Genomic DNA, 57,671 nt, shown 5'->3' on the forward strand with positions numbered 1-57,671 from the left:
AAGGGGAGCATATCATTTAGTGTGTACGTATAATTGCTCGGGGTTAAATTTGATTGAAATACTTATTTCTCCCCCTCTTTTTATGTATACTTCCCCTCTTCGCTTAGTAAAGGAGTAATTCAAATCAGTTTAGCATGCACCATTTTATGACAAAATCAATCGGAAATTTACAATCCTTTACTATTCCTTAAAATAGATTCAATGATTTATTAACATTGGAACCCTATACTAAATCTGATAGCTCAGATAGATAAAACTTTGAGGTGAAAAAACATGCAGGCTAACAGGAGTATCCATATTTTAAAAGAGATATCAATTGTACAAGCAAATAACCTTAAATCTTCTAAAAAAGTTTCCTTTTATCAAGTTTTTAAAAGAATGATGGATCTCTTTATAGCAAGTATAGGTATTGTTATAACTCTCCCGTTGATTCTTCTATTTGCTATTCTCATTCGCATAGATTCACCGGGTTCTCCCTTTTATGTGCAGCAAAGGGTTGGGAAGAATGGCAAATGCTTTCGTTTAATTAAATTGCGATCGATGAGAATGGATGCAGAAAAGGACGGAGAAAAATGGGCAGAGATAAATGATCCAAGAATTACAAAAATTGGTGCGTTTATAAGAAAAACAAGGATTGATGAGCTACCACAATTATTTTCTGTTTTAAAAGGTGATATGTCTATTATTGGACCAAGACCGGAGAGACCTTCTTTTACGGAACAATTTAGCAAGGAGATTGATGGTTTTTCGAATAGGCTGCTAGTAAAGCCAGGATTAACTGGCCTTGCCCAGGTAAACGGTGGGTATGACATCACACCAAGAGAAAAGCTAACTTACGATCTTCAATATATTAATAATGTAACATTTTCTTTAGAAATGAAAATTTTAGTAAAGACGATAAAAGTGGTGCTCACAGGAGAGGGTGCAAGATAATTGGACTCCATAAAAAGCAAGATTAACAGTGGAGCAAAATGGACCAGTATAGCAACGTTCGTTATTACTCTCTTACAGATTGGACAGTTTATCGTACTAGGCAATATCATGAGTGCAAAGGAGTTTGGCATGATTGGCATGCTGACGACAATCAGCATCTTTGCACAAATTTTTGTTGAATTAGGTTTAGGGGCTGCAGTCATCCAAAAACATCATGCAACAGAAAGGCAGTTATCTACCCTTTTTTGGATAAATGTTCTTTTAGGAATATTTATTTGTTTCCTTATGCAGGCAGCAAGCCCCATTATTGCAGATTATTTTCAAACAAAAGAGTTAGAGGGAAAAGTCAGATTACTATCAATCGTATTTTTGATCGCGCCTATAGGACAGCAGTCACAGTACTTAATGCAGCGAGACTTATCGTTTAAGACATTAGGAAAGATCGAAACGATATCTAATGTTTTAAGCTTTAGTCTCTTAATTGGACTGCTCCTTTTTTTAAAGCAAAATCCAGTTAATGCTTATGTATGGTCACAGGTTTGCCTTTATTCCTTGAAAGGGATTCTTTTTTATATTTGTTACTTCCCAAAGTGGAGACCAAGCTTTGTGCTAGATATCAAAGCATGTAAAGAATTTTTCTCTTTTGGCGTGTATCAGCTTTTATCTAGGCTCGTAAATCGTTTAGGAAGCAATATGGATATGTTGTTGATTGGAAGATTTATGGGCATGGAAGCATTGGGGATTTATAACTTAGTCTATCAAATTATAACTATTCCCGTTCTTAAGTTAAATCCTATTATAACGAGAGTTGCCTTTCCGGTGTTTGCGAAAGATAAAAATAATAATCGGGCATTAGAGAGTGGTTATTTATATATGACCAAATTATTAGCAATTGTGTCGTTTCCATTGTTATTAGGGCTCTATGCTGTTGCAGATTTAGTTATCCCACTCTTCTTTGGAGAGCAATGGATGGCGGCTGTTCCTGTTTTGGAAATTATGATTATAGTAGGAATTCTAAGGGTTCTTATGAATCCCAATGGGAGCATTATATTAGCAAAGGGAAAAGCAGACATTGCTTTTTATTGGGACTTAGGAGTATTAGTTTGTTATGGTTTAGCATTATTAGCTGCAGTTCGGAGTAATCAGCTGGAAATAGTAGCATGGACATATGTGGGTGTAAGTATTCTTAATTTTATCGGTGGGAGAATCCTATTAACTAGAATGATCGGGCTTCAGCTAAAAAGTTATGTAAAAGTGTTGCTGCTGCCATTTATTCTTGCAGTGGTCAGCAGTGGGATTGCATTCCTGTCAAAAACGCAAATGATTTCTATTCATAATAATTTGGTTTGGGCACTTGTATGGTCTGTGTTGATAAGCGGGATTAGTTATTTGCTGCTACTGCATGCATTAAAGCATGTAGCATTTCGAGAAGAATATCAATAAAGGAATAAGCTGAACGATAGGATGTGTATCATGAAAGTATTGTGGATAACGAGTGTTTACCCTAGTGCAGATAACCCTGGAAGCGGGGTGTTTCATGAAACACAGGTAAGAGCATTATCCTCTTTAGGAGTGGATATAACAGTTATTAATCCAGTTCCATTAAATCCTTTTTTCTTTCGACTATGGAAGAAAAAATATCATAAAAAGAACTATCCATATTTAGAGAAAAGGCATGGCATAAACATATATAGGCCTGTGTATAGGGCGACACCTGGTCAACTTCGCTGGTTCCAGCCAGATAAGCGCATTGCAGAATGTATTCTTAAAACTTGGAAGAAAGAGAACATAGAGGTCGATTTGATCCATGCACACTTCGCTATGCCTTCGGGAGGGGCAGCAAGAATTGTTGCCGCTAAATGTAAAAAGCCTTGGCTGCTCACATTACATGGAAGTGATGTCTATATTTATCCATCATTTAGTCGAAGTGCGGAACGGATTTTTCAAAAAACGGTAAAGTCCGCAGATGAAGTTATTGCCGTAGGAGAACATCTTGCTGCTGCAGCTGAGACAAAAACTGGGAGAAAATGTATGCCGTTACCGATAGGAATTGATTTATCGAAATTTAAATTACCGCAGGCAGCCAATTTAAAAGCGAGCTATAGAGAGGAATTAGCATTACCTGTTAATAAAAAAATCATTTTGTTTGTAGGGCGTCTTGTGAAAGAAAAAGGGATTTTTGAATTAGCAGAGGCATTATCTTATCTTCCGGAAGATTATGTAGTGGTTTATGTGGGGGCTGGCCCAGAAAAAGAAAAGCTGCAAAAAAATAATTTGTATAATAAACGATTATTCTTAGCAGGACAAATTCCTAATGAGATAGTAAGCGATTATTTGTCAGCATGCGATACTTTTATCTTACCGTCCTATTCGGAAGGATTACCGACCGTTGTTATAGAGGCGATGGCTTTGAAGATACCGACAATTTGCACAAGTGTCGGCGGGATACCTGATTTATTTGGAGAGTACACCAATTTGCTGATTCAGCCTCGGTCGGTACAAGCGATTGTAACAAGAGTGAAAGAGCAGGCAGCTGATGCAGCCTTGTTTGACAAGGCTGCAGAACAATTATATCAGCGTGTTCTTGATAACTATTCTGCAGTTGATAATGCTAAAAAACTACTGGGAACTTACCAAGAATTGGCGAGCAAGTCGATAGAATCTACTAATCAATTAAATCACTTTTGGGAGGAAGCGAAATGACCAAGGTTCTTGTTACTGGTGGAGCGGGCTTTATTGGTTCACATATTGTAGAGAGTTTGTTAGAAGAAGGATATGAAGTAATAGTTATCGATAATTTTTCTACGGGTAAATTTGAGAATATACAGGATTTAGCTGTTAAAATATGCCCGTTTGATATAACAGATTCTCGTGTGATTGATTATATTGTCGACTTAAATCCTGATTTTATTATTCATCAAGCTGCCCAAGTAAGTGTGGCAGAATCAGTGCATGACATATTACATGATGAAAATGTAAATGTAAAAGGATCATTACATGTCATTAAAGCAGCTATTCGCGGTTCCGTCCGGAAAATACTATTTGCCTCTTCGGCAGCTGTATACGGGAATCCAGTGAAGCTCCCTGTTACGACAGAACATCCAACTTTGCCGGAATCACCCTATGGATTAACAAAATTAACGGTCGAAAAATATTTGAAGTTAGCTTCTAAATTATATGGACTGTCGTATGGAATTTTAAGATATAGCAATGTCTATGGACCGCGGCAGGATGGTAAAGGAGAAGGTGGGGTTATCTCTATTTTTGCTGATCGTGTTTTTGAAGAAAAACCACCAATTATTTACGGTTCTGGAGAACAAACAAGAGATTTCATTTATGTAAAAGACGTTGCGAATGCAAATTTACATGCGTTAAAGCAGGACGAAAATCTTTGCCTGAATATTTCATCCAATAACCGAATCTCGATAAATCAACTTTGGGAGAAGATAGCTGATATAAGCGAGGTACCATTAAAACCAATTTATAAAGCAGACAGAGAAGGCGATATTCTCCATAGTATTTTATGCAATGAACAGACCATGCAACAACTGAATTGGCAGCCACAAACCAATTTAGAATATGGATTAAGAGAAACGCTATTCTCATCTAAACAAGTTTTACAAAAGTAGGGAGGAAGGATTGTAGAAGTTGGGAACTAACCGTACAGTAAGCAAAACAATAGGATTCACCGTATTAGGGATCGGTTGTCTTACCGTTTTATATTGGACAACGATGTATCAATTAACTTGGATGCTTCCCATCGTATGTATATGGATTGCGATTCAATTAGGAATATATTTGAAGTCAGTCATAACACTTGATCAGTTATTTCAAAATGTCATGTATGTCTTATTGCTTTCCACTTTTCTTAACCAATCCATTCTTAGTGTGAAAGTTGGTGCTTTTTCTGTTTTCTTATACAGAATATTGTTATTATTAGCAATTGTTTTATATATGGGCACTGCTTTTTACAGAAAAAGGATGGTACAGGATTTTAATCGCAGTGGGCTACCGTTTATTTGGTTGTTCTTTGGTGGATGGATTCTTTATGGAACCATTTCGATTCTTTGGTCTATTTCTATTATTGCTTCCATTAAATACATGTCCTTATTGGTAATGGGAATAGCATTTGTCTATTTAGCGAATGTGACATTTAAAACACGGCAACAGCTAAAGTACTTTTTGGCAGGATGGCTTGGAATGACCATTTTATTAGTGGGAATAGGATTCGTGAATTATTTCTTTTCTATTCAATTACCAAGTTCCGGTCTGTATGGTGCTTCCAGTTATAAACTATCGTATCCAACAGCCGTCTTTTACAATCAAAATGATTTTGCTGTCTATTTAGGCATTTCTTTTTTCTTCTTTTTAGCTGTTGTAAAAAATACCAAGAGAACAATGCTGAAGGGATCTATGTTTGTTTTTAGCGTCCTAGTCTTCCTGCTTATTTATTTAACGGAATCACGTGCTGGAATACTTGCCCTTGCAGGAGGCGGATTAGTGTATATATTCCTGATCATTCCAAAGTGGTGGAAGAAACTAATATTACGAATTAGTCTTGGAGTAGGAATACTAGGAGGGATTTTGTTTGCTAACAGAGGATTTAGTAAAATTCAGAGTCTTATAGAGTTAGCCGGACAATATGAGCTAAATGAAGTGTTACCATCAAACTTAGCGAGAATCAATCTTTTAAGAAATACGTTTTCTTATTTGCTCGATTCTTACGGATTTGGAATCGGAGCAGGAAATATTCCTTATTATCTGGAGTATAAGAGTTATTTTCCAACAGGAAATGTCTACCAAGTGCATAATTGGTATGCTGAAATCGCCGGCAACTTTGGGTTAATGATTTTGTTTGGCTACTTAATGATATTGATTTATGCATTTATATCATTCTATCGAGCATACGAGAAGGCGGACAGCGGTACCGATAAAATGTTGTTAGAGGCGTGTATGATCGGAATGGTAGCATTCGTTATTTCGAGTATCAGCCCAAGCTCTGTGATGAACTTATATTTTCATTGGGTATTTCTTGGGTTTATTTTATGTACTCTGTCTGTTTATAAAAATAGAAAGCTAGAATCTTAACTTTCATAGCAGAAAGGGAGAGTTCGTTTGTGAGGTCTGTTTTATCAATTATAGCAGCTAGATGGAAAAAATATTTTATCCCTTTATTATTGCTTAGTGTCCTTTTAGGAGCAATAGGATGGTTTGTCCCAGCTGGGAAAGAAAGGGGAGCAGTTAAAGCAGAGGCCACTATTTTACTAGGGAATTATGAAAATGAGTACTTAAATAATAGTGAAGTAATTGCATCCTTATTAAGAAATGAAACGACTTTTGTACACTATTTACCCGGTGTCGATATAGAGAAGGAACAGCTTCTTATTTCTGCGGATACCCCTAAAAAGATCAGCTTTACACTTACTGGTTCAAGTGAACAAGAAGCCGTAGATTCCTTATCAGAATTAGTAGCTGCCTTTCTGGAAATGGATCAACAGTATTATCAAGAAAAAGATGAAATTATCTCAGAAAGCATTAATCAGCTTCAAGAAAAACCTGTTCAAGCAGAATCAGCTGTTGATCAACAACGATTTCTATATGAATTAAAAACGAAACAAGTAAATATGCAGCCAGCAATGTTAGTTAAGGATGTCGCAGCAATAAGTGGGGATAATCGTGTAATCTCTCCCCAAGATCGAGCGCTAATGGGTGTAATGATCGGCATCATGCTCAGTTGTTTATGGATAATTTATCCGGTGTTCTTAAAATCCGAGATCGAATAAAGAGGTGAGTGGGAGATGGTTCCATCTGTATCCATTATTATGCCTTCCTATAATTGTAAAGAGTATATATCTTTTAGCATCCAGTCTGTTAGGGAACAAACATACACAGATTGGGAACTGCTCATTGTTGATGACCATTCCACAGACGGCACAGTCGAGGTATTAAAAGAATGGGAAAAAGTAGAGGAGAGAATTCGAGTTTTTTACCGAACGGTTAATGGAGGAGCGGCTGTTGCTCGGAATATGGCGCTCGAGCATGCGCGTGGAAAATATATTGCCTTTTTAGACAGTGATGACCGATGGAAACAAGAAAAGCTTGAAATTCAACTAGCATATATGAAGGAAAATCAGTATGCTTTCACCTTTACTGCTTATGAGTGTATTGATCAAAAAGGAGAGCGGATCAATAAATATATTCGGGTTCCTGAGCAAGTGGATTATCAAACCATGCTAAAAAATACAATTGTTGGCTGTCTGACTGTTCTAATTGATCGTGATCAAGTAGGGGATTTTCAAATGCCCAACATCCGTACTCGGCAGGATCTAGCAACTTGGTTAATGATTTTGAAGCGAGGTTTCCGTGCATTTGGCTTAAACGAAATATTAGCAGAATATAGAGTAGGAAATGATTCTATCTCTAAAAATAAATGGAAAGCAGCAAAAAATAATTGGCATGTTTATCGTCAAATAGAGCAGTTAAATTTCTTGCAGTCATCCTGGTATTTTTCTCATTATGCTTATAATGCTATTCGGAAAAGACTGTAGAAGGTAGAGGAGCATAGAAAATGAGAACAATCCATGTTATCGTTGCAACTGGCGTTTGGAATTTAGACAATTTGACTTATCGAAGACATCGATTTGCAGAGTTTCTGCAAAAGCAGCAGGAAACTGAGGAAGTAATCTGGTTATGTCCAGGGGAAAAACAGACATCAGAAGTAACGAGGTTAGAAAATGGTATTTACCAGTGGATAATCAGTGATTTGGGAAATTATAAAGTACAACGTTTCGCTCGATTTATCCCTTTTTTCTACCAAAAGAAGCTCCGAAGTTTAAGTAATTATTTAGCAGAAAAGAAAGGGAATTATTTGGTGAATTTATGGTATACCTATCCTGCTTTTCCGACTTTGTATAAGATATATTCATGGGATCAAATCGTTTATGACTGCAGTGATTTATGGGCAGAACAATTGAGCGGGAAATTTTCTTTCCTTTCTTATTTAAAGCAAAAGATCATCTATCAAAGTGAACAAACAATTGTTGAAAAAGCAAGTTATATTACTTGTACTTCATGCTTTTTAGCGGCGGAAATAATAAGTAGAACACCAGCCTATCGAGACAAGATTTTTACGTATGAAAACGGAGTAGAATACCAGCTTTTTCAGGAACAGAAGAATAGGGAGCCGGTTATTGAGAAAGAAGGGCTGATGATTGGGTACATTGGTGGGATTAAACCAAAACTTGATTTTGAATTAATCCAGCAAATTGCACAAAGAAGAAGAGATTGGACCATTTTATTAGTTGGACCTGATGGAACGAATAACAGCCCGGGATTTATGAAATTATTGAAGGAACCAAATATTCGATGGATGGGAAGTGTCCCGAGAAATCAGGTTCCTGCTTATATGCATATGCTTGATATAGGGATTATGCCATATAAGGATACTCCATATAATAAGGCTATTTTTCCATTAAAGCTTTTTGAATTTCTTGCTGCTGGAAAGCCAGTGATAGGGATGAACTTGCCTTCAACAAAAGGATATGTGGAAGGAGGCGTTTATGAACTTTTGCTAGGGGAGACAGAAGTAAATCAATTTATTCATGCCTGTGAAAAGATGGCAGAGAATGCTGGTAGCCAAACGTGGCAGAGCAGAAGAAAGCAACTTGCCATGTTAAAAGATTGGGAGAATATCTTCCAAGAGATGATCCAAGTCGACAAAAAAACTAGCATATGAGGATACCTGATGGCTAGTTTTTTTGTCGTTCTTATTCAGGCTAAATTTTACTGTATATTTCCATTTCATCCATTATATCTTGTAATGTAATATGTTCTAATTCCTTTTCCATTGTTAGTTGAATGGTAGAAAAAGTCTGGTTTAAGATTGGATGAATTTTGCTTCCTATCGGGCAACGGTGATTTGGATGATCATGTATTGCGAACCATTCACTTTTTGATTGAACGGCTAAATAAATGTCTAAAAGGGTAATATCAGCAGGAGGTTTTAATAAGGATGCCCCAGAAATGCCTGCTCTGCTCGTTAGCATTCCTCCTCTTTTCAAAAGTCCGCACATTCTTCTTATCACTACAGGATTTGTATTCACACTTTCTGCAATAGAATCAGAGGTTATTTGTTCGTATGGTTTCGAGGCAATTAAAGATAGGATATGAATAGCAACAGATAGCCGGCTGTTAGCCATAATAGATAAACACCACCAATCAAATTTTTTGTCATTCATTAGGAATACGTTATAATTGTTGCGTTGATAAAATTGATAGCGAATCCGAAGAGAAGCGCTTACATTACGTGGCTACTATTATTATACAATGGAATATAAGGGCATAATCAGCTAATTTGCGATTAAATTGTGAACAAATAGACACAAAAAAAGCGATGATGGTGAGAAAGAAAATGGTCATGATGCTTTATAATAAAAAAAGCTATTAATAAGAAGGTATTTAGAAGAGGGAATTTTGCTAAAAGAGGTGGAAGAAAGTGAAAACGGTTTTAGTTATAGGTGGTGGGATAACAGGATTATCTGCCATGTATTATTTGCAGAAGGAAAATAGAGAAAGACAATTAGGACTTCGACTAGTTTTAGTGGAGGCAAATGACTACCTAGGCGGGAAAATCCATACGGTTACAAAAGATGATCTGCTTATGGAAACAGGAGCAGATTCCATTGTTGCCCGCAATAAAAATGTTCTTCCCTTTGTTAAGGAACTTAATTTAGAAGAAGAAATTGTTTATAACGCAACAGGGACATCTTATATTCATACACAAAACAAATTATTAGAAATTCCCAAGGATTCTATTTTCGGTATTCCGATGACATTAGAAGCTCTTTTTACAAGTGAACTACTTTCCACTCGAGGAAAGCTAGAGGCTTTAAAGGATCTTTTTCGTACTAAGTCAAGCTTTACGAGAGAATCCTCCATTGGTGAATTTTTAGAGTATTATCTGGGAAAGGAAATCGTAGAAAAGCAGATTGCACCAGTTCTTGCGGGCGTTTACTCTGGAAATATTTATTCATTAACAATGGGCTCCACCCTACCTTATCTGCTCGAATATAAGGAAAAGTATGGAAGCATCATCCGTGGGCTAGGGAAGAATAAAGAATCGTTTCAATCGGCTGCGAATAAGAAATTTATTTCTTTTAAAGATGGGTTATCTACAATTATTGATCGACTGGAGAAGGTATTAGAAGATGTATCCATTAGAAAGGGAATAGCTGTTACACGAATAAATAAGGAAGCAGACCAATATAAAGTTCAATTATCCAATGGGGAAGAAGAAGTGGCAGACATGGTTGTCTTATCTACTCCCCACAATGTAACACAGCATATTTTAAGGAAGGATGAATTAAATCCTGTCTTTAGCAAGCTGAAAAATTCGTCCAATATCACCTTATATTTGTCCTATGATATTTCCGATGATGAACTGCCTAAAGATGGTACAGGCTTTATAGTCGCAGGGGATAGTGACATTGTTTGTAATGCTTGTACGTGGACAAGTAGAAAGTGGAAGCATACATCGAAGAATAATCAGCTATTATTGCGTCTATTCTATAAAAAAACAAATCCAGCCTATGAACGGCTAAATAGCCTTACAGAAGAGGAACTAATCCAAGAGGCTAGAAAGGATATAGAGAGAAGTCTTGGTATTACTTCAAAACCTAAAAGTTATGAAGTGACAAAATGGACTAATGCGATGCCTGTTTACTCATTAGAACATAAGCAAGCAGTAGAACAACTTAGCCAAGACTTAGCTCTTTTATATCCTAATGTGCATCTAGCTGGTTGTTCCTACTATGGAGTAGGAATTGCAGCATGTATAGCGAATGGGGAAGAAACAGCTAAGAAAATTTTGCATTCCATAGAATAAGAAAAGTGCAGAGCCATAGTAGGAAGGCTCTGTTTTTTTGTGAAATGATTTGATAATGGAGCAATCGCTTGCTATTTATTTTGTAAAATAGCCGATTTTTAATCTCTTAATCTAGTAACGGGTTTTCACAAGATTTATAATAGGTGGAAGAACATAAAGAAAAGAGGAACTAACTAAATGAACAAAAGCCAGATGATGAGGATACAGGAGCAAAAGTAATGGATCATACTGTCATGGTATTTATTGTTTTAATCACGATGTCGGGTGCATTGCATGTGATATTAGCCATTATTGCGTATATGAATAGACAGGCATTTGAAGGAATGCGAACATTCCTATGGTTTTCCTGTTTTAATGCTATTTATGCATTTGGGTATGCATTAGGTCTTGCCAGCTCAACGATAGAAGAAATGAAATTTTGGACAGCTGTTCAGTATTTAGGTATGCCGTTTTCGGCACCAGCTACATTAATTCTTGTTTTACAATATATCGGCTACGATAGGCATTTAAATAAAAAAATGTATTTTTTCTATTATTTAATCCCAGCGCTTTCCTTTTTACTCGTTGCGACAAATGATTATCATCATTTATTCTATCAATCTGTATATTTAGAATATCGAAACGCAACTCCTCTCATGCAAATTACAATGGGACAATGGTATTTACTACATGGTGCTTATTCGTTTGGAACGTCTGCCATTGCCTTTATATTACTATCGATTTATTGGTTTAAAGAGAAATCTAGGCAAACAAAACAAGTAGCCATACTATTGACAGGAATTCTTGTCCCTGTTGGCGCGTCTTTTTCTTATTTGATAGGACTTACTCCAAACGGCTTAGATCCTGTTCCAATTGCCATGCTATTTTCTAGTTCTCTCTATTTATATGCCATTATATCTACGAAATTTTTGCTGGTTCCGCCAATAGAAAAAGATTATATATTTGAAAGTATGGGAGATGCAGTATTAGTTTTAGATCAGACATATCATCTAAAAGATTTTAATAAGGCTGCTTCTAGGTTGTTTTCGGATGTAAAAACAGGAAAACACATAGCAGCTGTATTAGGGTTGGATGATCAGATTCTTGGGCTGCTAAAAAACATCGATACGGATTCTGTCATATCGGAAGTAGAGAGGACTAATAAATCAGCAACGGAATATTATCAAGTTAAGATCTCTCCGATTAAAAAAGGAGAGTCAGCTATTGTTGGTATTTCGATTATATTTACGAATATTACGGAACAAAAGAAGGAACAGCTCAGTTTAACAAAATTGGCATACACAGATAGTCTGACACAAATATCTAATCGTGCCTATGTGACAGCAATTGCTGAAGAGATGCTTACCAAGCATAGAAAGATAGCCGTTATCCTGTTTGATGTTGATCATTTCAAGAAAATAAATGATACATATGGACATTTTGGGGGAGACGAAGCATTAAAGCATATTGCCTCTCTAAGTAAAGCTCTTGTGCCTAAGAATGGAGTTTTTGGCAGATATGGTGGAGAGGAATTTATTCTTTTTCTATTTGGAAAAGAAGCAGATTCAGCCATTTCTATTTCTGGGAAATTAAGGAGGGTAATCGCAGAAACCCCTTTATATTATAAGGAAATAGTAATTAATATTACTGCGAGCTTTGGTGTAGCTATAAAGGAAAACTGTCTAGCTCTTACCCCGTTGATAAGCGAGGCGGATGAAGCGCTATATGCATCTAAAAGAGAGGGAAGAAATACCGTTTGTGTAGTAGAAAATGGAGAATACATTAAATTAGACTCTTCTCCGTTAGTAAAAGGAAAATAATATAGGAAGGGAGTCCCCTCATACGGTATGTGGATGTTAGCGGTGGTGTTCTAATAATGTTATTTTTTCTTACACTATTTGTTAAAATATTTAGAAAATACTCAAAAATGTATTGCGTAAAAAAGAGTGGTGTATTACAATTTTTTATATAATCTAAATCTATCTTTTTTCGTCTAGGTCAAAATGATAGAGAGAAAAGTTTGTTAGTTTTGCTGTTATTCAAGACAGAGCCCTTTTCTTACGACATATGCATTGCTTCGAATGTTTATGATGATCTCATAAATATCTCGTGCAATATCCAGATGTTTATAGGAGGAGTATCACATGTATCATGCAAATACCATATATATTATTGGAGAAAGTAAAACATCCTCTAATAATGCCATTATGCAGCAATACAATGGTTTTTTTATTGCATTAGTGGTGGATAGAGTCTCTCATACAATTATTGATGCAGAATGTTCTTCCACTATCAATATAACCTCTTCCTTCATTAAGTCTATTGTTGTCGGGAAATCGATGGTAGATTTAGACACCGTTTTAAAGGAAGTAGAAAATCGTTATTTTGGATCTTCTCAAAAAGCAGTTATGGTTGCTTTTAAGAATGCCCATATTAAATATAAACAACTATTAAAAGAATTAGTATAAACTGCTTTTTCTGTTATACGCAGAGAAAATCCAGTTGATAGAGATTTTACTTCTCTGTTAGCTGGATTTTTTTATTTTGTACAAATAAGATGGATCAAAAAAATGTGGGAGGTTTTTCTAAATGGGCAAAATTTATATGTCAGTTGATATGGAAGGAATAACAGGGTTAATTGATCACACACAGGTTGATTCTAATAAGCTAAATTATGAAAGAAGCCGTATCTTGATGACAGATGAAGCAAATTATGTTGTCACAAGTCTATTTGATCAAGGCATAGAAGAAGTGGTTGTAAATGACAGCCATAGTAAAATGAATAATTTATTAATAGAAAGATTTCATCCAAAAACAAAGTTAATAACAGGGGATGTGAAGCCATATTCAATGGTGCAAGGGCTTGATGCTAGTTATGACGGGGCAATCTTTGTCGGGTATCATGCGCGAGCTTCTGTTCCTGGTGTTATGACCCATAGCATGATTTTTGGAGTCCGTAATATGTACATAGATGACGTTGTTGTTGGAGAATTAGGATTTAATGCTTATGTTGCAGGATATTTTGGTGTTCCAATTATTCTTGTAGCAGGGGACGATCAAGCAGCACAAGAAGCAGAGCAGTTAATTCCTAATGTAACAACAGCGATTGTGAAAAATAGTATTTCAAGATCAGCAGCGATGAGTTTAACTCCTGCCCAGGCTGGAGAATTGCTAAAAGAAAAGACAAGGGAAGCGTTAGAAAAAAAGCACTTAGTAAAGCCTTTAGTACCACCTGCTACTCCATTGCTCCGCATCGAATTTGCGAACTATGGACAAGCTGAATGGGCTCATTTAATGCCGGGAACCGAGATAGAGCCTGGTACTACAATTGTTCGTTTTCAAGCAAAAAACATCTTAGAAGCATATCAAGCTATGCTGGTTATGACTGAACTTGCGATGAGAACAACATTTTGTTAGGTGGTGAGACCGATGAAATCTTATTATGTTAAGCGCTTTTTCTCGATGCTCGTGACGTTATGGGTCATTATTACGATTACTTTCTTTTTAATGCATTTTACACCTGGTTCTCCATTTAATGATGAAAGAACGACAAATGACGCGATTCAGAAGAATTTAGAAGAGCAATATCATTTAGATAAACCGCTCATTGTTCAATATGGTATGTATTTAAAACAAATAGCAACCTTTGACTTTGGCATTTCGATAAAAAAATCATCGCAGACAGTAAATGAAATGATTGGAAGAGGATTTCCTGTCTCTTTTGAACTTGGCATGGTTTCCTTAATAGTCGCGGTTATTTCGGGGATAACACTTGGCGTAATTGCCTCCCTTAAACACAATGGGGTCATCGATTATGCAGCGATGACAATAGCAGTAATAGGAATTTCCATTCCTAACTTTGTTTTAGCAACCATGTTGATTCAACAGTTCGCTGTTAATTGGAGGATACTCCCAACGGCTACTTGGTCAAGCTGGAAGCATATGATTCTACCAACGATAGCACTTGCGACAGGTCCAACTGCCATTATTGCTCGGTTAACGAGAACGAGCATGCTAGAGGTATTAACACAAGATTATATAAAAACAGCTAAGGCAAAGGGACTTTCTCCATTCAAAATAATTGTCAAACACGCCCTGCGCAATGCTCTTTTGCCAGTTGTAACTTTATTAGGTGCTTTGGCGGCCAGTATTTTGACTGGTACCTTCGTGATTGAAAAAATATTTGCGATTCCTGGTATGGGGAAATACTTTGTAGATAGTATTAATAATCGTGATTATCCTGTTATTATGGGGACGACTATTTTTTACAGTACCATTTTAATTATTATGCTGTTCCTCGTTGATTTAGCATATGGCATATTGGATCCGCGAATAAAACTTCAGAAGAAGGAGGGCTAGCAATGGGCTTACGTCAAGAAACAATGTATGAAAAAAAGGACGATATTGCTCTTGATGAATGGTTTGTACCAATAGAGAAACAGCATGGGGAGGCTGAAGCCGTTGTTCGTCCAAGCCTATCCTATTGGCAAGAAGCATGGAGAAATCTTTGGAAGAATAAATTAGCGATGGGAGCATTTTTTTTCTTAATTTTATTAATTATTATGTCTATCATTGGTCCGATAATTTCTCCCCATTCGATTTCGGAGCAAAAGCTTATTAATCAAAATCAGCCGCCTTCTTCTGAATATTGGTTTGGGACAGATAGTCTGGGCAGAGACGTCTTTTCAAGAACCTGGTATGGGGCCAGAATATCGTTGTTTGTTGGGATTGCAGCTGCCGTCATTGATTTTTTGATAGGAGTTGCTTACGGTGGGCTATCGGGATACAAGGGTGGCAAGATGGATCACATCATGATGAGAATAGTAGAAGTACTATATGGACTCCCATATTTATTAATCGTTATTTTAATGTCTGTTGTGATGGGTCCGGGACTAGGATCTATTATTATTGCCTTGTCTATTACAGGATGGGTTGGAATGGCCCGCATAGTTAGAGGACAAGTTCTTCAAATAAAAAACTATGAATTTATTTTAGCATCGAAAACTTTTGGAGCTAAAACTTACAGAATAATTAGAAAAAACCTCCTTCCAAATACAATGGGCCCGATAATTGTTCAAATGACTTTAACAGTTCCCTCTGCAATATTTGCAGAAGCGTTTTTAAGCTTTTTAGGGCTTGGCATTCAAGCACCTTTAACAAGCTGGGGGGTTATGGCAGATGAAGGATTATCTGCTATTTTAACAGGTCATTGGTGGAGGCTGTTTTTTCCAACCTTATTTATATCGCTTACGATGTTTGCTTTCAATGTATTAGGGGATGGACTCCAGGATGCTCTTGATCCAAAGCTGAGGGGTGGAAAATAATGACGACAATACTAGAAATCCGTAATCTTCATGTTTCTTTTGCGTCTTATGGAGGAGAGGTAAAAGCGGTACGAGGAGTAAATTTTTCTTTGGAAAAGGGGGAAACTTTAGCCATTGTTGGAGAATCTGGCTGTGGAAAAAGCGTTACATCGCAAACGATTATGCGATTAATTCCGAGTCCGCCAGGAAGAATTACAGACGGCTCTATTTTATATAAAGGGATGGATCTCACCAAGCTGAAAGATGAAGAGATGAGAAAAATTCGCGGTGCCGATATCTCTATGATTTTCCAAGATCCAATGACAGCTTTAAATCCTACGCTGACGATTGGAGATCAGATTATGGAAGGCATTAAACAGCACAAGCAGATTTCAAAAGCAGAAGCAAAAGATAAGGCGATTGAAATGCTTACATTAGTTGGCATCCCTAATCCCGAAATGCGATTGAAACAATATCCTCACCAATTTAGCGGAGGGATGAGACAGCGAATAGTGATCGCGATGGCATTGATTTGTGAACCAGAGATTTTAATTGCAGATGAGCCTACAACAGCTTTAGATGTAACAATCCAAGCACAGATTTTGGACTTATTCCGAGAGATTCAACAAAAAAGAGAAGTGTCCATTATTCTAATCACACATGATTTAGGGGTAGTTGCTCAAGTAGCTGATCGTGTAGCGGTTATGTACGCAGGAAAAATAGTGGAGATGGGGAATAGAAGAGATATTTTCTATTCTCCCCAGCATCCATATACAAAGGGCTTGCTAAATTCTGTCCCAAGATTGGATCAGGAAGGAGAGCTGGTGCCAATAGACGGAACTCCTCCAGATTTATTTTCTCCGCCAGAAGGCTGCTCCTTTACGGCAAGATGCCCGTATGCGATGGAAGTGTGCAAAAGAGTGTATCCGTCAAAAAGTAATTTGAGTGCTCAACATCAAGTCAATTGCTGGCTGCAGGATGAGCGGGCAAGGCGGGTATTGCACACGATTTAACGATTGGAAATCTTCGAAATATAGTTTTTAGCTATTTTTTGACTTTAAAGAAAAAGTCATTTTATAGATTATGAGATGAAAACGATGTGGGGGGAATACGATGAAAAAGATAACGATCGGTTTTTTGGCTATGATGATAATTTTGTCACTTGCTGCTTGTACAGCAAATAGTGATGCAGGAAAGGAAAAGGCGGCAGGGGAAACGAAAGAAAAGGTATTAAATTTAAACAATGGACAAGAGCCTAGTTCCTTCGATCCGCCGATTGGTTTTGATAGTGTTTCGTGGACAGCTTTAAACAATTTAATGGAGGGGTTAACACGATTGGATAACAATCATGAGCCTCAAGCGGCTATAGCTGAAAAATGGGATGTGTCAGAAGACGGAAAAGTATACACTTTCCATTTAAGAGATAATGCAAATTGGTCTAATGGAGATCCAGTTACTGCGGGTGATTTTGTCTTTGCTTGGAAACGATTGTTAAATCCAGATACGAAATCGCCAGCTGCTTTCCTTGGTTATTTTATTGAGGGGGGAGAAGCATATGCAAACGGAGAAGGTTCAGCAGAGGATGTAAAACTTAAAGCAGTTAATGAAAAAACGCTTGAAGTTACCTTAACAAACCCGCAAGCTTATTTTCTAAATGTTATCACTAATCCTGCATTTTTTCCGATTAATGAAAAGGTAGCGACAGAAAATCCAGAATGGTTTTCAGAGGCAGATTCATTTGTAGGAAATGGTCCATTTAAATTAACTAAATGGGAGCATGACAGCTATTTTGAAATGGAGAAAAACGAAAAATATTGGGATGCTGATACCGTTAAGTTAGATAAAATACACTGGGCAATGGTGGATGATTCCAATACAGAGTATCAAATGTTCCAAAATGGGGAATTGGATGTTTCTGATGTTCCAGCAGAATTAAGTGAGCAGCTATTTAGTGAAGGAAAAGTTAAAGTAGAAGACCAGGCAGGAACGTATTTTTATCGATTTAATGTGACAAAAGAGCCGTTCACAAATAAAAATATTCGTAAAGCTTTTGCTTTAGCTGTTGATCAACAGCAAATCGTCGATTATGTAACAAAAAATCAAGAGAAACCTGCCTATGGCTTTGTTTCATATGGATACTTGGACAATGACGAGAAGGATTTCCGTGAAACGAGTGGAGATTTAATAAAGACAGATGTGGAAGCAGCAAAGAAACTGCTTGAACAAGGAATGAAGGAAGAAGGATATACAACCTTGCCGGAAGTAACGCTTACCTATAGTACTAGTGATACTCATAAAGCAATAGCGGAAGCTTTACAAGCAATGTTTAAGGATAATCTTGGCGTAGACGTCAAGCTTGCCAATATGGAAGCAAGTGTCTTTACGCAAGAACAAACTGCACTAAAGCTGCAATTATCCAGAAGCTCTTTCCTTGCAGACTATGGAGATCCGATTAACTTTCTTGAAAACTTCCAATCTGGTTTGGCAATGAATAGAACAGGTTGGTCAAATGCGGAATATGATCAATTAATTAAAGATGCTAAAAATGAATCGGATGAAGCAAAACGTTTTGAATTAATGTATAAAGCAGAAAAATTACTGTTGGATGAGGCACCAATTTTCCCTATTCATTTCTATAACTATGTGTATTTACAAAACGACAGTGTGACGGGAATTGTTCGTCATCCGGTTGGATACCTTGAATTAAAATGGGCGGATAAAAAATAAGAAGAGAGCAGAAGGGATGAACAAAAGGCATCCCTTCTTTCCTTAAAGCATTAAAAAAACGAAAAAAGAAAGGGATAATAAAAGTGATAAAGCCGGAACGTTTAAAAAAAGGAGATACCATTGCCGTTATTGCTCCAGCTAGTCCGCCATCGCCCGATTCTTTACAGAAAGGCATCCAGTATTTAGAAGAGGAATTAGGGTTAAAAGTAAAGGTTGGACAACATGTTTACGATCAATACGGTTACTTAGCAGGAGAAGATGAAGCTAGATTAATAGATTTAGAAAATGCGTTTTTAGATCAAGAAGTAAAGGGAATTATTTGTGCTTGTGGGGGTTATGGAACCGCTAGATTGGCAAGTCAAATTAACTATTCCATCATTGCTCAAAATCCGAAGATATTTTGGGGCTACAGTGATATAACGTTTCTGCATACTGCAATTGCTAAAAGAACTGGATTAGTTACTTTTCATGGTCCGATGCTTTCCTCGGATATTGGAATGGAAGACTGTCATCCTTTATCGAAAGCTTTATTAAAACAATTATTTCAACCGCAAGAAATAATGTATACAGAAGAGTACTCAAACGTGGATGTTTTAGTAGAAGGGAGGGCCTCAGGAAGGATAACAGGAGGAAACCTTTCTCTTATCACAAGCTCGATCGGTACTCCTTTTGAAATAGATACCAAAGCAAAAATTCTACTGATAGAAGATATAAATGAAGAGCCGCGATCCGTAGACCGAATGCTTAATCAATTACAGCAAGCTGGAAAGCTGACAGATGCTGCCGGAATTATTATTGGTGATTTTCATCAATGTCAACCCAAAAGAGACAAGTCGCTTGCGTTAGACGAAGTGATCAACCACTATATTCAAAGAGCAGGGAAACCAACTATGAAGGGATTTAAAATAGGACATTGTTCGCCACATATATCTATTCCGCTAGGGGTTAATGCAGAAATAAACACGAATGAAAAAGTACTAATGATTGATAGCGGAGTGGAATAAATTAGAAGAAGTAAAAGCTGGAGAGTAAGTTAATTGGCATAGCAACACTAGAAAACAAGATTTTAAAAATAAGGATGATACATAGTGAAAATAACTAAAATCGAAACATTCCGTGTCGCAGTTCCATTAATTAAACCTTTTAAGACAGCGTTACGAACTGTAACGATTGCTGATTCTGTATATGTAAAAATTACATGCGAAAACGGAATTGTTGGTTGGGGAGAAGCACCGCCGACTTTAGTAATAACAGGAGATAGTCTAAAAAGCATCGAAGCATCCATCCATGAAGTGTTCAAACCTTATTTATTGAGCAAAAGCATTTTGCAGCTTGAATTATTGCTTCAAGGAATCCAGCAAATACTTGTTGGAAATGTGAGTGCAAAGGCAGCAATTGATATGGCCCTATATGACTGTTTTTCTCAATATTGTAAGCTGCCACTTTATCAATTATTGGGTGGATATAATAATACATTGGAAACAGACTATACAGTTAGTGTCAATGACCCGGTAGAAATGGGAGAAGACGCAATGAGCTATGTTAAACAAGGGTTTAATGTATTAAAGATTAAAGTGGGAAAAGATGAAATACAAACAGATATTAATAGAATAATAGAGATTAGAAGAAGAGTAGGAAGTGAAATTAAATTAAGACTGGACGCTAACCAAGGCTGGAGCCCGAAAGAGGCAGTTGTAGCTATACGAAAAATGGAGGACTTAGGACTTAATATCGAATTAGTGGAACAGCCAGTTAAAGCGGATGATATCCAAGGTTTAAAGAAGGTAACTGATTCAGTAGACACATTAATTATGGCTGATGAGGCTGTATTTACTCCACAGCAGGCCTTTGAGGTGCTGAAAACACGCAGTGCAGATTTAATTAATATTAAATTAATGAAATCAGGGGGCATCTACCGTGCCCAGATTATCAATCATTTAGCTGAAGTTTCAGGAATGGAATGTATGGTCGGAAGTATGATTGAAACTAAATTAGGAATTACTGCTGCGGCCCATTTTGCAGCAAGTAAAAAGAATATAACTCGTTATGACTTTGATGCACCACTGATGCTGGCCCGAGATATAGTAGATGGCGGTGTTCAATATGACGGAAGAAACATCATTTTATCTAAGCAATTTGGTTTAGGGATAAATCATATTCTTGTACACGAAAAGGAGAATGTGGGATGAATAAATATGATGTGAGAATAGTGGATGTTCCTGTTGCTACCCTCTGGACAACTGAATATTCAGCAAGAGAAATAGACGCAGGGGCAATTGATAATCCTTGTGATATAAAGAGCTGGATTGCGAGTCTTGATTATGAAAAAGGACTAGAGCTTTGTACAGAGAACTTAGTACAATCACAAGTATTGTATGGGCAAGAGGTATATGTATTGGAAGAAAAAGGCGACTGGACATATGTAGCATTGCCCAATCAAGCAACTCGGAAAAATCAGCTTGGCTACCCGGGGTGGATACCTAAAAAACAACTTGTAAAAAGGGAAGGTTATTCTTTACAAAGTGGACCGATTGCAATAGTTGAAGCATCTGCAGCAGAGTTATGTGATGGTAATAAAAATGCAATATTGTCATTATCCTTTCAAACGAGACTCCCGCTAAAAAAACAAGAAGGAGAGTGGGTTCAAGTGTCGACACCTTCTGGGGAAGGGTGGATTAGAGCAGCGGATGTAGTCGTTTATCCCTCTTTTCAAGATGTCCGTAAAGGAACAGGGAAAGATATAGTAAAACAAGGAGAACGATTTTTGAAACTGGACTATTTATGGGGCGGCATGAGTTCGTTCGGTTATGATTGCTCTGGTTTCAGTTACAGTATGTGCTTAGCGAATGGGTATGTGATACCGAGAGATGCCAGTGAGCAAGCAGAGGCAGGGAAAAATATTCCTTTAGAGGAAATGGAGCCAGGAGATTTATTGTTTTTTGCTTACGAGGAAGGGAAAGGACATATCCACCATGTAGGTATTTATTATGGAGAAAATAAATTGCTTCATTCCCCAAAGACAGGAAAGACAATCGAAATTATTCCTTTAGAAAATACAATCTATGAAAAAGAATTATGTGTAGCAAGAAGATATTGGGAATAAGGAGAGAGTGGGATGACACAGCAGGTTCTATTGAAAGTAGAAAATGTATCGAAGCATTTTGAATTAGAGAAGAATACGACATTACAAGCAGTATCTAATGTATCCTTTTCTATCAAGAAAGGAGAAACATTTGGTATTGTCGGTGAATCAGGCTGTGGAAAATCGACATTAGGCAGAACGATTATGGGATTATATAAAGCATCGAATGGGCAAGTTTTATACAATGATATCAATATGGGAAGTATGTCTGAAAAGGATAATTTTTCATTTCGACGAAAAATGCAAATGATTTTTCAGGATCCCTATGCTTCGTTAAATCCTCGTTCCACGGTCCGGGAAATTTTGGCAGAGCCTTTAGAAATTCATGGAGTCTATCGAACAAAGGAAGAAAAAAATACTCGTATAGATGAGTTATTGGAAAGTGTAGGGCTGAATAGAGAACATGCCAATCGTTTTCCCCATGAATTTAGCGGGGGACAAAGACAAAGAATTGGCATTGCGAGAGCATTAGCCCTAGAGCCGGAATTTATTATTGCAGATGAGCCGATCTCCGCACTAGATGTTTCTGTGCAAGCACAAGTAGTAAATCTATTAAAAAGGCTGCAAAGAGAAAAACAATTAACCTATCTATTTATAGCCCATGATTTATCGATGGTAAAGCAGATTAGTGATCGAATTGGTGTCATGTACTTAGGGAATTTAGTAGAGTTAACAGACAGTAAGGCATTGTATTCCAATCCCCTACATCCATATACACAGGCACTTCTTTCTGCTATTCCTATTCCAGATCCAGATATAGAAGACAAAAGAGAACGAATTATCTTAAAAGGGGAATTACCAAGTCCAGTTGACCCGCCAAGTGGTTGTGTTTTTCGAACCCGCTGTCCCCATGCGATGGATATTTGTGCCAATAAAAAGCCAGATTGGCAAGAGCGAGAAAATGGCCATTTTGTAGCCTGTCACCTTTATTAGGATATAACAGGATGAATATGGAGAAATTAAGCAAGCTTATAAATAAAATTGTACAGGAATATGAGGGAGAAGGTCATTTTGGGATAGCTATGGAATGGAGAGGGCAAGGTTTTTTTCTAAATGAAAACGACGTCTTCCCCAGTGCTAGTCTCATTAAATTACCAGTTATGGTCGAAAGCTTTATGCAAAGCTCAGGTGGAACACTGGCGTTAGAAGATTTAGTGGAGGTTAGAAGCCTCCTAAGAACAGGGGGAGCGGGTATTGTTCAATACATGTCTCCGCAAAGTCGTTTATCGATTCGTGATTTACTTACTTTAATGATGATTGTTTCGGATAATATGGCAACCAATTATTTGATTGAGCGACTTGGCATGGACAATGTGAATAGAAGATGTCAACAGCTTGGGATGTCATCAACCGTTCTGCAGCGAAAAATGATGGACCGAGAAGCGCGAAAAAGAAAAATTGAAAACTATACTTCTCCTCATGATATTCTCCGATGTCTAAAGGCGATTTATAACGATAGAAATCAGAGTGGGAAGACAATCTTATATCATCAGCAACTTCTTGATAAACTGCCGTATTATCGCGGAGAGAATAGTGGTATTAGAATTGCTAATAAAACTGGAGAATTGGATAAGGTGGAACACGATTGTGCCATCATAGAGCACGAGGATGAAATTATCTTTATTGCGATTTTAACAGATCAGCTTACAGCCAATCAGAAAGGGAAAGAACTAATCCAATTAATTGGAGCCAGTATTTTTGAGTGTTTATATGATAAAAAAAGTCTGAACGGATAAGGCAGACTTTTTTTTGCGTGAGTCAAATCAGAAAGGTGCAAGAAAAATTCGTGTAAATATGTGAAACAGTCTTGAATGAAATCCTCGTTCAAACTATAATAAATAATGAAAATCATTATCATTTATAATTTGTAAAGAAATAGATATCTCTTTTATCTTCGAATAAAGAAGGAAATAACGGCGGAAAATAGCAACAGAAAATGACTCCGAATTTATTATAAAACATATAGAAAGAACAGGAAGGAGGGGAAGAAGAATGGACATACTGGCTACAGATCAACTCAAAATTGGATATGAAGATAAAATTATTGTCGATGACTTGAATCTACGCGTGAAGGAAGGGGAAATTACAACCATTATTGGGCCTAATGGTTGTGGTAAGTCCACGATATTAAAGACTCTTGCGCGGATTCATAAAGCAAAGGAAGGGTTTGTATATCTAGACGGAGAAATGATACACAAAATCCCTACTAAAAAAATTGCCCAAAAAATGGCAGTGCTTCCTCAATCACCAGACGCACCGAATGGATTAACGATTTATGATTTAGTTTCCTATGGTCGTTCCCCTCATCAAAGAGGATTTGGGCGATTAGGAGAGAAAGATAAAGAAGTGATAAATTGGGCATTAGAAGTAACTGGTTTAACAGAGCTGAAGGATCAAGAAGTTGATACATTATCAGGTGGTCAGCGTCAAAGAGCATGGATTGCGATGGCGATTGCGCAGGAAACAAATCTTCTGTTATTAGATGAACCGACAACGTATTTAGATATGGCTCATCAACTGGAAGTACTGAAATTGTTAAAGAAACTGAATGAAGAAGAAAATCGAACTATTGTGATGGTTATTCATGATCTGAACCATGCAGCAAGATTTTCCGATCATATGGTCGCGATGAGAAATGGTAAATTGATGAAAGAGGGAACAGCGGAAGAGGTAATGACAGAAGAGGTTCTAAAAGAAGTTTTCCAAATAGATGCTGTTGTTGTACAGGACCCTAGAACGAATAAGCCTGCTTGTCTTTCTTACGACTTATTACACCAAAAGGAAAGAGAATTAGTAGCATTCGCTAAGTAATGGATAAAAAGATTACTTAGCTTTTTTTTATATATGAAAACTTGTCTTATTCTTTTTTTAGCATGAAGAGAAGGGGGTTCTCATATAATGGGATTGAGTAACATTTCACATAAATTTGCTTATTATCGTCGTACCTATTTATAATTTTGGTATACTATTAGAATAGTGTAGTCAGAAATATGTATAGAAGGTTGAGATTAATGGATAAAAATATACTGCTAAAAAAATTTCTTGAAATATTGCCTGAAGAAAGTGTAAAAATGGATGAGGCGTTAAATAAATATACGTATACTAAAATTGGTGGGAAGGCTGATTTTTTACTTTTTCCGCAAACATATGAACAATTACAGTCAGCGTATAAATTAGCCCTTACACAAAATGTGCCGATTACGATATTAGGAAATGGTTCTAATGTGTTGATTAGAGATGGTGGAATTCGTGGGGTTGTATTTAATTTAACTAAGCTTGAGGAAATTTCTCTTGCAGGCAATAAAGTGGTTGCCCAAAGTGGTGCGGCGATTATTGAGACCTCTAGATTTGCATTAGAGCATTCTTTAACTGGATTGGAATTTGCTTGTGGAATTCCAGGTTCTGTCGGCGGAGCGTTATATATGAATGCGGGGGCCTATGGTGGAGAGGTTGCTGATGTTTTGGAATCAGCAAAAGTATTAACGAAAACAGGTGAAATTCAAACAGTAACAAAAGAGGAATTAGAACTTGGCTACCGTACTAGTAGTATAGAGAAAAATGGCTGGGTGGCATTAGAAGGAACTTTCTCTCTGCAAACAGGTGAGTATGCAGAAATTAAGGCGAAAATGGATGAACTTACTTTCTTGCGTGAATCTAAACAACCGTTAGAATATCCTTCATGTGGGAGTGTCTTTAAAAGACCGCCTAACCATTTTGCAGGGAAACTGATTCAAGACAGCGGTCTTCAAGGAACGAAAATAGGTGGTGCACAAGTTTCTACGAAACACGCAGGGTTCATTGTGAACGTAGAAGATGCTACAGCCAATGACTATCTATCCTTAATAAAACATGTCCAAAAAACAGTAAAAGAAAACTTTAACGTCGACCTTGAGACAGAAGTTAGAATTATTGGTGAGGAATAATAGGTTTGTTCTGTTTTCTTTAACAGGACAAAAGGGGTATTTGAAGGAGAATTCATCTTTTTCAGATACCCCTTTTTGGTGATTATTTTCTATCTATTTTCCGCAAAAATAACCGCATTAATAGATAGAGAAGATATCCTATTATCGCACCAAAGACATTTAGAATGAAATCATCTATATCGGCAGCTCGATCTGTAGTAAAGAAAAATTGGATTAGTTCAATGGAAAGGGAGCAGAGGATAGCAAGTCCTATTGTGATCAATGCTTGAAAGTGTTTTTTATATAACATAGGCAGTATAAAACCAAAGGGAATAAACAAGACGATGTTGCCTAAAGTATATAACATCCAAAAGAAAGGCGGCTTATATTTATATTGATACAAAATTTGAACATAGGGTGTAATATTCATTTTTCCTTCCGTTATGGTTGGTGGAGTGAAGTGAAAAGGAGCTAAAGTCACATAAGCAACAGTCAGTAAATAAAAGAAAAATAGATTGAGTAGAATTTCTTTAGAAAAAATGACTGAATTTCTTTCGTTCTTTCGTTGAAGTCGGAAATAGACCCATAACGGCACGGCCAGAATAAGAATAAAAGGAAAATTTAATCGTAATTGAACTCCACTCATCGACCATAATGTAATAAATAGAAAGAGAAAAATGATGACAAAGATTCCACTTTTTAATACATGCACAGATAATCGAAGTCCTTTCATTAATGTTTGTTCTCCTAAAAGTATATGAAGCTTGTTTGAAAATAGAATACAAAGCGAATTGCTTTACTCTTATTAAAGAAAAAAGCATACTAGGGGAGAAAGAGAATAGTTGTCTATATACTAATGAAGGAGATGAATCTTTTGAGTAGTAAAGTTCAAATCGGTCAAACGGCTATGCATGTTACGAAGCTAGGATATGGTGCAAACTCTGTCGGTGGTCATAATTTATTTCCGAATTTAAGTGATGAAACAGGAAAAAATGTAGTAAGAAATGCATTGGATGCTGGGATTGATTTTCTTGATACCGCTTATGTATACGGATTAGGGAGATCAGAGGAATTAATCGGAGAGGTGCTGAGGGAAAGAGGCAACCGCCAAGATATTGTTCTTGCAAGCAAGGCTGCTCATAAATTAGTAGATGGCAAAATTGAACTTGATAATAGTAAAGAATTTTTACGTAAAGCGGTAGAAGATAGTTTAAAGCGTCTGCAAACAGATTATATTGATTTATTTTATGTTCACTTTCCAGATGGAGTTACTCCTATGGCTGAGGTAGCAGGAACATTAAAAGAATTAAAGGATGAAGGAAAGATTCTTGCAGTTGGAGCTTCGAATTTAGATGCCGAACAAATAGAGGAATTTAACCAAGATGGTTATCTAGAGGTATTCCAAGCAGAGTATTCTTTATTTAAAAGACAAGCAGAGGAAATATATTTACCATATTGTGTAGAAAACAATATTAGCTTTATTCCGTATTTTCCATTAGCTTCTGGATTATTAACCGGGAAGTACTCGAAGGATTCGATCATCAGCGGCGGAAAAGAAAATAATCCACTTTTCCAGGGAGAAGCATTTATTCGTAATGTAGAAAAGGTGGATCAATTAAAGCAAATGGCTGAAGCTAAAGGCTTTGATGCAACACATTTTGCACTAGCATGGCTGTTAGAGCAGCCTGCGGTTGATGTAATCATTCCAGGGGCGAAATCAACTGAACAGCTTAAGAATAATCTTCGAACATTAGACGTGTCATTAACGGAAGAAGAAGTAAAGAAAATTAGTGAGATATTTGCATAAGAGGTAATGCATCTAATGTGCGAATAAACTTGAGAGAGAATAATGATATCAATAAAAAAGCGATGAAGGGATATAAATCTTCATCGTTTTTTTTAGATTTTTTACAACAGCCAATAATTGAGAAAAGAAAGAAAGTTATTTTAATATATCTTTATTTTGGAACGGCATCAAGAAAATGGAAGGAAATATAAAAAATAGACGGGACTGTTTGTTAGGTTTTCTAACATTTATCGTTAGATGGTTATTGATATAACGATGTTTTTACCTTTTTCTAGAAAAAGTAAACAAAATAAACTTATCTGAATAATCACAAGAATAAATTATACCAATTTTGTTATCATAGTGTTACAATAGGTAAAAGTTTAAATATACAGATTTTTCGATTTAGTCGGATAATTGGAGGGATAAAAGTGACACAATTGAGAAGTAATATGATTAAGAAAGGATTCGACCGAGCTCCGCATAGAAGCTTACTGCGTGCAGCTGGTGTTAAAGAGGAGGATTTTGATAAACCGTTTATTGCAGTGGTCAATTCATATATTGATATTGTTCCAGGTCATGTCCACTTACAGGAATTTGGGAAAATTGTAAAAGATGCAATAAGAGAAGCGGGCGGCGTTCCCTTTGAAATGAACACAATTGGGGTAGATGATGGGATCGCAATGGGACATATTGGAATGCGCTATTCATTACCAAGCCGTGAAATTATTGCAGATTCTATTGAAACAGTAGTTGCAGCACACTGGTTTGACGGGATGGTTTGTATTCCTAACTGTGATAAAATCACACCTGGAATGATGATGGCTTCTTTACGCTTAAATATTCCTACTATTTTTGTAAGTGGGGGGCCGATGAAAGCTGGAGTTACTAGTGATGGCAGAAAGATCTCCTTATCATCTGTATTTGAAGGTGTAGGGGCTTACCAGTCAGGTAAAATCGATGAAAGTGGACTAAGAGAATTAGAACAATTTGGCTGTCCGACATGCGGTTCTTGTTCCGGCATGTTCACAGCAAATTCCATGAATTGTTTGGCAGAAGCTTTAGGTCTTGCTTTACCTGGAAATGGGACAATTCTTGCTGTGGCACCAGAGAGAAAGGAATTTGTAAAGAAATCTGCGAAACAGTTGATGAATCTAATAAAAGAAGATATCAAACCGAGAGATATTGTTACAGAAAAGGCAATCGATAATGCGTTTGCTTTAGACATGGCATTAGGTGGATCCACTAATACAGTGCTTCATACATTAGCATTGGCTCATGAAGCAGGTGTAGAGTATCCTCTTGAAAGAATCAATGAAGTAGCATCTAGAGTACCTCATTTATCGAAGCTTGCGCCTTCGTCTGATGTACATATTGAAGATCTGCACGAAGCAGGCGGTGTGTCAGCAGCGCTATACGAATTATCGAAAAAGGAAGGAGCTCTCCATTTAGATACGTTAACTGTTACAGGAAAAACACTTGGAGAAAATATCGCTGGATGTAAAGTGAAAGATTATCAAGTCATTCGACCAATTGATGATCCTCATACTCAAACAGGTGGATTGGCAGTCCTATTTGGGAATTTAGCTCCTCAAGGTGCTATTATTAAAACAGGTGGAGTCCAAAATGGCATTCAACGACATGAGGGACCAGCTATTGTGTTTAATTCACAAGATGAAGTGCTGGAAGGATTAGTAAAAGGAAAAGTGAAGGAAGGACATGTTGTCATCATTCGCTATGAGGGACCAAAAGGAGGACCTGGTATGCCGGAAATGCTGGCACCTACTTCCCAAATTGTTGGAATGGGTCTTGGTCCAAAAGTAGCACTGGTAACAGATGGGCGTTTTTCCGGGGCTTCTCGAGGTATTTCGATTGGTCATGCTTCTCCTGAGGCAGCCGAAGGAGGACCATTGGCATTTGTAAAAGATGGCGATCATATTGTAATTGATATTGAAAATCGTACAATGGATGTTGTTGTTCCAGAGGAAGAATGGGAACAGAGAACAGCAGAATGGAAAGGTTTTGAGTCGAAAGTAAAAAGCGGCTACTTGGCACGTTATTCGAAGCTTGTGACATCTGCGAATACAGGAGCAGTATTAAAGTATTAATTTGAACTGCTCATTATAGAATAAAAGCAGGCTGGATTCACTTTCTTGTGTGAATCCAGCCTGCTTTTATTGAATAGAAATGAAGCGAGAACTATTCTTTTACTAAGTTTGTTTTCCTTTTTGGATCCATACTTTGTACTTGGAGGATATCTAAAAGAAACACAAACACAGGTATACCAATGATTAATCCCCATACTCCAAAGAAATGCTCTGAGAAGATAAGGACAATAAAGGTGAAAAATACAGGTAAATTTGTTTTCGAAGACATGAGCTTCGGGTTAAGAATATAAGCTTCGATTGCATGAATGATACAAATAAAAATAATCAAAATAATGATATAGGGGTATCCGCCAATGGTATATCCAATTGTTAATAAGGGAATGAGGGAAATAATAACCCCGGCAACTGGAATAAGACCAAGAACAAATACCATAAGAGATAATCCTAGTAATTGAGGAAAACTGAGTATCCATAATCCGATTGTCGTTAAAATGCAATTTACCAAAGCGATAATAACCTGTGCTTCTAATACTTTTCCGAAAGTTAACACAAACTTTTTGCCGAAAAACTCCATTTCGTTATAAAAAGGAGCTATTTTACTTGTGCGGAAGTTTTCTTTATATTTAATCAAACGCGGCTTCTCTAACAGGAAGAAGAAGCTTAAGATAATAGCTAGTATGAATTGTAAACTTAGGGAACTAATACTGGAAAAATATTTAACGATAATGCCCAGCCCTTGTTCCAAATAGCTGTTTATTTGTCTTTCTTGAATAATGGAAACAATATAATTTAAGACAGCATTATCATGGGGACGAGAGTAAAAATCCATTAGTTGTCTAACTAATGCTGTTATTTCTTCCACTAACATTGGCAAATATTTAATAAAGCTATAAGAAAGTAATCCGATGGTTATGAGATAGAGGATGCTAACTATAACGTTTCGTTTTACGTGAATTCGCTTAGAGATAATTTTTTCCATACGATCCATTAAAAATGAAAGAATAAAGGTAAAAAGCATTAAATTAATCATACTCCTAAGTGTGTAGATACCCAGAATCATGAGAGCAAAGATGAAAAACCTTTTTACACTTTTACTTGTAAGAAAATTGATAATTGTTTCCACTCCATTTCCCCTTTTTGATATATTTTTTCTTGTCTATCTATCTACCTATATTCTAACCTAAATTGATTTTTAATCATATAAAAAAGCCGACATTTTTGAAAATTTAGCAAGATAAAAAGCGTGTGCAAAATATATTGGAAGTATTTTGCTTGAAACTTTTCTCCTTAGACTTATATAATTAATTAAGTATAACTAAAACGTTATGGTTAGGAGGAGAAGCGATGGGGCTGTGAAATTAAGAATTGGTGATTTAGCAAAAGCTACTGGTGTGGCAAAAAGAACCATTGATTATTATACAAACCTTGGCCTTCTTCAAGCAGAGCGTTCCCAAACTAATTATCGTTACTATGGTGAAGAACAAAATTGAATAAATAAAGCTATTGAAGAATACAAAAAGAGTAAGCTTACGCTGGAGGAAAAGAAGGAACGATTAAATAATCAACAAGTGCATTCCATAGGTATAGAGGAACTGAGAGCAAATAGGAAGAGTCTAAGTGATAAAATGCATCAGATGCTTACCTCTAGAGATGCACAGGTCCAACATAAAAATAGAGAAGTAAGAAATACTATTATCCATGAAAGCATTTCTTTATACAAGCACTGCTTCTTTTGCTAAATTAACTGTTTTGCATTTATTTATATATTCGGAAGTAGGAATGAATTTTAACTAGTAGCAGCGTCTTTCCTTTTGTAATGTGAGAAAGGCATGCGGCTTTTATTAATCAGGAGGTGTAAGCCCCTTTACGGGCTACTTATTGGAAATTTTTAATTTGATTTTATTCGTGATATTAATTGCATTTACTGCTTTTTTCGTGGCAACAGAGTTTGCGATCGTCAAAGTCAGGAGTTCAAGAATTGATCAGTTAGTTGCTGAAGGTAAAAAAGGAGCATTAGCAGCAAAAAAAGTTACGACACATTTAGATGAATATTTATCAGCTTGTCAATTAGGGATAACTGTGACAGCCTTAGGTCTTGGTTGGATTGGAGAATCTACTTTCGCAGAAATTCTAGAGCCTCTATTTGTTCATTTATCGATCGGAACGGCGCTATCGCACTTGATTGCCTTCATTATTTCTTTTTTACTTGTAACTTTTTTGCATGTCGTTGTTGGAGAATTAGCTCCGAAAACAGTAGCTATTCAAAAAGCAGAATTAATAACATTAACCTTTGCAACACCAATTATTTGGTTTTATCGTCTATTATACCCTTTTATTTGGTTGTTGAATGGCTCTGCAAGACTTTTGACAAGTATCTTTGGATTAAAGCCAGCGTCAGAACATGAACTTGCTCACTCGGAAGAAGAGTTAAGAATTTTAATGTCAGAAAGCTATAAAAGCGGTGAAATCAATAAAAACGAATTAGCATATGTAAATAATATTTTTGAGTTTGATGAACGAATTGCCAAAGAAATAATGGTCCCAAGAACAGAAATGGTGACTATCAGTGTGGACAATACATTTGATGAAATAATGGCTATCTTAGAGGAAGAAAATTATACTCGCTACCCGTTAGTAAATGGGGATAAGGATAATGTGATCGGCTTAATTAATATTCGCGAATTTCTTACTGCAACTATTCAAAGCAGAGAAGCAATTCAATTAGAGGATTATATGAAACCAATTATCCGGGTAATTGAAACAGTTCCTATCCGCGAATTGCTGATTAAAATGCAAAAGGAACGTACACATATGGCGATTTTGCTTGATGAGTATGGTGGTACTTCAGGAATTGTTACAGCTGAAGATATTCTGGAAGAAATTGTTGGAGACATTAGAGATGAATTTGATGAGGACGAAATCTCTGACATTCGCAAAATAAAGGATAATCATTATATTCTTAATGGCAAAGTATTGATTAGTGAAGTAAATGATCTTTTAGGAACTCACTTATCAGAAGATGAAGTAGATACAATAGGCGGATGGTTTTTGACTAATAATTTTGAAGCGGTTGAGGGAGATATATTAAAAGAGGAAGGATATATCTTCAAAATTAAAAATATTGAAGAACACCATATACATTTCATTGAAGTAATCAAAGATACAAGTGTAGTGGAAGCTTGATGAAAGACTTTTAAGAGAAGGGGAAACCCTTCTCTTTTTATGTGTAGTTACGTATAAATAGGAAGGGTGGTGGCATTTTATAAAGAGGAAATTAAAGCGAATGCTGATTTTATTGAATTTTACCAATTAAATTAATTTAATTGTGTCAACATTGTGTCTGTCAAAAGTGTATTTACTTTGAATTGAGAATAATCTGTAACCGCTTTATAATCAAACTGAAATATTAAGGGGGTTAAACAAAATGTCAGACGAAAATAAAAATGGTTTTCGTGTCAAAATACAGCGTTTTGGTAGTCATTTAAGTGGCATGATTATGCCTAATATAGGAGCATTTATCGCATGGGGGTTAATTACCGCCTTATTCATTGAAACAGGATGGGCTCCTAACAAAGAGTTAGCAAAACTAGTAAGTCCAATGATTACGTATTTATTGCCATTATTAATTGGTTATACAGGCGGTAAGATGGTTTACGCAGAGCGCGGTGGTGTAGTTGGTGCAATTGCAACCATGGGTGTAATCGTCGGTGCAGATATTCCGATGTTCCTTGGTGCGATGGTTATGGGTCCACTTGGTGGCTACTTAATCAAAAAAGTGGACGATTTATTTAGAGGAAAAATTAAAGCCGGATTTGAAATGTTAGTAAATAACTTCTCAGCTGGTATTTTGGGAGCGCTTATTGCCATTATTGGTTTTAAATATGTTGGTCCAATTGTAGCAGCATTAAGTAACTTCTTATCGAACGGTGTAGAATTAATTGTTAATGCAAACCTCTTACCATTAGCAAGTATCTTTATTGAGCCTGCTAAAGTATTGTTCTTAAATAATGCCATCAACCAAGGTATTTTAGGTCCGATTGGGGTAGAACAAGCGAAAGAGGTAGGAAAATCTATTCTATTCTTACTAGAATCAAACCCTGGTCCTGGGTTTGGGGTACTATTAGCTTATTGTATATTTGGAAGAGGTACATCAAGACAGACAGCACCTGGGGCAGCAATTATTCACTTCTTGGGTGGTATTCATGAAATTTACTTCCCATATATTTTAATGAAACCTGTAATGTTATTAGCTGTAATCGCTGGTGGTATGGGTGGAGTATTCACCTTTACACTATTTGATGCAGGTCTAGTAGCGACTCCATCCCCTGGTAGCATCATTGCGTTAATGATGATGGCGCCAAAAGGACAACATTTAGGTGTTATCGCTGGTGTTGTGGTTGCAACGATTATTTCTTTCGTGATTGCAGCTATTATTTTGAAAACAAGTAAAGATAAAGAAGAAGATATTAATGCAGCAACAGAAAAAATGGAAGCATTAAAAGGGAAGAAAAGCTCGGTTGCAAGTGCAATTACTGAGACTACAGCAACTCCTGATGCAGCTGAAACTTCAGAATTTGATTACAAATCAGTGAAGAAAGTAATCTTTGCTTGTGATGCTGGTATGGGATCTAGTGCGATGGGTGCATCAATTATGCGTAATAAAGTGAAAAAAGCAGGAATTGAAGGAGTAGATGTAACAAATACTTCTATTGCAAACCTTCCAAGTGATGCGGATCTTGTTATTACCCATAAAGATCTAACAGATAGAGCAGTAGAAAAATTACCGACTGCACACCATGTTTCTGTTGAGAATTTCATGAACAGCCCTAAATATGATGAGATCATTGAAAAATTAAAATAAGAATTAGCAGAAATACCGGCCAACTTAGTAGATTGGCTGGTATTTTTTGTGTTTAACGCGGTTTATGTCTATTTAATCTTTTTCCATGAAAAAGTACTTAAATTTCAGTATTTATAGATAAAAATAGGGAAGTATAAATTAGAAATGGCAACAATGAAATTGAAAAAAATATGTTTAATACTGTTTGAATAAGTGTGTATAACAGTTTTATAATTAAATTATGTCAGGTGATTAAGGGGATAAGCTATGATTATTTCCGCTCGAGAAAGAATTATTTTACAGATACTATTAGAAAATATAGAGGAAGAAATGACGATTAAGGGAATTGCTGAACATGTAAATGTTAGTGAACGAACGATACATCGTGATTTAAAGAATGTCGAATCTATACTAAAAGATTTTCATCTTCAAATGAATAAAAAAGCTGGAGTCGGCGTGAAAATTGTAGGAAATCCTAATGATATTTATCAACTAAGGGTATCTATCTTAAAACAGGATTATATAGAATACACACCCGATGAACGGATAATCGTGGCTTTATGTACCTTATTAGATCATCAAGAACCGATTAAACTATTTTCTTTAGCAAAAGAACTAGGAGTAACAACTGCCACGGTAAGCAATGATTTGGATAAGCTGGAACCGATTATAGCAAAGTATGATTTGCAATTAATGAGAAAAAGAGGTTATGGTATTGAATTAGTTGGAACAGAGGAAGATAAGAGAAAAGCGATTCGCAGTCTTATATCCGACCGATTTGATGTCCCAGAGTTTCTTAAAATGGTGAAGGAAAACATTCAAAAAAAGTCTAGCAATAAAATCGACTCAATTTCCGAACGGCTTTTAGGATTGGTACAAAAAGAAAAATTGCTGCGTATTGAAAATATTATTGAAGATATCAACGAGCAATTACCTTATCCGCTGGCGGATAGTTCTTATGTTGGATTGGTCGTTCACATTGCTCTTGCTATGGAGAGAATCCAGCGAGGAGAAAATATTTCTTTTAAAGAAGATTATTTAGGGGAGCTGTCGCAAACAAAAGAATTTGATTTTGCGCGCCAAATCGTATCAAGACTAGAACGTACTTTTGATATTTCGATTCCTACAGAGGAAGTCGGTTATATTACGATGCATTTAAGGGGAGCAAAGGTACGTTATGACAATAAAGTCGGCATTGAAGATGAAAATGTTGAAGTAGCAATGCTAGTTAGGACATTAATTGCAAATGTCGAAAAATTACTGCATACAACATTGGCAGATGATTCTTTATTTCAAGGGTTATTAGCTCACCTTCAGCCTACATTATATCGTTTAGATCAGAAAATGAGTATTTCCAATCCCTTATTAGAAGATATTAAAGAGGATTATGCTGAGTTGTTTGAAGTGGTTCAGCAAGCTGTGGAAAAAACACTTGTTGACAGAGATGTACCAGAAGAAGAAATCGGCTATTTAGTTCTTCATTTTGGTTCTGCGTTAAATGATAGAAAAATAACAAAAAATATCAAGTTATTGATCATTTGTTCATCCGGAATTGGGACATCTAAAATGCTTGCAGCAAAAATTGTTAATCAAATTCCAAGCCTATCAGAAGTGAAAACAGCATCTGTATTCGAGTTAAAGAATATTTCCATCGATGATTATGATGCCATTCTTTCGACTATTCCATTAGAGGATATCTCTAGAGATTATTTATTAGTAAATCCGATTTTAAATGATAAGGATTTGGAAGAAGTAAAAACCTATCTTCAAAAGAATATCGGTCATGTAATAAGGGAAGAAAAGGGAATAGAAGTTCCTAAACAAAAATGTATTGATTTCCAGACCTTTCTCCTTTTTTCAGAGCAAGCCCAGCTATTATCCTCTATTTTAAAGGAGCTGGATATTTGGGATGAGAGAGCAAGTTTAAGTGCAAGCTTAAACAAGGGATTAAGGATATTGAAACAACAAGGTTCTATTTCAAGCGTGGAAGAAGTATTTGCTGCTTTAGAAGCACGGGCTGAAATAGGGGGACTTGCTATTCCGGAAACCAATTTAGCTCTTTATCACACAAGTAATAATCAAATTGAAAAACCATCTTTCAATATCATAGACTTGCCCGAGATGGTGAGTTTGAGGGCAATGAATGGTGCTAATGAAATGGTGAAGCGGGTATTACTTTTGCTTGCGCCGTTAGATGCAAATCAAAATGTAATGGAAGTATTAAGTTTTTTAAGTGCCTCTATTATTGAATCGGAAAGAAGTATTCATGTATTCAGTAACGGCAAGAAAGAAGAACTATTAAATTTTATTAGCAGCAGGTTTTTAAAACATCATTTGAGAAATTAATAGGAGGAATAAACAATGAGTATTTTAAAAAAAGAGAACATTATTTTAAACAGCAGTCTAGCAAGTAAAGAGGAAGCTATCAAAAAAGCAGGTCAAATTCTAGTGGAACAAGGCTATGTTTCAGAGGATTATGTCCCAGCTATGCTGCAAAGAGAAGAAATTTCATCAACTTATATGGGTAACTTCTTAGCTATTCCCCATGGTACAGATGAAGCAAAAACAGCAGTATTAAACTCTGGATTATCTGTTATTCAAGCACCAAACGGCGTAGACTTTGGAGATGGCAATATTGTTAAATTAATCATTGGAATTGCTGGGAAGGATGGCGAACATTTAGAGCTGTTATCACAAATTGCCATTGTATGTTCTGAAATGGAAAATGTCGAAAAATTAGTTGCTGCGAAATCAGAAGAGGAAATAATCCAAATTTTAAGCGAGGTAGAATAATACGATGAATGCTATTCATTTTGGAGCTGGAAATATAGGTAGAGGATTTATTGGTCTATTACTACATCAGTCAAATTATGCTATTACCTTTGTGGATGTAAACGAACAGATTATCGATGAAATTAATCGTGTTGGTCAATATCATGTTTTATTGGCAAATGAAGCGAAAGATCAATTCACAGTTAAGAATATTAAAGGAATTAATAGTAAAGTAAATCCAGAACAAGTGGTTGAACAATTTATCCATGCAGACATTGTGACTACAGCTATCGGACCTAATATTCTAAAGTTCATCGCGCCGCTAATTGCTGACGGAATTAAAGCACGAATGAAAAGTAATCAAACACCTGTTAATGTAATTGCTTGTGAAAATATGATTGGTGGTAGTAGTGCCCTTAAACAGTTTGTGTTAGAGCATTTAAATGAAGAGGAAGCAGCTTGGACAGAGGAATACGTTGGTTTCCCTGACTCAGCTGTAGATAGAATTGTGCCAAACCAGAAGAATGAAAACTTATTAGATGTTCTGGTAGAGCCTTTCCATGAGTGGGTTGTAGATGAAACGGCAATTAAAGGAGCGAAACCTGAAATTGCCGAGGCGCATTTCGTAAATAATTTACAGGCATATATTGAAAGAAAGTTATTTACTGTAAATACTGGTCATGCAGCAACAGCCTATTTAGGCAATAGAAAGAATTATGAAACCATTTCTGAAACAATTCAACATGAAGATGTGAAAGAAAAGGTGCTTCATGTTTTACAAGAAACGGGAAAAGTATTAGTAGCAAAATATGGTTTTAATGCAGCAGATCATCAAAAATATATCGACAAAATTTTAGGCCGCTTTGCGAATGTTTATATTGTAGACGATGTAAAACGAGTTGGTAGATCACCGCTTCGAAAATTGGGCGGGAATGATCGATTAGTTGCTCCAGCGCTAGCATACTATAATGAGTTTAAAGAAATTCCTTCTTATTTAGTAGAAGTAATGGCATCGGCTCTTCACTTTTATACAGCAGAAGATCAAGAGTCTGTTGAATTAAAGAACTTAATAGATGAAAAAGGAGTTCAAGCTGCTTTTAGTGAAGTTTCTGGTTTAAGCGAAGATCATGCTTTAGTGAAAGAAGTAGTGCTTACTTATAACAAAATAAATGCATAAATAAAAAATCCAATGAGGTTTCAAAGCCCATTGGATTTTTTATTTCTAGAGTAATTAGAAGCTCTTAGAGCGTGTTGCTAATGCTGAGGCTGCCTTTGACTGTTTGCGCTTGTCCCACATTTTTTTGGCGAAGGGATAAATGATAGGTCCCCACGTAATTAGTCGTCTGAACATTTTTTTCATTATCTCTCACATCCTTTTAGCCTTTACTTATTCTTTTCCCAAGAAATCAAATGGATAAACAATAACCCCTATTCTAGTTAAATTTGGTAATATTAGATAGAGATCCCTTCTTGTAATTTAGAAAAAAAGAGAATATAGTTTTCATAGATAGTTGCAACATATAAGAGAAAATAACCGTCTAATGATTAGAGAGAAAAACGGAAGAAGATTTATTCTATGAGTAAAAGTAAAGGATAGGTAATAGATGGATCGATTAAAACCATATTGGGAAGGGTTTCGACGTTTCTGGAAAAAGAGACATCTTACCCAAATTATACTGTTGGCTTTGTTATTATTTGTTTTATTAGCGATATTATATTTTACGTACCTAGCAACACAAGCAAATGTTAGTACATTAAAGGCTGGCTTAAGTCAGGCGACCATTATTTATGACAAAGATGGAGATGAAGCAACTCGAATAAGAACGGAAAGAACAGAAGGCATTGAATTAAAGGATGTCCCAAAATATGTTCCAGACGCAGTTGTTTCTATCGAAGATGAACGTTTCTATCAACATAATGGGTTTGATATTAAAGGGATCAGCCGTGCGTTTTTTAAGAATATTTTTGCAGGGAGAATTACTGGTGGAGGAAGTACGATTACCCAGCAATTAACAAAAAATGCTTTGTTAACTTCCGAACAGACCTATAAGCGGAAAGCAGAGGAACTATTCCTTGCTGTAGAAATAGAGAAGCATTATGAAAAAGATGAAATTCTACAAATGTATTTGAATCACGTTTATTTTGGCAGTGGTGCCTGGGGTATCAGCCAAGCATCCTTGAAATATTTTAATAAAGATATTAAGGATGTATCTATTAGTGAGGCTGCATTGCTAGCAGGAATAGTGCAAGCTCCATCTGCATTAGACCCTTATAAAAATTATGAGGGTGCGATTAATCGCCGCAACCTTGTTCTGAAGAAAATGGCAGAGTTAAAAAAAATTACAGAAGAGCAGTACCAGCAAGCAGTGAACGAAAAAATTGTATTAGAAAATGGGGGAGGATCTTTTATTGAAAGAGATTATCCCTACTTTGTAGATGCAGTGATCGATGAAGCAATCAGCAAGTATGGACTTACACAAGAAGAAATCTTAAAAAGAGGATATAAGATTTATACAGAAATGGATCAAAACCTTCAATCTACTTTAGAAAAAACTTTTGCAAGAGATTCCCTGTTTCCAAGAAGTTATGATGGAACACTAGTGCAAGGCGGAGCGGTTTTACTTGATCCGGAAACAGGGGGAGTAAGAGGATTAGTGGGAGGAAGAGGAGAGCAAGTTTTCAGAGGCTTTAATCGAGCTACTCAAATTAAAGTCCAGCCAGGATCTACGATGAAGCCACTTGCTGTTTATACACCTGCTTTAGAAAAAGGGTATAAAATTGACTCTATGCTTGAAGATAAGCCTTTCAAAAAGGGTGATTATGAACCGAAAAACTTCACGAAGACTTATAGAGGCGAAGTTCCGATGTATGAAGCATTAGAAGACTCTTTAAATGTGCCAGCAGTCTGGCTGCTAGATAAAATTGGTTTGGAAAATGGTCTTAAATCCCTTGATCGCTTCGGCATTCCTTATGAAAAAGAGGATGAATATCTAGGAATAGCTTTAGGCGGGATGTACAGTGGTGTTTCACCATTACAAATGGCGAGCGCTTATTCTACATTTCCTAATGAGGGAGTCCGAATGGAAAGTCATTTGATTACAAAAATTGTTGGACCGACAGGCAATGTTGTGGCTGAATATGAGCCAAAATCGACAAGAGTTACTTCCAAATCCGTGGCAAATGACATGACCTCCATGTTATTGGATGTTATTAAATCAGGAACTGGCCAAGGAGCAAAAATAACAGGATTTCAACTTGCCGGAAAAACAGGTTCCACTCAATTAAAGGATTCGAATATTCCTGGTACAAAGGATCAATGGTTTGTAGGGTATACCCCTAATTTAGTTGGGTCGATGTGGCTTGGATATGATAAAACAGATAACAATCATTATCTGCCAAGCAAAAGTTCTGGCGATGTAGTACCAATTTTCAAAACAATTATGGATCAAGCCGTACAATATGTAGAGCCAGAGAATTTTCAGGTTCAATCTGTAAGTGATAGACTTGCAAATAAGGATAGTAAAAATGTAAATAAAAAAGTAGAAGAAACGAAAAAGGCAATTAAAGAGAAAGCAGAAGAAATAGAAACAACTATAAAAGAGAATTCTTCCAAGTGGAGCCAAGTTGTAGACGAGATTAAAGAAGATGCGAAAAAGGTAAATGATAAGGTAAAAGGGAAATTACAAGAAATACTAGGAAATTAATCGTTTCAAAAGATAGAAGTAGATACTGATACTAGTGGCAGCTGCTATTAGTATCAGTATAAATTTCTATCTTTTTTTCATAAGCAGCAAGAAGGGAAGATTTGTTTCTTATAATTTTGTATAACTAGAGATAAATAATGGATAGAATTAGGAAAGAGTATGAGGTTTATTTATATCGAGCTTGTGATAAATATAACAGAATAAATAAAAGGGGGAATGTTCATTTACAGAAGGAAAAACACGAATAAAATGATGGAAAAAGCAACCAGTATAAATTATAATTGATGTAAGCGTTTTTAAAAGGAGATTTGAAGAAATGATCTAATTTGTAAAAATGTTTGTGACATAATTGTGGACGTGGATTTTAATAATGGTATCTGCTATAATAAAAAGGTTGATAAAATCTTGAATATAGGAAAACATAAGGATAGAAAATGTGAAAATTGGTAAAATTATACTTACGTTTTTTGTCACATATAATAGGTTCAAGATATGATATCATCATACAGGTAGTAATAATTCCTATTTTACCTCTGTAATATGAATGTTCTGTGTCTAAATATCGAACATTCTGTGAATAATTTAACATTTTAATTTATATGGAAGGAGCTGTACAAATGAAAAAGGGAGTTTTAGTTTCGCTTTTAGCAATTGTACCATTATTCATTTTAAGTGGCTGTGAATCCATGGTAGTATTTGACCCGCAAGGTCCTGTTGCTAGAAGTATTACGGACTTGATTAACTGGTCAATTGTATTAATGGCTTTTGTTTGTCTAGTAGTTTTTGCACTATTTGGCTACATAGTTTGGAAGTATCGTGCAACCAAAGAAAATGCTGACTATGAACCAGATGAACATGGAAGCACAAAGCTTGAAATTGTTTGGACTGTAATACCGTTCTTAATAATCATTGCATTAACGGTTCCAACTGTAAAAACAATCTTTGCTTTAGAAGATGTTCCAAAAGATTATAAAGATCGTGATCCAGTAGTGATTAACGTTACTTCTGCAGATTGGAAATGGATTTTTAGTTATCCAGAAGAGGGGATTGAAACAGTTAATTATGTAAATATCCCTGCTGGTGTACCTGTTGAGTTTAAATTAACTTCTGCTGGTACAATGCAATCATTTTGGATTCCTGCTTTAGCTGGTCAAAAGTATACAATGTATGGTGCTGAAACAGAACTTTATGTGGTAGCAGATAACCCAGGTAACTATGAAGGACAAAATACAAGCTTTAACGGTAAAGGTTATGCGGAGATGAAGTTTGATGTCGAAGCAAAATCTGTTGAGGATTATGATAAATGGGTAGATGAAGTAAAAGACACTGCTCCTAAGTTAACAGAGGAGAAATACAGAGAAATTATCAAGCCTACACATTTAGGGCGTATGACTTTCTCTAATACACATTTAGAGTGGATTGACCACGGTAAAGGTGGAGACTCAAACTATTATTTAAACCCTGAGTTATATCGAGTTCATGGATATCCAGGTAGAACTTTTGAAAAGAATCAAGAGTCTGACGGAGGTGAAAAGGATGCACATTAAGTGGGATGACATTGTTATTACTGGTGATCCCCTAATATTGTCTGCTCAAATAGGTATTATTCTAACCATGCTTGCTGTAGTAGTTGGTGTTACTTATTTTAAGAAGTGGCAATATTTATGGGATGAATGGATAACAACGGTTGATCACAAAAAAATCGGTATCATGTATATTATTGTTGCCGTATTAATGTTCTTCCGTGGTGGAGTAGACGGTTTGATGATGAAATATCAAACATCAGCTCCTGAAATGAAATTTTTAGATCCACAGCATTATAATGAAGTATTTACAACGCATGGTGTTATCATGATTCTTTTTATGGCGATGCCAGCATTGATTGGATTAATGAACGTAGTTATTCCATTGCAAATTGGTGCACGTGATGTTGCGTTCCCCCAATTGAATGCATTAAGCTTCTGGTTAACATTCAGTGGAGCAATGCTATTCAATATTTCTTTCGTAATTGGTGGTTCTCCTGATGCAGGATGGACATCCTATTTCCCTCTAGCGGGGAAAGAATTTACACCAGGAGTTGGAAACAACTTCTATGCAATTGGACTGCAAATCGCAGGTATTGGTACGTTAATGACAGGTATTAACTTTATTGTGACAATCCTGAAAATGCGTGCTAAAGGGATGACCTTAATGAAAATGCCAATGTTTACTTGGACTTCATTAATTACAAACGTAATTATTGTGTTTGCATTCCCTATTTTAACTGTTGCATTAGCATTAATGACATTTGACCGTTTATTCGGAACTCATTTCTTCACGATTTCTGGTGGAGGAAATGCGATGTTATGGAATAACCTATTCTGGTTATGGGGACATCCAGAGGTATATATTGTTATCTTGCCTGCATTTGGAATGTTCTCTGAAGTTATTGCTACATTCTCGAAAAAACGCCTATATGGTTATAATTCAATGATTATCTCTATTGTCGGTATTGCATTATTGAGTTTCCTTGTGTGGGTTCACCATTTCTATACAATGGGATCTGGACCAGTTGTAAACTCTGTATTCTCAATCACAACTATGTTAATCGCAGTTCCAACTGGGGTTAAGATTTTCAACTGGTTGTTTACTATGAGAAAAGGACGTATCCAATTTACAACGGCAATGCTATGGGCGCTTGCATTTATTCCGACCTTTACTATTGGTGGGGTAACGGGAGTTATGCTGGCAATGGCTGCAGCAGACTATCAATATCATAATACATTATTCTTAGTAGCTCATTTCCACTATGTATTAATACCAGGTGTTGTATATGCAGTATTTGCTGGTTTCTATTACTGGTGGCCAAAAATGTTTGGTTATGCATTAAACGAACGTTTAGGAAAATGGCATTTCTGGTTGTTTAATATTGGTTTTAATGTAACCTTTATGCCAATGTTCTTCTTAGGCTTAAAAGGAGCAGTAAGACGTTCTTATACTTTCTCAGCGGAATCTGGATTTGCGCCATTGTTCATGTTATCAGCAATCGGATCTCTTATTCTTGCTGCTGGATTTGCCGTACTAGTTTATAACATCTACTATAGTACTCGTTATGCAGATAGAAAGATTTCTACAGATCCATGGGATGCAAGAACACTAGAATGGCATACAGCTTCACCAGTTCAGCCATATAACTTTGCAAGTACTCCAGAAGTAAAAGCATTAGATGCGTTCTGGTATATGAAGAAAAATAATGAAGGCTTAGTATTAAAAGAAGAAGAACTAGAGGAAATACACATGCCAAGCAATTCTGGGCTTCCATTCTATATGTGTGTTGTATTTGGTATCGTCGGTTTCTTCCTAATATTTGAATGGTTTATTCCAGCTGCAATTTGTAGCTTAGGTATTTTTGTTGGCTTAATCATTCGTTCCTTTGATTATAACGAAGGTTATCATATTAAACTGGATGTTATTAAGAAAACGGAACGTGCATGGAGAGGTGAGAAATAATGGCAAAAGTCGATAAGTCCTTACCACTAGAATATCAAACAGAGCAAAGTCGTTTAAATATTCTAGGCTTCTGGATTTTCCTTGGTGCGGAGGTTGTATTATTCGCTACCTTATTTGCAGCCTATGGATCTTTAAAGGATAACTTTGCAGGCGGACCTACTCCAGCTGAATTATTTAAATTAAAAGATGTAATGATTGAAACACTTTTACTATTAACAAGTAGTTTCACTTGTGGGATCGCTATCTGGTATATGCGTCGCCAAAATTTAAAAGGATTATTAACATGGTTAATTATCACTTTAGCATTGGGTGCAGGCTTCGTCTTTGTGGAAGTAAATGAATTTATTCATTATGTACATGAAGGAGCGACAATGCAGACAAGTGCCTTCCTTTCTTCGTTCTTTGTATTGCTAGGAACACACGGATTGCACGTATCCTTAGGTATAGGCTGGGCGATATTGATTATTATTCAATTGCTTAAACATGGCTTAACACCAACAACTGCTCGTAAGACATTTATTATAAGTTTATACTGGCATTTCTTAGACGTTGTGTGGATTTTCATCTTCACATTCGTTTATCTTGCTAGAATGAAAATGGGAGGGTAATAAAAGATGGCAAAAAATCATGAAAATGAAAAATTTCCAATTAGTCATATTGCAGGTTTTATTGTTTCTTTATTACTTACCTTCGCAGCTGTAGGGGCTAAGTTATATACAGATCTTCCAATGGTTACTGTAATGTGGATTATCGGGGCATTAGCTGTGATTCAGGCAATTCTTCAACTGTTTATGTTTATGCATCTTACAGAAGGAGAAGGGCAAGTACAGACTATTAATATCATTTATGCTTTCTTCTGCGCAATTGTCGTTGCCGGTGGAACAATTTGGGTAATGACGTCAGGACACGTACATTACTAATAAAGTTAGAAAAAAGCCTCCCTTTGGGGGCTTTTTTTGTATATAAAAGACTAAATAACTAGGTAATAGGGATTATTATTTTTGAAATGTTGTGATAATTACATTTGGCCTTTTAAAAAGCATTGACGGGCTAGAAAAAGATGATAAAATAAAGAAAGAATCTAAATGATAATGAAAATCATTTGCGATGAAGTTGGGAGTGAGGGAAACGAGTAATATTACTCATTGGCACTATGAAAATTAGACACTTAACTATAATGTTAATAGTTTTATCTATCATCTCCCTATTTGTAGGAGTAATTGATATTCATCCACAAAATATTTTTCATTTAACAGCAGATCAGAGAGAAATTCTCCTGATTAGCAGATTTCCTCGCTTAGTCAGTATTATTATAGCTGGTGTTAGTCTAAGTATTTGTGGACTTATCATGCAGCAGATATCGAGAAATAAATTTGTTTCTCCTACAACTGCTGGAACAATGGACTGGGCGAGACTTGGGATTTTAGTAGCTTTAATGCTTTTTACAGGCGAGAGCCCGATTATTAAAATGTTAATCGCTTTTGTATTCGCACTTGGAGGAACCTTTTTGTTTATGCGAATACTTAATATGATTAAATTTAAAGACGCTATCTTTATTCCATTAATCGGTTTAATGCTAGGGAATATTGTTAGCTCGATTACCACTTTTTTTGCCATGAAATATGATTTGATTCAAAATATGTCTTCATGGTTACAAGGAGATTTTTCTTTAATCATGGAAGGACGTTATGAACTTCTTTACATAAGTATTCCGATGGTTATTGTTGCATACTTATATGCCAATAAATTCACAATTGCTGGACTAGGTGAGGATTTTTCTACTAATCTTGGTCTCAATCACAAAAGAGTAGTGAATATAGGGTTAATTATCGTAGCGTTAGTCTCTTCTGTTGTATTGCTGACAGTAGGAATGATTCCTTTTCTAGGTCTAATTATTCCCAATATTGTTTCGTTATACAGAGGAGATAATCTGAAAAATAGCTTAACCCATACAGCATTATTAGGAGCAGTCTTTGTATTATTCTGTGATATTCTTGGCAGAGTGATTATTTATCCGTATGAGATATCGATCGGTGTGATGGTGGGTGTCATTGGAAGTGGAGTATTCTTGTATTTACTAGTAAGGAGAAAGTCTTATGATGCAACCTAGAGTAAAACTAATAATACTAGCTATAGTGGCAGCATTATTAATTTCCATATTTATGCTAATAAAGGTTAGCGGTAATAACTGGGAATATGTGATTCCACGTAGAGCCATAAAAATTATCGCGATTCTTTTAACAGGCGGCTGTATCGCCTTTACTTCGATGGTATTTCAGACGATTACAAATAATCGTATTTTAACACCGAGTATTTTAGGACTAGACTCCCTTTATCTCTTCATTCAAACTGTAGTGGTTTTCGTTTTTGGTTCAAGTACAATGACTGTGATGAATAGCAATATTAATTTTTTGTTATCCGTCGTTTTAATGGTTTTTTTCTCAAGTATTCTTTATAAGCTATTCTTTAGGAGAGATAATCAAAACATATTATTACTGCTGTTGATTGGAATTGTATTAGGAAGCTTTTTCTCTAGTCTCTCTTCCTTTATGCAGGTGTTAATTGATCCAAATGAGTTCCTTATTATCCAAGATAAAATGTTTGCAAGTTTTAATAATGTAAACACCAATATTTTAATAATCAGTATTATTATTGTTACTATTGTGTCTGTCTATGTTACGAGATATAGTAAATTCTTTGATGTCATGTCATTAGGAAGAGACCAGGCCATTAATTTAGGAATTGATTATGAGAAAGTAGTACGCCGTATGCTAATTGTGGTGTCGATCCTAGTGTCGGTTTCCACTGCCTTAGTGGGACCCATCACCTTTCTTGGATTATTGGTTGTTAATTTAGCTCGTGAGTTTTTAAAAACATATAAACACCGAACTTTAATTACTGGATCTATCTTATTGAGTATTATTTCTTTAGTTGGTGGGTTACTGATTGTAGAACGTGTATTTACTTTTTCAACGACAATCAGTGTGATAATTAACTTTGTAGGTGGAGTGTATTTTATCTATCTATTACTAAAGGAGAGAAAAGCATGGTAGAAGTAAAGAATATTACCAAACAATATGGGGGCAAAAAAGTGCTCGATAATGTTTCTCTTTCAGTAGAGAAAGGGAAAATCACTTCTTTTATTGGACCAAATGGAGCAGGGAAAAGTACATTGCTTTCAGTAATAAGTCGCTTAACGAAAGCAGACAGTGGAGATGTCTATATTGATGGACAGCATATCGATAAATCGAAGAGTAATGATCTTGCCAAGAAAATTTCTATTTTAAAACAGGCAAACCATATAAACCTCCGCTTAACTGTAAGAGAACTAGTCAGCTTTGGCCGATTCCCATATTCGCAAGGAAAATTAAATGCCCTTGATGAGAAAATGGTAGACGAAGCTATTAAATATATGGAATTAGAAGATATGCAGCATAAATACATAGATCAACTAAGTGGAGGACAAAAGCAAAGAGCCTATATTGCGATGGTAATTGCTCAAGATACAGAATATATCCTATTGGATGAGCCATTAAATAATTTAGATATGAAGCATTCTGTCCAAATAATGAAGGTTCTAAGAAGATTAGTAGAAGAGCTGGGGAAAACAGTAGTAATCGTAATCCATGATATCAATTTTGCCTCAGTTTATTCCGATAATATCGTAGCATTAAAGAATGGCAAAATCATAAACGATGGACCAGCAAAAAAAATCATTAATCAAAAAGTATTAAAAGATATTTATGAAATGGATATGCAAATTGAAGAAATAAATAATCAAAGAATATGTGTTTATTTCGCATAAAAAATGAACATTGATTATGGATAAATGATTGATTCATTGTAGAAAGAAGCTAATGGTGGAAGAAAAATAGAAAGGAGGCAGTGTAATTATGGCTGACTTAAAAATAAGTCCCTTCGCCAGAAGAAAACCATAATAACACTACCATTAGATATTAGCAAAATCCTAAATCATTCTAGGAAAATGAGGAAGGAAAAAGGCTAATAATACCTTATCATAGGGTATTCTGTCTTTAAATGCAATGCATTCAATTTAGTTTATAAATTAAATTTAGAGGTGTTTATAAGATGAAGAAAAAGCTTTCCCTATTATTATTAACATTCATTTTTGCAGTATTAGCTGCATGTGGAAATACAGAAAAATCGAATGCTGATACAAAGAAAGGTAGCGAGAAATCGGCAGAAATTAAAGTAACCCATGATTTAGGAGAAGATACAGTTAAAGCAGACCCTAAAACAGTTGTTGCTTTTGATTTTGGTGTTTTAGATACTTTAGATAAATTGGGAATAGAAGTAGCCGGGGTTCCACAGGCGAATATTCCACCATATCTTTCTAAATATGAAGATTCAAAATATACAAATGTAGGTAGTTTAAAAGAGCCAGATTTCGAGGCAATTAGTGAATTAGAACCGGATGTAATCTTTATTTCTGGAAGACAGTCGGCTGCATATGAAGAATTGAAAAAAATTGCCCCAACTGTATATCTTGGAGTTGATACAACAGATTATATGAATTCCTTTAAGCATAATATGAATATTATTGGAGAGATTTTTGATAAGAAACAAGAGGTTACCAAAGAATTAGCAAAAATAGATGAAGATATTGCTGCACTTAACGAAAAGGCAAAAGCAGTAGATGGTAAATCCTTAATCTTATTGGTGAATGATGGTAGCATAAGTGCGTACGGGAAAAACTCTCGTTTCGGCATTATTCATGATGTTTTTGGGCTGGCGCCGGCAGATGAAAATATTGAAGCTTCTACACATGGACAAAAGGTTACTTTTGAATATGTAGCAGAAAAAAATCCAGCCTATTTATTTGTTATTGATAGAGGAGCAGTTGTTGGAGGGGAGTCTTCTGCTGAGAAGGTCCTTGATAACAAACTTATAAATGGAATTGATGCAGCTAAAAATGATCATATTGTTTATTTAGACCCAAGCTATTGGTATCTATCAGGGGGCGGTCTTCTGTCAACAAGTGAGATGGTTAAAGAAATTTCAGAAGCCATTTCCAAATAACGCTGGGTAAAGAGTCCAACGAGTAAAAACTACTTGTTGGACTTTTTAATAGTAAATAAAATAATAGATCATTTTCAAAAGATAAAAATTCTAGTAGATAGTTGCTTTTTTTAGGAGTTCCCTCCAAAATAAAAGGGAAGAAGGGAATATTCATCGAATGAGGAGGTCTTTGGATGACGATTAAATTTGGAGTTATCGGAACCAATTGGATTACAGAATCTTTTATAAAGGCAGCTGGTGAAATAGAAGATTTTCAATTAAATGCCGTATACTCACGAACAGCGGATAAAGCGAAAGCGTTTGCTGCTAAATTTAATGTTGAACATACATATACTAATTTAGAAGAAATGGCAAAGAGCGACAAAATAGATGCTGTATATATTGCAAGTCCTAACGCTTATCATGCTCAACAGGCAATCCTATTTTTGAAAAATAAAAAGCATGTTTTAACAGAAAAAGCGATGGCTTCTAATACAGCAGAAGTGAAAGAAATGATTACTGCGGCCAAGGAAAATGAAGTTCTTTTAATGGAGGCACTAAAAACAACATTTCTTCCTAATTTTAAAGTTGTTCAAGAAAATTTACATAAACTTGGGAAAATTAGACGTGCATTTGTAAGTTATTGTCAGTATTCTTCGCGGTATGATGCTTATAAAGAAGGAACAGTATTAAATGCTTTTAAGCCAGAGCTGTCAAATGGAGCATTAATGGATATTGGGGTTTATTGTCTCTATCCTATGGTACTTCTTTTTGGAAAACCAGAGAAAGTTAAGGCAAATAGTTTCTTATTGGAAACAGGTGTTGACGGCGAAGGAAGCATTATTCTAGAGTATCCAGATATGGATATCATTCTCATGTATTCGAAAATAACCAACTCTCATATTCCGTCTGAAATCCAAGGAGAAGATGGCAATTTAATAATCAATCAAATGAATACTCCTACAAAAGTAGAGTTTATACCACGGAATGGAGAAGGGGAGAATCTTACCCTTCCTCAAAAGGAAGCTTCGATGTTTTATGAGGCACAGGAATTTATGGAATTGATTAAGGCAGGAAAAACCGAATCCTCTATTAACTCTTTTAATATTTCTTTAGCGGTAATGGAAGTGATGGATGAGGTAAGAAGACAAACGGGAATAGTTTTTCCGGCTGATACAAAACAGTAAGCATATAAAACTATTATAAGGAGAGAGAAACCATGTCACTATACGGCGCTATTGAAGCTGGTGGAACAAAATTTGTCTGTGCAGTAGGGGATGCAAAAGGAAATATCCAAGAAAGAATATCCATTCCAACAACAACACCGGAAGAAACGATGCCAGAGGTTATTGCTTTCTTTAAAAAGTTTTCCGTTGACGCAATTGGAATTGGCTCGTTTGGTCCTATTGATGTGGATAAAAACAATGCCACATATGGAAATATAACAACGACACCAAAGCTTGCATGGAAGGACTTTCCATTGCTAAAAACAATAGAAGATGAATTTTCTGTTCCAACTGGTTTTAATACAGATGTAAATGTTGCCGCACTAGGAGAAGCAAAGCTAGGTGCTGCTAAAGGTGTGGATAATTGTTTATATATAACGATTGGTACAGGGATTGGCGCTGGAGCTTATATTAATGGGGAATTGCTGCAAGGATTAACACACCCAGAGATGGGTCATATTTTAGTAAGAAGGCATCCCAAAGATAGCTATAAAGGCAGATGCCCATACCATGCAGATTGCTTAGAAGGATTAGCAGCTGGGCCGGCAATTGAAGAACGCTGGGGCGAGAAAGCATTTCACTTAAGTGATAAAGAGGAAGTATGGGAAATGGAAGGCTATTACATTGCACAAGCCCTTATGCAATATATTCTTATTCTATCTCCCAAAAAGATTATCCTTGGCGGCGGGGTTATGAATCAGGAGCATGTGTTAACATATGTTTATCGCTATTTGGGAGAGCTTTTAAATGGCTATGTTTCCTACCCTGAAGTGCAGGATAAAATGAATGAATATATTGTTAGACCAGGTTTAGGAGATAATGCTGGAATTACAGGTGGACTTCTCCTTGCAGAAAAAGTTTTTCACGAAAGATAAGTCAATAATGGAGGCCATTTAAAGGAGAATATCTTTTAAATGGCCTTTTTATGTTTTTAGCTTTCCTGATGGAGATTTTATTCGCGAAAATATGTGACTTATTCGCTAAAAATCATTAATAATTCGCGGAAAACTTCTCGTAATTCGCGAAAATCCACAATATTGTCCAAAGCCAAGAAAATATTTAAAAAAGTAAATAGAGTGTGTTGGCATATCCACATTTCTGCCTAAATAAATATGATATGATTAATTTAACCATTTATAAATTTGATGAAACGGTGGTAATACATGAGAATTAAATACATCTATCAGCAGCTAATTAGTCACTTAAGCGTTATTCTCGTAGCCCTATTAGTATTAAGTCTTGTTTTTTCACATTATATTGAGAAATTGGTTTTCTCTATGAAGGCAGATGAACTAAAGGGATACGGATATAATATAGTCCAAGACGTTCAAGGAGCGGATTTATGGTCCGCAGCAACTTATTCTACCTTATTACGATATTCGGAAGAGCTAAAGGGCACTGGGATAACGATTGGCATCTTCAATACACAAAGAAATCGTATTTGGTCTTTTGGAAAGGATTTGGATATCAATATTACTCATGCAGAGTGGGATGAAATAAAGGATGGTCGCAGTACAGTCATTAAACCTAGTACAAAAAGAGGAGACCAAGAGGTAGCTTTAGTTGCAATTCCGTATTCTGTTAATGATGTAGTTGTGGGAGGAATCATCTTAACGTCACCTCTTTTAGAAGCAAAAGAAATGATTCAGGAAATTAATCGCTATTTAATTTATATTCTTTTTCTAGTGTTTGCGATTGCCTTATTGATGAGCTTTATTTTTTCAAGAGTACATGTTAATCGAATAAAAAAACTTCAGGAAGCTACAAGCCATGTTGCAGAAGGAGATTATAGCGTGAAAGTTTCCTCTTCTACATTTGATGAGATTGGAGAATTAGGGGAAGATTTTAATCAGATGGTAGATAAATTAAGAGAGTCGAAGGAAGCAATTGATGCACTAGAAAATCGGAGACGGCAATTTATGTCAGATGTTTCTCATGAATTAAAGCCCCCGTTAACAACGATTAGCGGTGTCATAGAAGGATTAAACAATAATATGATACCAGAAAATGAGCGGGAGAAAGGTCTGAAATTAATTAGCCATGAGGCAAAAAGACTTATCCGATTAGTAAATGAGAATCTTGATTATGATAAAATACGTTCCAACCAAATTGTACTGATGAAAGAGTTTATTTCCCTCCAAGAAGTATTAGAAATAATTGATGACCAGCTGTCTATTTTAGCAGAGGAGAAAGGGGTTAAAATCCACATTGATGTGGATAGTGATGCTGTGATTTATGCTGATTATGATCGGCTTATCCAGATCATTATGAACATCACGAAAAACAGCATACAGTTTACCGAGAACGGAAATATATGGTTAAGAGGACGAACTGAAGCAAGCAAAACAATCATAGAGGTAAAAGATACTGGAATTGGTATAGATGCACACGAAATAGAAAACATTTGGAAAAGGTTTTATAAAGCGGATCTCTCTAGAACCAATAACCCTTACGGCGAATTTGGACTTGGTTTATCTATTGTTAAGCAATTAGTTCAGTTCCATGAAGGGAATATTCAAGTGTCGAGCGAAAAAGGGAAAGGCACTACCTTTACTCTTTTCTTCCCTCTTCCAGAAGAAAAGTAACAGAGCTTTCATGCCTTGTATAAAATAGGTTGAGGGAATAAAATGTTCTAAAATTCTTCTATGTCTTTTCAAACTTTGTTCATAATTTATTCATATATGATGGTTACTATGTATGTATAAACAAATTATTAGAAATGAAAAGAAAAGTAATGAACTGAAATATATGTTGATACTTGTTAATAGGAGGAACAAATAATGAGTGATTTGGAAAAAAGAAATGAATGGGAGAAAGATCGCCCTGAGGCTGCAGATACAAACCTTGGGGGAGAAGAAATATTAGAAGAGAAGGAAGAACGAACAGTTTCAGAAGATCCTGTAGTGAAAGAAGAAATAAACAAGCCTGAAGAAGCGGAATATGCTGCTGGAAAAGAAGAGCAAGTTCATCTTGAAAAAGAAGAAGAACAAGCAGAAGCCAGTTCGGAAAGAACACAATATAATACTCGAAAAGATGCTTCAAAAACAAAAGGTTTCCTTTCTTTGTTGGCAGCAGGTGTTGTCGGTTCTGCGTTAACTTTTTTTACGATTCCCCATACAGACCTTTATAATGATTCCTATGATAAGCTCGAAAAGCAGGTCGCAGAGCTATCTAATAAAGTGGAAGGTAAACAGACGGGATCAATTACTGCCAATACAACATCGAATACAAAAACTAGTGATGGTACATTAGCTATTGCGGATATGGTGGAGTCATCTTCTAAAGCAATTGTAGGGATTGTAAACATGCAAAAGCAATCAAATCCATTTTCTCAGAATTCCAGTGATGTAGAATCTGGTTCTGGATCTGGTATTATCTTTAAGAAAGATAATCAATATGCATATATAGTGACAAATAACCACGTAATCGAAGGAGCAAATGCATTAGAAATCTCCCTTTATAACGGGGATAAAACGGAGGCTAAGCTAATTGGGGCAGATGCCTTAACTGATTTAGCGGTAGTAAGAATTGATGCTAAATATGCTTCTGATATTATCAATTTTGGCGATTCTTCTACATTGAGACCTGGCGATCAAGTATGGGCTATTGGGAATCCACTTGGGCAACAGCTGTCTCGAACAGTCACACAAGGTATAGTAAGTGCTGTAGATCGAAGCATTACAGTAAATACATCTGCCGGTGATTGGGAATTTAATGTTATTCAAACCGATGCAGCTATTAATCCTGGTAACAGTGGTGGAGCATTAATCAACTCAAAAGGAGAGGTAATTGGCATAAACAGTTTGAAAATCGCTGATAGTGGTGTTGAAGGACTAGGCTTTGCGATTCCAAGTAATGACTTAATTCCAATAGTTAATGAGATAATTGAGAAGGGAAAAGTAGAACGTCCATATCTTGGAGTAGGATTAGCAAGCTTAGAAGAAGTTCCTCGTATGTATTTGCAAGACCTGCCAAATAAAGTTTCAGAAGGAGTAATGATTACTAATATTGATGCTAATTCTGCCGCTGCTAAAGCTGGTTTGAAAGTTCAGGATGTTATTGTAGCCATCGATGGCAAAAAAGTAGCTAATTCAACAGATTTACGAAAATATCTATATTCAGAAGTGAAAATTGGCGATAAAGTAAAACTAGAAATTTATAGAGATGGCAAATCTCAAAAAGTGGAATTAACGTTAACAAGTAATAATACGATAAATTAATCGACAAGTTTCATGTGAAACATACGAAATTTGTCGAAAAAATTCCATCTTATTTCGTAATAGGATGGAATTTTTTTAAATCTGTTAATAATTTCGTCATAATTATATGATAATATAGTGTAAGAGTTATAATAGGGGTATGCCCGTTATATCCAAAATTTTGTGCAGAGAGGATTTTAGCTTAATATGAAAAATAAGAAGGTTCTTATTCCTATTCTAGCGGTAGTACTAGTAGCGTTAATAATAGGAGCGGTTTATCTAACACAACGAAGTAAAACAGTCGCAACGGTGGAAAACGAAAAGATTACACAAGAGCAACTAAATAAAGAGCTAAACAAACAATATGGCGCAACTGTATTAAATATGATGATCTCTAATAAAGTAGTAGATCTTGAAGCTGATAAAGCGAAAGTGAAAGTAACGGATAAAGACGTCCAAGCAGAATTGGACAAGATGATTAAACAGTACGGTGGGCAAGAAACCTTTAATATGTTGTTAGCTCAAAATGGGATGACAGAAGATTTATTTAAAGAACAAGTGGAACAAAATCTAAAAGTAACAAAAATTCTTGAGCCGTCTATCGAAATCACAGATGATGAGATTAAAACATACTTTGAAGATAATAAAGCAAGTTTTGGCACTCCAGAGCAAGTGGAGGCAAGTCATATCTTAGTAGAAGATGAAAAAACTGCAAAAGAAGTGAAGAAGAAGTTAGACGACGGGGAAGACTTTGCTAAATTAGCTAAAGAATATTCTACTGACACACAAACAAAAGATAAAGGTGGAGAATTAGGCTACTTTACTACAGGAAAAATGGTTGAAGCCTTTGACAAAGCGGCGTTCTCAATGAAAGTAGATGAAATTAGCGACCCAGTTAAAACAGATTTTGGATACCATATTATTAAAGTAACTGGTAAAAAAGAAGCAAAAGAAGCAACATTAGAAGATTCAAAAGCGAAAATTAAAGAAGCTTTATTAGCACAAAAGGTACAAGAAAAAGCTGGTACTTGGTTAAATGAGGCTACTGCAAAATATAAAATTGATAATAAGTTAGAAAAAGATCAAAAAGATCAAAAAGATAAAAAGTAAATAAAAAAAGCGGATAGCAAATGCTATCTGCTTTTTTATATTCAGAATGAAGAAATAAAAAGTTAATATAAAGGAGTAATATCCACATTGGCAGGCAGCTCAAATGGATTTTTACTATTGATATGATCATAAAATAGTATTCCGTTTAAGTGATCTATTTCATGTTGAAAGACGATTGCTTCATAATCCTTTAATTTAATTTTTACTTCTTCGCCATGTATATTGTATGCTCGAACCGTTATCCTACGATAGCGTGGAACATAGCCAACAATGGATCGATCAATAGAAAGACAGCCTTCACTCTCGGGAATATAGGTCATGGCAGTAGAATGACTAATGATCTTAGGGTTGATTAACATATATTCCAATGCTTCACCGTTTTCTTGCCTCATATAACTCGCAAACATTCGTTTATTTAAGCCAATTTGGTTTGCCGATAATCCTACCCCTGCTCGTAGTTGGTATTTTTTTGACAAGATTGGATCCTGACTATTTTTCAAATATTTCAGCATGCATTGCAGCTCTTCTTTATCCTCTTCAGTAGGAGGAATAGATACTTCCTTTGTTTTTTCACGAAGGATAGGATCGCCTTCTCTCACAATATCCTCCATGGTTATAATATATTCCTTTGTAAATTTACTCATCTAATAAACTCATCTCCAGCAAATATGGTATATATGTAAAATAGCAGAAGGAGCTTTAGATGTCTAATGGTTAAGCATAAATCCTTAATTAGATAAGAAAATGGATTACAAAAAAGCAAATATTTTTAGGAAAATCTTACATATAAAACAAAGAAGAGGAAAGGCTATGAAGGTATAAATTTTACCTATTTAAATGGAAAGGAAGAGTTAGATGAAAAAAATAATGTTGCTGTTGATGCTAACTACTATAGCATTAACCAGCTTTAGTTCTTTAGCAAGTGCAACTCCATCTCCAGAGAAAAGAGAGATAACCCAAGAAGATAAACAGTTTCTAATAGAAATGGCAAGAAGTCTGGGAATAAAGACAGAAGGTAAAGACACAGCTGCGATTAAAAAAGAAATTCATGACGTATTAATAAAGAAGGAAGCACAAAAATTAGGAATAAAAACAGAGGGGAAAGATTTACAGCAAATAGCGATGGAAGTACATACTGCCCATCTTAAAGAGGAAGCAAAGTCGCTAGGAATCAGTACAGAGGGGAAAGATGCCAAAACATTAATGAAAGAAGTGTTTGAGGCGAAAATCTCGAAACAGGCAAAAGAACTGGGAATAGATACAAAAGGAAAAACAATGCAGCAGCTAGGTAAAGAAGTGCAAGAAAAAATGATTATGACTGAAGCAAAAAAGCTTAATATTCAAACGGAAGGAAAAGATTTTAAGCAAATCGCCGATGAGATAAGAGATACACAAATTATTAAGAAAGCGAAAGAGTTGGGGATTGAGACAGAAAAGAAACAGCCAAAAGAGTTATTAAAAGAAATGATGATTAAACATCCAGAAGAAGTGAAAAAGTTAAAATTGTTTCCCTCGTATGGGGAACATTTCATGTTTAAAAAGCACTATA

The 57,671-nt window shown here is 35.8% G+C and carries 51 protein-coding genes (1 of these 51 running past the window's edge); 46 read left to right on the forward strand and 5 right to left on the reverse strand.

What is annotated here, in order from left to right; genetic code table 11:
- Nucleotides 1–273: 273 nt before the first annotated feature.
- Genes BCI01S_RS16250 through tuaH form a run of 8 tightly spaced genes read left to right on the forward strand, consistent with a single transcriptional unit; the run spans nt 274 to nt 8,668 of the window.
- Nucleotides 274–933, forward strand: coding sequence for a sugar transferase (locus BCI01S_RS16250; RefSeq protein WP_047944269.1), 660 nt, complete (start codon nt 274–276; stop codon nt 931–933).
- A complete protein-coding gene (gene tuaB, locus BCI01S_RS16255) occupies nt 934–2,376 on the forward strand; it encodes a teichuronic acid biosynthesis protein TuaB (protein ID WP_047944268.1) in 1,443 nt (480 codons plus the stop codon).
- A gap of 30 nt (nt 2,377–2,406) precedes the next feature.
- Nucleotides 2,407–3,636: a teichuronic acid biosynthesis protein TuaC gene (gene tuaC / locus BCI01S_RS16260; RefSeq protein ID WP_061800069.1), complete on the forward strand. Its 1,230-nt coding sequence runs from the start codon at nt 2,407–2,409 to the stop codon at nt 3,634–3,636.
- Complete coding sequence (locus tag BCI01S_RS16265; RefSeq protein WP_047944266.1) at nt 3,633–4,562, forward strand: NAD-dependent epimerase/dehydratase family protein; 930 nt, start codon at nt 3,633–3,635, stop codon at nt 4,560–4,562. Before tuaC ends, BCI01S_RS16265 begins: the two co-directional genes overlap by 4 nt.
- A 19-nt stretch (nt 4,563–4,581) precedes the next feature.
- Nucleotides 4,582–6,021, forward strand: a complete 1,440-nt coding sequence (locus tag BCI01S_RS16270) for an O-antigen ligase family protein (protein WP_053215789.1) — start codon at nt 4,582–4,584, stop codon at nt 6,019–6,021.
- Between the two features lie 29 nt (nt 6,022–6,050).
- Nucleotides 6,051–6,716 carry a hypothetical protein gene (locus tag BCI01S_RS16275; RefSeq protein ID WP_047944265.1) on the forward strand — a complete coding sequence of 222 codons (666 nt, stop codon included), beginning with the start codon at nt 6,051–6,053 and terminating at the stop codon, nt 6,714–6,716.
- A 15-nt stretch (nt 6,717–6,731) separates the two neighbouring features.
- A complete protein-coding gene (gene tuaG, locus BCI01S_RS16280) occupies nt 6,732–7,481 on the forward strand; it encodes a teichuronic acid biosynthesis protein TuaG (protein WP_047944264.1) in 750 nt (249 codons plus the stop codon).
- A 20-nt stretch (nt 7,482–7,501) separates the two neighbouring features.
- The gene (tuaH, locus tag BCI01S_RS16285; protein ID WP_047944263.1) at nt 7,502–8,668 is read left to right on the forward strand and encodes a teichuronic acid biosynthesis protein TuaH; all 1,167 of its coding nucleotides are present in this window, start codon (nt 7,502–7,504) and stop codon (nt 8,666–8,668) included.
- Nucleotides 8,669–8,708: 40 nt separating this feature from the next.
- Here tuaH and BCI01S_RS16290 read toward each other — a convergent pair whose 3' ends face one another.
- Nucleotides 8,709–9,131: an Rrf2 family transcriptional regulator gene (locus BCI01S_RS16290; RefSeq protein ID WP_047944262.1), complete on the reverse strand. Its 423-nt coding sequence runs from the start codon at nt 9,129–9,131 to the stop codon at nt 8,709–8,711.
- 296 nt (nt 9,132–9,427) lie between these two features.
- On the opposite strand from BCI01S_RS16290, the gene BCI01S_RS16295 reads away from it, so the two are divergent.
- From BCI01S_RS16295 to murB, 15 genes are all read left to right on the forward strand, one after another.
- Nucleotides 9,428–10,816, forward strand: coding sequence for a protoporphyrinogen oxidase (locus BCI01S_RS16295; protein ID WP_047944261.1), 1,389 nt, complete (start codon nt 9,428–9,430; stop codon nt 10,814–10,816).
- Between the two features lie 218 nt (nt 10,817–11,034).
- On the forward strand, nt 11,035–12,615 hold the full coding sequence (locus tag BCI01S_RS16300; protein WP_047944260.1) for a histidine kinase N-terminal 7TM domain-containing diguanylate cyclase: 1,581 nt from the start codon (nt 11,035–11,037) through the stop codon (nt 12,613–12,615).
- A 324-nt stretch (nt 12,616–12,939) separates the two neighbouring features.
- Complete coding sequence (locus BCI01S_RS16305) at nt 12,940–13,263, forward strand: DUF3870 domain-containing protein (protein ID WP_047944259.1); 324 nt, start codon at nt 12,940–12,942, stop codon at nt 13,261–13,263.
- Nucleotides 13,264–13,384: 121 nt separating this feature from the next.
- Nucleotides 13,385–14,212: a D-aminopeptidase DppA gene (gene dppA / locus BCI01S_RS16310; protein ID WP_047944258.1), complete on the forward strand. Its 828-nt coding sequence runs from the start codon at nt 13,385–13,387 to the stop codon at nt 14,210–14,212.
- A gap of 12 nt (nt 14,213–14,224) precedes the next feature.
- Nucleotides 14,225–15,154: an ABC transporter permease gene (locus BCI01S_RS16315; RefSeq protein WP_047944257.1), complete on the forward strand. Its 930-nt coding sequence runs from the start codon at nt 14,225–14,227 to the stop codon at nt 15,152–15,154.
- Nucleotides 15,155–15,156: 2 nt separating this feature from the next.
- A complete protein-coding gene (locus tag BCI01S_RS16320; protein WP_161798413.1) occupies nt 15,157–16,119 on the forward strand; it encodes an ABC transporter permease in 963 nt (320 codons plus the stop codon).
- The gene (locus BCI01S_RS16325) at nt 16,119–17,111 is read left to right on the forward strand and encodes an ABC transporter ATP-binding protein (RefSeq protein WP_047944255.1); all 993 of its coding nucleotides are present in this window, start codon (nt 16,119–16,121) and stop codon (nt 17,109–17,111) included. The genes BCI01S_RS16320 and BCI01S_RS16325 overlap by 1 nt, the downstream gene beginning before the upstream one ends.
- Before the next feature lie 100 nt (nt 17,112–17,211).
- Nucleotides 17,212–18,825: a peptide ABC transporter substrate-binding protein gene (locus BCI01S_RS16330; protein ID WP_047944254.1), complete on the forward strand. Its 1,614-nt coding sequence runs from the start codon at nt 17,212–17,214 to the stop codon at nt 18,823–18,825.
- An 83-nt stretch (nt 18,826–18,908) separates the two neighbouring features.
- Nucleotides 18,909–19,829 (forward strand): S66 peptidase family protein, encoded by a 921-nt coding sequence (locus tag BCI01S_RS16335; protein ID WP_047944252.1) that lies wholly within the window; start codon nt 18,909–18,911, stop codon nt 19,827–19,829.
- A gap of 84 nt (nt 19,830–19,913) precedes the next feature.
- Nucleotides 19,914–21,014 (forward strand): dipeptide epimerase, encoded by a 1,101-nt coding sequence (locus BCI01S_RS16340; RefSeq protein WP_047944251.1) that lies wholly within the window; start codon nt 19,914–19,916, stop codon nt 21,012–21,014.
- Nucleotides 21,011–21,928, forward strand: coding sequence for a C40 family peptidase (locus BCI01S_RS16345; RefSeq protein ID WP_047944250.1), 918 nt, complete (start codon nt 21,011–21,013; stop codon nt 21,926–21,928). Before BCI01S_RS16340 ends, BCI01S_RS16345 begins: the two co-directional genes overlap by 4 nt.
- Nucleotides 21,929–21,940: 12 nt before the next feature.
- Entirely contained in the window at nt 21,941–22,900 is a 960-nt protein-coding gene (locus BCI01S_RS16350) for an ABC transporter ATP-binding protein (RefSeq protein ID WP_047944249.1), read from the forward strand.
- Nucleotides 22,901–22,911: 11 nt separating this feature from the next.
- The gene (locus BCI01S_RS16355) at nt 22,912–23,703 is read left to right on the forward strand and encodes a serine hydrolase (protein ID WP_061800071.1); all 792 of its coding nucleotides are present in this window, start codon (nt 22,912–22,914) and stop codon (nt 23,701–23,703) included.
- Between the two features lie 256 nt (nt 23,704–23,959).
- Nucleotides 23,960–24,778, forward strand: a complete 819-nt coding sequence (locus BCI01S_RS16360) for an ABC transporter ATP-binding protein (protein WP_047944248.1) — start codon at nt 23,960–23,962, stop codon at nt 24,776–24,778.
- Between the two features lie 200 nt (nt 24,779–24,978).
- Nucleotides 24,979–25,890 carry a UDP-N-acetylmuramate dehydrogenase gene (gene murB, locus BCI01S_RS16365; RefSeq protein ID WP_047944247.1) on the forward strand — a complete coding sequence of 304 codons (912 nt, stop codon included), beginning with the start codon at nt 24,979–24,981 and terminating at the stop codon, nt 25,888–25,890.
- Nucleotides 25,891–25,972: 82 nt separating this feature from the next.
- On the opposite strand, the gene BCI01S_RS16370 is transcribed toward murB, so the two are convergent.
- Nucleotides 25,973–26,602: a VanZ family protein gene (locus BCI01S_RS16370; RefSeq protein ID WP_053215787.1), complete on the reverse strand. Its 630-nt coding sequence runs from the start codon at nt 26,600–26,602 to the stop codon at nt 25,973–25,975.
- 174 nt (nt 26,603–26,776) lie between these two features.
- Between BCI01S_RS16370 and BCI01S_RS16375 the strand changes: the two genes are divergently transcribed.
- Both BCI01S_RS16375 and ilvD read left to right on the forward strand, forming a co-directional pair.
- Nucleotides 26,777–27,676 carry an aldo/keto reductase gene (locus tag BCI01S_RS16375; RefSeq protein ID WP_235844528.1) on the forward strand — a complete coding sequence of 300 codons (900 nt, stop codon included), beginning with the start codon at nt 26,777–26,779 and terminating at the stop codon, nt 27,674–27,676.
- A gap of 410 nt (nt 27,677–28,086) precedes the next feature.
- Entirely contained in the window at nt 28,087–29,763 is a 1,677-nt protein-coding gene (gene ilvD, locus BCI01S_RS16380) for a dihydroxy-acid dehydratase (RefSeq protein WP_061800075.1), read from the forward strand.
- 91 nt (nt 29,764–29,854) lie between these two features.
- Here ilvD and BCI01S_RS16385 read toward each other — a convergent pair whose 3' ends face one another.
- Entirely contained in the window at nt 29,855–30,886 is a 1,032-nt protein-coding gene (locus BCI01S_RS16385) for an AI-2E family transporter (RefSeq protein WP_047944244.1), read from the reverse strand.
- Nucleotides 30,887–31,115: 229 nt separating this feature from the next.
- Between BCI01S_RS16385 and BCI01S_RS26025 the strand changes: the two genes are divergently transcribed.
- The 6 genes from BCI01S_RS26025 (at nt 31,116) to BCI01S_RS16410 (ending at nt 38,552) form a co-directional block, all read left to right on the forward strand.
- A complete protein-coding gene (locus tag BCI01S_RS26025) occupies nt 31,116–31,253 on the forward strand; it encodes a MerR family DNA-binding transcriptional regulator (RefSeq protein ID WP_186440704.1) in 138 nt (45 codons plus the stop codon).
- Nucleotides 31,254–31,641: 388 nt separating this feature from the next.
- Nucleotides 31,642–32,946, forward strand: coding sequence for a hemolysin family protein (locus BCI01S_RS16390; RefSeq protein WP_047944243.1), 1,305 nt, complete (start codon nt 31,642–31,644; stop codon nt 32,944–32,946).
- 241 nt (nt 32,947–33,187) lie between these two features.
- Nucleotides 33,188–34,624, forward strand: a complete 1,437-nt coding sequence (locus tag BCI01S_RS16395) for a PTS mannitol transporter subunit IIBC (protein ID WP_047944242.1) — start codon at nt 33,188–33,190, stop codon at nt 34,622–34,624.
- A 246-nt stretch (nt 34,625–34,870) separates the two neighbouring features.
- A complete protein-coding gene (locus BCI01S_RS16400) occupies nt 34,871–36,949 on the forward strand; it encodes a BglG family transcription antiterminator (protein WP_047944241.1) in 2,079 nt (692 codons plus the stop codon).
- A gap of 15 nt (nt 36,950–36,964) precedes the next feature.
- Nucleotides 36,965–37,396 carry a PTS mannitol transporter subunit IIA gene (locus BCI01S_RS16405; protein WP_047944240.1) on the forward strand — a complete coding sequence of 144 codons (432 nt, stop codon included), beginning with the start codon at nt 36,965–36,967 and terminating at the stop codon, nt 37,394–37,396.
- Between the two features lie 4 nt (nt 37,397–37,400).
- Nucleotides 37,401–38,552, forward strand: coding sequence for a mannitol-1-phosphate 5-dehydrogenase (locus BCI01S_RS16410; RefSeq protein ID WP_047944239.1), 1,152 nt, complete (start codon nt 37,401–37,403; stop codon nt 38,550–38,552).
- Nucleotides 38,553–38,606: 54 nt separating this feature from the next.
- Here BCI01S_RS16410 and yxzF read toward each other — a convergent pair whose 3' ends face one another.
- Nucleotides 38,607–38,735: a small protein YxzF gene (gene yxzF / locus BCI01S_RS26475; protein WP_488175332.1), complete on the reverse strand. Its 129-nt coding sequence runs from the start codon at nt 38,733–38,735 to the stop codon at nt 38,607–38,609.
- A gap of 244 nt (nt 38,736–38,979) precedes the next feature.
- Between yxzF and BCI01S_RS16415 the strand changes: the two genes are divergently transcribed.
- The 14 genes from BCI01S_RS16415 to BCI01S_RS16480 all read left to right on the forward strand — a co-directional run bounded on the left by BCI01S_RS16415 (nt 38,980) and on the right by BCI01S_RS16480 (nt 56,122).
- Nucleotides 38,980–41,079, forward strand: a complete 2,100-nt coding sequence (locus tag BCI01S_RS16415) for a PBP1A family penicillin-binding protein (RefSeq protein ID WP_047944238.1) — start codon at nt 38,980–38,982, stop codon at nt 41,077–41,079.
- A gap of 617 nt (nt 41,080–41,696) precedes the next feature.
- Nucleotides 41,697–42,626, forward strand: a complete 930-nt coding sequence (gene qoxA, locus BCI01S_RS16420; protein WP_047944237.1) for a cytochrome aa3 quinol oxidase subunit II — start codon at nt 41,697–41,699, stop codon at nt 42,624–42,626.
- Nucleotides 42,616–44,568: a cytochrome aa3 quinol oxidase subunit I gene (qoxB, locus tag BCI01S_RS16425; RefSeq protein ID WP_061800080.1), complete on the forward strand. Its 1,953-nt coding sequence runs from the start codon at nt 42,616–42,618 to the stop codon at nt 44,566–44,568. The genes qoxA and qoxB overlap by 11 nt, the downstream gene beginning before the upstream one ends.
- Nucleotides 44,568–45,176, forward strand: a complete 609-nt coding sequence (gene qoxC, locus BCI01S_RS16430; protein ID WP_047944235.1) for a cytochrome aa3 quinol oxidase subunit III — start codon at nt 44,568–44,570, stop codon at nt 45,174–45,176. Before qoxB ends, qoxC begins: the two co-directional genes overlap by 1 nt.
- A gap of 6 nt (nt 45,177–45,182) precedes the next feature.
- Complete coding sequence (gene qoxD / locus BCI01S_RS16435; RefSeq protein WP_047944233.1) at nt 45,183–45,488, forward strand: cytochrome aa3 quinol oxidase subunit IV; 306 nt, start codon at nt 45,183–45,185, stop codon at nt 45,486–45,488.
- Between the two features lie 233 nt (nt 45,489–45,721).
- Nucleotides 45,722–46,678 carry an ABC transporter permease gene (locus BCI01S_RS16440; RefSeq protein ID WP_047944228.1) on the forward strand — a complete coding sequence of 319 codons (957 nt, stop codon included), beginning with the start codon at nt 45,722–45,724 and terminating at the stop codon, nt 46,676–46,678.
- The gene (locus BCI01S_RS16445) at nt 46,668–47,621 is read left to right on the forward strand and encodes an iron chelate uptake ABC transporter family permease subunit (RefSeq protein ID WP_047944232.1); all 954 of its coding nucleotides are present in this window, start codon (nt 46,668–46,670) and stop codon (nt 47,619–47,621) included. The genes BCI01S_RS16440 and BCI01S_RS16445 overlap by 11 nt, the downstream gene beginning before the upstream one ends.
- Nucleotides 47,615–48,373, forward strand: a complete 759-nt coding sequence (locus tag BCI01S_RS16450; RefSeq protein WP_047944226.1) for an iron ABC transporter ATP-binding protein — start codon at nt 47,615–47,617, stop codon at nt 48,371–48,373. The genes BCI01S_RS16445 and BCI01S_RS16450 overlap by 7 nt, the downstream gene beginning before the upstream one ends.
- Before the next feature lie 284 nt (nt 48,374–48,657).
- Entirely contained in the window at nt 48,658–49,608 is a 951-nt protein-coding gene (locus tag BCI01S_RS16455) for a siderophore ABC transporter substrate-binding protein (protein ID WP_061800086.1), read from the forward strand.
- Between the two features lie 173 nt (nt 49,609–49,781).
- On the forward strand, nt 49,782–50,774 hold the full coding sequence (locus BCI01S_RS16460; RefSeq protein WP_061800091.1) for a Gfo/Idh/MocA family protein: 993 nt from the start codon (nt 49,782–49,784) through the stop codon (nt 50,772–50,774).
- Between the two features lie 32 nt (nt 50,775–50,806).
- The gene (locus tag BCI01S_RS16465; protein ID WP_047944223.1) at nt 50,807–51,688 is read left to right on the forward strand and encodes an ROK family protein; all 882 of its coding nucleotides are present in this window, start codon (nt 50,807–50,809) and stop codon (nt 51,686–51,688) included.
- Nucleotides 51,689–51,976: 288 nt separating this feature from the next.
- Nucleotides 51,977–53,398, forward strand: a complete 1,422-nt coding sequence (locus BCI01S_RS16470) for a sensor histidine kinase (protein WP_061800097.1) — start codon at nt 51,977–51,979, stop codon at nt 53,396–53,398.
- 195 nt (nt 53,399–53,593) lie between these two features.
- Nucleotides 53,594–55,033, forward strand: coding sequence for a S1C family serine protease (locus tag BCI01S_RS16475; RefSeq protein WP_061800103.1), 1,440 nt, complete (start codon nt 53,594–53,596; stop codon nt 55,031–55,033).
- Nucleotides 55,034–55,219: 186 nt separating this feature from the next.
- Complete coding sequence (locus BCI01S_RS16480; protein ID WP_061800108.1) at nt 55,220–56,122, forward strand: peptidylprolyl isomerase; 903 nt, start codon at nt 55,220–55,222, stop codon at nt 56,120–56,122.
- Nucleotides 56,123–56,184: 62 nt separating this feature from the next.
- On the opposite strand, the gene def is transcribed toward BCI01S_RS16480, so the two are convergent.
- Nucleotides 56,185–56,766 (reverse strand): peptide deformylase, encoded by a 582-nt coding sequence (def, locus tag BCI01S_RS16485; protein ID WP_061800113.1) that lies wholly within the window; start codon nt 56,764–56,766, stop codon nt 56,185–56,187.
- 211 nt (nt 56,767–56,977) lie between these two features.
- Between def and BCI01S_RS16490 the strand changes: the two genes are divergently transcribed.
- Nucleotides 56,978–57,671, forward strand: partial view of a hypothetical protein gene (locus BCI01S_RS16490; RefSeq protein ID WP_061800117.1) — the 5' portion only. Its footprint extends 20 nt past the window's final position; the window shows 694 of its 714 coding nt (coding positions 1–694); the start codon lies at nt 56,978–56,980; its stop codon lies beyond the right edge, outside the window.

Origin of the sequence: Niallia circulans NBRC 13626 (assembly GCF_001591585.1) — a bacterium.
Taxonomy (GTDB): Bacteria; Bacillota; Bacilli; order Bacillales; family Cytobacillaceae; genus Niallia; species Niallia circulans.

What these genes read in the sequence shown, in the direction of transcription:
- BCI01S_RS16395 (WP_047944242.1), top strand. Translation starts at nt 33,188, where the DNA reads ATGTCAGACGAAAATAAAAATGGTTTTCGTGTCAAAATACAGCGTTTT.
- BCI01S_RS16400 (WP_047944241.1), top strand. Translation starts at nt 34,871, where the DNA reads ATGATTATTTCCGCTCGAGAAAGAATTATTTTACAGATACTATTAGAA.
- BCI01S_RS16465 (WP_047944223.1), top strand. Translation starts at nt 50,807, where the DNA reads ATGTCACTATACGGCGCTATTGAAGCTGGTGGAACAAAATTTGTCTGT.
- BCI01S_RS16355 (WP_061800071.1), top strand. Translation starts at nt 22,912, where the DNA reads ATGAATATGGAGAAATTAAGCAAGCTTATAAATAAAATTGTACAGGAA.
- BCI01S_RS16315 (WP_047944257.1), top strand. Translation starts at nt 14,225, where the DNA reads ATGAAATCTTATTATGTTAAGCGCTTTTTCTCGATGCTCGTGACGTTA.
- qoxA (WP_047944237.1), top strand. Translation starts at nt 41,697, where the DNA reads ATGAAAAAGGGAGTTTTAGTTTCGCTTTTAGCAATTGTACCATTATTC.
- BCI01S_RS16480 (WP_061800108.1), top strand. Translation starts at nt 55,220, where the DNA reads ATGAAAAATAAGAAGGTTCTTATTCCTATTCTAGCGGTAGTACTAGTA.
- BCI01S_RS16445 (WP_047944232.1), top strand. Translation starts at nt 46,668, where the DNA reads ATGCAACCTAGAGTAAAACTAATAATACTAGCTATAGTGGCAGCATTA.
- BCI01S_RS16470 (WP_061800097.1), top strand. Translation starts at nt 51,977, where the DNA reads ATGAGAATTAAATACATCTATCAGCAGCTAATTAGTCACTTAAGCGTT.
- BCI01S_RS16345 (WP_047944250.1), top strand. Translation starts at nt 21,011, where the DNA reads ATGAATAAATATGATGTGAGAATAGTGGATGTTCCTGTTGCTACCCTC.
- tuaC (WP_061800069.1), top strand. Translation starts at nt 2,407, where the DNA reads ATGAAAGTATTGTGGATAACGAGTGTTTACCCTAGTGCAGATAACCCT.
- BCI01S_RS16350 (WP_047944249.1), top strand. Translation starts at nt 21,941, where the DNA reads ATGACACAGCAGGTTCTATTGAAAGTAGAAAATGTATCGAAGCATTTT.
- BCI01S_RS16290 (WP_047944262.1), bottom strand. Translation starts at nt 9,131, where the DNA reads ATGGCTAACAGCCGGCTATCTGTTGCTATTCATATCCTATCTTTAATT.
- BCI01S_RS16360 (WP_047944248.1), top strand. Translation starts at nt 23,960, where the DNA reads ATGGACATACTGGCTACAGATCAACTCAAAATTGGATATGAAGATAAA.
- BCI01S_RS16460 (WP_061800091.1), top strand. Translation starts at nt 49,782, where the DNA reads ATGACGATTAAATTTGGAGTTATCGGAACCAATTGGATTACAGAATCT.
- BCI01S_RS16330 (WP_047944254.1), top strand. Translation starts at nt 17,212, where the DNA reads ATGAAAAAGATAACGATCGGTTTTTTGGCTATGATGATAATTTTGTCA.
- yxzF (WP_488175332.1), bottom strand. Translation starts at nt 38,735, where the DNA reads ATGAAAAAAATGTTCAGACGACTAATTACGTGGGGACCTATCATTTAT.
- def (WP_061800113.1), bottom strand. Translation starts at nt 56,766, where the DNA reads ATGAGTAAATTTACAAAGGAATATATTATAACCATGGAGGATATTGTG.
- BCI01S_RS16375 (WP_235844528.1), top strand. Translation starts at nt 26,777, where the DNA reads ATGCATGTTACGAAGCTAGGATATGGTGCAAACTCTGTCGGTGGTCAT.
- BCI01S_RS16415 (WP_047944238.1), top strand. Translation starts at nt 38,980, where the DNA reads ATGGATCGATTAAAACCATATTGGGAAGGGTTTCGACGTTTCTGGAAA.
- tuaG (WP_047944264.1), top strand. Translation starts at nt 6,732, where the DNA reads ATGGTTCCATCTGTATCCATTATTATGCCTTCCTATAATTGTAAAGAG.
- BCI01S_RS16305 (WP_047944259.1), top strand. Translation starts at nt 12,940, where the DNA reads ATGTATCATGCAAATACCATATATATTATTGGAGAAAGTAAAACATCC.
- BCI01S_RS16405 (WP_047944240.1), top strand. Translation starts at nt 36,965, where the DNA reads ATGAGTATTTTAAAAAAAGAGAACATTATTTTAAACAGCAGTCTAGCA.
- BCI01S_RS16450 (WP_047944226.1), top strand. Translation starts at nt 47,615, where the DNA reads ATGGTAGAAGTAAAGAATATTACCAAACAATATGGGGGCAAAAAAGTG.
- BCI01S_RS16265 (WP_047944266.1), top strand. Translation starts at nt 3,633, where the DNA reads ATGACCAAGGTTCTTGTTACTGGTGGAGCGGGCTTTATTGGTTCACAT.
- BCI01S_RS16250 (WP_047944269.1), top strand. Translation starts at nt 274, where the DNA reads ATGCAGGCTAACAGGAGTATCCATATTTTAAAAGAGATATCAATTGTA.
- dppA (WP_047944258.1), top strand. Translation starts at nt 13,385, where the DNA reads ATGGGCAAAATTTATATGTCAGTTGATATGGAAGGAATAACAGGGTTA.
- BCI01S_RS16475 (WP_061800103.1), top strand. Translation starts at nt 53,594, where the DNA reads ATGAGTGATTTGGAAAAAAGAAATGAATGGGAGAAAGATCGCCCTGAG.
- qoxB (WP_061800080.1), top strand. Translation starts at nt 42,616, where the DNA reads ATGCACATTAAGTGGGATGACATTGTTATTACTGGTGATCCCCTAATA.
- BCI01S_RS16370 (WP_053215787.1), bottom strand. Translation starts at nt 26,602, where the DNA reads ATGAAAGGACTTCGATTATCTGTGCATGTATTAAAAAGTGGAATCTTT.
- BCI01S_RS16455 (WP_061800086.1), top strand. Translation starts at nt 48,658, where the DNA reads ATGAAGAAAAAGCTTTCCCTATTATTATTAACATTCATTTTTGCAGTA.
- BCI01S_RS16320 (WP_161798413.1), top strand. Translation starts at nt 15,157, where the DNA reads ATGGGCTTACGTCAAGAAACAATGTATGAAAAAAAGGACGATATTGCT.
- BCI01S_RS16440 (WP_047944228.1), top strand. Translation starts at nt 45,722, where the DNA reads ATGAAAATTAGACACTTAACTATAATGTTAATAGTTTTATCTATCATC.
- murB (WP_047944247.1), top strand. Translation starts at nt 24,979, where the DNA reads ATGGATAAAAATATACTGCTAAAAAAATTTCTTGAAATATTGCCTGAA.
- BCI01S_RS16410 (WP_047944239.1), top strand. Translation starts at nt 37,401, where the DNA reads ATGAATGCTATTCATTTTGGAGCTGGAAATATAGGTAGAGGATTTATT.
- qoxD (WP_047944233.1), top strand. Translation starts at nt 45,183, where the DNA reads ATGGCAAAAAATCATGAAAATGAAAAATTTCCAATTAGTCATATTGCA.
- BCI01S_RS16325 (WP_047944255.1), top strand. Translation starts at nt 16,119, where the DNA reads ATGACGACAATACTAGAAATCCGTAATCTTCATGTTTCTTTTGCGTCT.
- BCI01S_RS16300 (WP_047944260.1), top strand. Translation starts at nt 11,035, where the DNA reads ATGGATCATACTGTCATGGTATTTATTGTTTTAATCACGATGTCGGGT.
- qoxC (WP_047944235.1), top strand. Translation starts at nt 44,568, where the DNA reads ATGGCAAAAGTCGATAAGTCCTTACCACTAGAATATCAAACAGAGCAA.
- tuaH (WP_047944263.1), top strand. Translation starts at nt 7,502, where the DNA reads ATGAGAACAATCCATGTTATCGTTGCAACTGGCGTTTGGAATTTAGAC.